General features: G+C 40.9%; 33 protein-coding genes, 1 tRNA gene and 1 riboswitch. Of the genes, 13 read left to right on the plus strand and 21 right to left on the minus strand.

Annotation, left to right across the window (positions count from 1 at the left end; all coding sequences use genetic code 11):
* Positions 1 to 61: 61 nt before the first annotated feature.
* The 13 genes from fusA to deoC form a co-directional block, all read right to left on the minus strand.
* Positions 62 to 2176 (minus strand): elongation factor G, encoded by a 2115-nt coding sequence (gene fusA, locus J8L70_RS15325; protein ID WP_211056451.1) that lies wholly within the window; start codon positions 2174 to 2176, stop codon positions 62 to 64.
* A 27-nt stretch (positions 2177 to 2203) separates the two neighbouring features.
* Positions 2204 to 2674, minus strand: coding sequence for a 30S ribosomal protein S7 (gene rpsG / locus J8L70_RS15330; protein WP_004588211.1), 471 nt, complete (start codon positions 2672 to 2674; stop codon positions 2204 to 2206).
* 97 nt (positions 2675 to 2771) lie between these two features.
* On the minus strand, positions 2772 to 3146 hold the full coding sequence (gene rpsL / locus J8L70_RS15335; RefSeq protein WP_211056452.1) for a 30S ribosomal protein S12: 375 nt from the start codon (positions 3144 to 3146) through the stop codon (positions 2772 to 2774).
* Between the two features lie 191 nt (positions 3147 to 3337).
* A complete protein-coding gene (rpoC, locus tag J8L70_RS15340) occupies positions 3338 to 7510 on the minus strand; it encodes a DNA-directed RNA polymerase subunit beta' (protein WP_211056453.1) in 4173 nt (1390 codons plus the stop codon).
* Positions 7511 to 7613: 103 nt separating this feature from the next.
* Positions 7614 to 11639, minus strand: a complete 4026-nt coding sequence (rpoB, locus tag J8L70_RS15345; RefSeq protein WP_211056454.1) for a DNA-directed RNA polymerase subunit beta — start codon at positions 11637 to 11639, stop codon at positions 7614 to 7616.
* A gap of 271 nt (positions 11640 to 11910) precedes the next feature.
* Positions 11911 to 12273: a 50S ribosomal protein L7/L12 gene (rplL, locus tag J8L70_RS15350; protein ID WP_211056455.1), complete on the minus strand. Its 363-nt coding sequence runs from the start codon at positions 12271 to 12273 to the stop codon at positions 11911 to 11913.
* 75 nt (positions 12274 to 12348) lie between these two features.
* Complete coding sequence (gene rplJ / locus J8L70_RS15355; protein WP_211056456.1) at positions 12349 to 12843, minus strand: 50S ribosomal protein L10; 495 nt, start codon at positions 12841 to 12843, stop codon at positions 12349 to 12351.
* Between the two features lie 320 nt (positions 12844 to 13163).
* The gene (rplA, locus tag J8L70_RS15360; RefSeq protein ID WP_211056457.1) at positions 13164 to 13868 is read right to left on the minus strand and encodes a 50S ribosomal protein L1; all 705 of its coding nucleotides are present in this window, start codon (positions 13866 to 13868) and stop codon (positions 13164 to 13166) included.
* Between the two features lie 3 nt (positions 13869 to 13871).
* Positions 13872 to 14300 carry a 50S ribosomal protein L11 gene (gene rplK, locus J8L70_RS15365; protein WP_211056458.1) on the minus strand — a complete coding sequence of 143 codons (429 nt, stop codon included), beginning with the start codon at positions 14298 to 14300 and terminating at the stop codon, positions 13872 to 13874.
* A 208-nt stretch (positions 14301 to 14508) separates the two neighbouring features.
* Complete coding sequence (nusG, locus tag J8L70_RS15370) at positions 14509 to 15066, minus strand: transcription termination/antitermination protein NusG (protein ID WP_211056459.1); 558 nt, start codon at positions 15064 to 15066, stop codon at positions 14509 to 14511.
* 4 nt (positions 15067 to 15070) lie between these two features.
* On the minus strand, positions 15071 to 15448 hold the full coding sequence (secE, locus tag J8L70_RS15375) for a preprotein translocase subunit SecE (RefSeq protein ID WP_211056460.1): 378 nt from the start codon (positions 15446 to 15448) through the stop codon (positions 15071 to 15073).
* A 132-nt stretch (positions 15449 to 15580) separates the two neighbouring features.
* Positions 15581 to 15657: transfer RNA gene (locus J8L70_RS15380), tRNA-Trp, on the minus strand.
* A gap of 156 nt (positions 15658 to 15813) precedes the next feature.
* Positions 15814 to 16548, minus strand: coding sequence for a deoxyribose-phosphate aldolase (gene deoC, locus J8L70_RS15385; protein WP_211056461.1), 735 nt, complete (start codon positions 16546 to 16548; stop codon positions 15814 to 15816).
* Positions 16549 to 16835: 287 nt separating this feature from the next.
* On the opposite strand from deoC, the gene cysG reads away from it, so the two are divergent.
* The 6 genes from cysG to cysQ are packed head-to-tail and all read left to right on the plus strand — an operon-like array spanning position 16836 to position 23782.
* Entirely contained in the window at positions 16836 to 18254 is a 1419-nt protein-coding gene (gene cysG / locus J8L70_RS15390) for a siroheme synthase CysG (RefSeq protein WP_211056462.1), read from the plus strand.
* 46 nt (positions 18255 to 18300) lie between these two features.
* Positions 18301 to 19200, plus strand: a complete 900-nt coding sequence (gene cysD / locus J8L70_RS15395) for a sulfate adenylyltransferase subunit CysD (protein ID WP_211056463.1) — start codon at positions 18301 to 18303, stop codon at positions 19198 to 19200.
* Positions 19200 to 20624, plus strand: coding sequence for a sulfate adenylyltransferase subunit CysN (cysN, locus tag J8L70_RS15400; protein WP_211056464.1), 1425 nt, complete (start codon positions 19200 to 19202; stop codon positions 20622 to 20624). Before cysD ends, cysN begins: the two co-directional genes overlap by 1 nt.
* A gap of 31 nt (positions 20625 to 20655) precedes the next feature.
* A complete protein-coding gene (locus tag J8L70_RS15405; protein ID WP_211056465.1) occupies positions 20656 to 22383 on the plus strand; it encodes an SLC13 family permease in 1728 nt (575 codons plus the stop codon).
* 26 nt (positions 22384 to 22409) lie between these two features.
* Entirely contained in the window at positions 22410 to 23006 is a 597-nt protein-coding gene (gene cysC / locus J8L70_RS15410; protein ID WP_211056466.1) for an adenylyl-sulfate kinase, read from the plus strand.
* A gap of 5 nt (positions 23007 to 23011) precedes the next feature.
* The gene (cysQ, locus tag J8L70_RS15415) at positions 23012 to 23782 is read left to right on the plus strand and encodes a 3'(2'),5'-bisphosphate nucleotidase CysQ (protein WP_211056467.1); all 771 of its coding nucleotides are present in this window, start codon (positions 23012 to 23014) and stop codon (positions 23780 to 23782) included.
* A 58-nt stretch (positions 23783 to 23840) separates the two neighbouring features.
* On the opposite strand, the gene J8L70_RS15420 is transcribed toward cysQ, so the two are convergent.
* The 6 genes from J8L70_RS15420 to J8L70_RS15445 form a co-directional block, all read right to left on the minus strand.
* Positions 23841 to 25082, minus strand: a complete 1242-nt coding sequence (locus J8L70_RS15420; protein WP_211056468.1) for a cysteine desulfurase-like protein — start codon at positions 25080 to 25082, stop codon at positions 23841 to 23843.
* A gap of 9 nt (positions 25083 to 25091) precedes the next feature.
* Positions 25092 to 25724, minus strand: a complete 633-nt coding sequence (locus tag J8L70_RS15425; protein ID WP_211056469.1) for a 2OG-Fe dioxygenase family protein — start codon at positions 25722 to 25724, stop codon at positions 25092 to 25094.
* Between the two features lie 188 nt (positions 25725 to 25912).
* Positions 25913 to 28510, minus strand: a complete 2598-nt coding sequence (gene acnB / locus J8L70_RS15430; RefSeq protein ID WP_211056470.1) for a bifunctional aconitate hydratase 2/2-methylisocitrate dehydratase — start codon at positions 28508 to 28510, stop codon at positions 25913 to 25915.
* Positions 28511 to 28795: 285 nt separating this feature from the next.
* Positions 28796 to 29845, minus strand: coding sequence for an OmpA family protein (locus tag J8L70_RS15435; protein ID WP_211056471.1), 1050 nt, complete (start codon positions 29843 to 29845; stop codon positions 28796 to 28798).
* A gap of 322 nt (positions 29846 to 30167) precedes the next feature.
* Positions 30168 to 31577 carry a protein adenylyltransferase SelO family protein gene (locus tag J8L70_RS15440; RefSeq protein WP_211056472.1) on the minus strand — a complete coding sequence of 470 codons (1410 nt, stop codon included), beginning with the start codon at positions 31575 to 31577 and terminating at the stop codon, positions 30168 to 30170.
* A gap of 11 nt (positions 31578 to 31588) precedes the next feature.
* On the minus strand, positions 31589 to 32287 hold the full coding sequence (locus J8L70_RS15445) for a DNA-3-methyladenine glycosylase I (protein WP_211056473.1): 699 nt from the start codon (positions 32285 to 32287) through the stop codon (positions 31589 to 31591).
* Between the two features lie 177 nt (positions 32288 to 32464).
* A riboswitch (Lysine riboswitch) is annotated at positions 32465 to 32662 on the plus strand.
* A 132-nt stretch (positions 32663 to 32794) separates the two neighbouring features.
* Here J8L70_RS15445 and dapA point away from each other — a divergent pair.
* From dapA to J8L70_RS15465, 4 genes are read left to right on the plus strand one after another with little or no spacing between them, the layout of a single operon-like run.
* Positions 32795 to 33679 carry a 4-hydroxy-tetrahydrodipicolinate synthase gene (gene dapA / locus J8L70_RS15450; RefSeq protein ID WP_211056474.1) on the plus strand — a complete coding sequence of 295 codons (885 nt, stop codon included), beginning with the start codon at positions 32795 to 32797 and terminating at the stop codon, positions 33677 to 33679.
* A 23-nt stretch (positions 33680 to 33702) separates the two neighbouring features.
* A complete protein-coding gene (locus tag J8L70_RS15455) occupies positions 33703 to 34443 on the plus strand; it encodes a 2,3,4,5-tetrahydropyridine-2,6-dicarboxylate N-succinyltransferase (RefSeq protein WP_211056475.1) in 741 nt (246 codons plus the stop codon).
* Positions 34443 to 35648, plus strand: coding sequence for a PLP-dependent decarboxylase (locus tag J8L70_RS15460; protein ID WP_211056476.1), 1206 nt, complete (start codon positions 34443 to 34445; stop codon positions 35646 to 35648). The genes J8L70_RS15455 and J8L70_RS15460 overlap by 1 nt, the downstream gene beginning before the upstream one ends.
* Positions 35649 to 35653: 5 nt before the next feature.
* Complete coding sequence (locus J8L70_RS15465) at positions 35654 to 36775, plus strand: succinylglutamate desuccinylase/aspartoacylase family protein (protein WP_211056477.1); 1122 nt, start codon at positions 35654 to 35656, stop codon at positions 36773 to 36775.
* A gap of 109 nt (positions 36776 to 36884) precedes the next feature.
* On the opposite strand, the gene J8L70_RS15470 is transcribed toward J8L70_RS15465, so the two are convergent.
* On the minus strand, positions 36885 to 37538 hold the full coding sequence (locus J8L70_RS15470; protein ID WP_211056478.1) for a DUF2959 domain-containing protein: 654 nt from the start codon (positions 37536 to 37538) through the stop codon (positions 36885 to 36887).
* An 87-nt stretch (positions 37539 to 37625) separates the two neighbouring features.
* Here J8L70_RS15470 and J8L70_RS15475 point away from each other — a divergent pair, with 87 nt between their 5' ends.
* The 3 genes from J8L70_RS15475 to J8L70_RS15485 all read left to right on the plus strand — a co-directional run bounded on the left by J8L70_RS15475 (position 37626) and on the right by J8L70_RS15485 (position 39964).
* Positions 37626 to 38519: a virulence factor BrkB family protein gene (locus tag J8L70_RS15475; protein WP_211056479.1), complete on the plus strand. Its 894-nt coding sequence runs from the start codon at positions 37626 to 37628 to the stop codon at positions 38517 to 38519.
* A gap of 3 nt (positions 38520 to 38522) precedes the next feature.
* Positions 38523 to 38960: a D-aminoacyl-tRNA deacylase gene (gene dtd, locus J8L70_RS15480; RefSeq protein WP_211056480.1), complete on the plus strand. Its 438-nt coding sequence runs from the start codon at positions 38523 to 38525 to the stop codon at positions 38958 to 38960.
* A 107-nt stretch (positions 38961 to 39067) separates the two neighbouring features.
* The gene (locus tag J8L70_RS15485) at positions 39068 to 39964 is read left to right on the plus strand and encodes a bifunctional GNAT family N-acetyltransferase/hotdog fold thioesterase (RefSeq protein WP_211056481.1); all 897 of its coding nucleotides are present in this window, start codon (positions 39068 to 39070) and stop codon (positions 39962 to 39964) included.
* Between the two features lie 43 nt (positions 39965 to 40007).
* Here J8L70_RS15485 and J8L70_RS15490 read toward each other — a convergent pair whose 3' ends face one another.
* Positions 40008 to 41045 (minus strand): phospholipase A, encoded by a 1038-nt coding sequence (locus tag J8L70_RS15490; protein ID WP_211056482.1) that lies wholly within the window; start codon positions 41043 to 41045, stop codon positions 40008 to 40010.
* Positions 41046 to 41373: the final 328 nt, after the last annotated feature.

The following is a 41373-nucleotide window of genomic DNA, read 5'->3' on the forward strand; positions in this document are numbered from 1 at the left end:
CTTAAAAAATTCCTAATTAAGAAATTAAAGCCTGGCTCACTATTGAGCCAGACAAGCTAAATCATATTACAGCGCGAGCTGAAATTATTGTATCTGCAACCTGCTTAGAGGCTTCAGCGTACTTCAAAAACTCCATAGAGTAAGAAGCACGACCTTGTGTCGCAGATCGTAAAGCAGTTGCATAACCAAACATTTCCGACAGAGGAACTTGCGCATTAACTTGCTTAAGTCCACCTATTGCGTCTTCCATACCTTCGATCATGCCGCGGCGACGGTTTAAGTCACCCACTACATCACCCATGTTTGCTTCAGGAGTGAGTACTTCAACCTTCATTACTGGTTCTAAAAGTGCAGGGTTCGCTTGTAGCGCCCCGTTTTTCATTGCCAGTGAACCTGCTATCTTAAATGCCATTTCATTCGAGTCAACATCATGGAATGAACCATCATATAACGTCGCTTTAACGCCAAGTAATGGGTAGCCTGCCAGTACACCTTGAGCCATTTGCTCTTGGATACCTTTGTCTACCGCAGGGATGTATTCTTTCGGTACTGAACCACCTACGGTTTCGTTAACGAACTCGTATATTGGTGCTTCATCATCCGAAATATCCATCGGTTCAAGTTTAAGCCAGACGTGACCATATTGACCACGACCACCTGATTGACGTACAAACTTTCCTTCAACTTCAACAGAAGAACGAATAGCTTCTCGGTATGCTACCTGCGGCTTACCAACGTTACATTCAACACTGAATTCACGTTTCATACGGTCGACAATGATATCTAGGTGAAGTTCACCCATGCCAGAAATAATAGTCTGGCCTGATTCTTCGTCAGTTTGTACACGAAAAGAAGGATCTTCGGCAGCTAGTTTACCTAGCGCGATACCCATCTTATCTTGGTCAGCGATTGTGCGAGGCTCAACCGCAACAGAGATAACTGGTTCAGGGAATTCCATACGCTCAAGCGTAATAATAGAATTCGGATCACACAGTGTTTCACCTGTTGTTACGTCTTTAAGACCAATAGCCGCCGCGATATCGCCTGCGTAGACTTCTTTGATCTCTTCACGTGAGTTTGAATGCATCTGTACGATACGGCCAAGGCGCTCACGCTTACTTTTTACTGGATTATATACCGCATCACCCTGTTTAACAGTACCAGAGTAAACGCGGAAAAAGGTCAAGGTGCCAACGAACGGGTCTGTTGCAATTTTAAAAGCAAGTGCAGCAAACGGTGCGTTATCATCAGCTGGACGTTCTTCCTCGGTATCATTTTCTAATATACCTTGGATTTGTTTCACTTGTGTTGGTGCCGGCATGTACTCAACAACGCCATCAAGCACAGCTTGAACGCCTTTGTTTTTAAATGCACTACCACACGTCATTGGAACAATTTCGTTCGCTAATGTTCGTTGGCGTAAAGCAGCTTTAATTTCTGCTTCAGTTAGCTCTTCACCTTCTAAGTATTTATCCATTAGTTCTTCAGTGGCTTCAGCTGCACTTTCAACTAAATGAGAGTGCCATTCTTCTGCCAAATCCTGAAGTTCTGTAGGAATTGCCTCATAAGTGAAAGTCATTCCCTGATCCGCTTCGGTCCAGTTAATCGCTTTCATTTTTATAAGGTCAATCACACCTTTAAAGTCGTCTTCAGCACCAATAGGTAGCTGAATAGGAACAGGCGTTGCTCCTAGACGAGATTTCACCTGGCTAACAACCGTTAAGAAGTCAGCGCCCGTGCGATCCATTTTATTTACGAAGATCATTCTCGGAACTTCGTATTTGTTCGCTTGGCGCCAAACTGTCTCAGTTTGCGGCTGCACACCTGATGAAGCACAAAGAACAACGACCGCACCATCGAGTACACGTAAAGAACGTTCTACTTCAATAGTGAAATCTACGTGTCCTGGAGTATCAATAATATTGATACGATGAGCGTCAAATTGAGCGTCCATCCCTTTCCAGAAACACGTTGTTGCAGCAGAAGTGATCGTGATACCACGCTCTTGTTCCTGCTCCATCCAATCCATAGTTGCAGCACCATCATGCACCTCACCGATCTTATGAGAAAGACCCGTGTAAAACAGAACACGTTCTGTTGTGGTGGTTTTACCTGCATCTACGTGAGCAACTATACCGATATTGCGGTAGCGCTCAAGTGGAGTTGTACGTGCCATATGATCCTCTTAAAGGTTAAGGACAGATTACCAACGGTAATGAGCGAATGCTTTATTCGCTTCAGCCATACGGTGAACGTCTTCACGTTTCTTAACCGCAGTGCCTTTATTATCAGCAGCGTCAACGATTTCTTGAGCTAAACGTAAGCCCATAGATTTTTCGCCACGCTTACGTGCAGCGTCTACTAACCAACGCATACCTAATGCGTTGCGACGTACTGGACGTACTTCAACTGGTACTTGATACGTAGAACCACCAACACGGCGAGATTTAACCTCTACCTGTGGGCGAATGTTATCAAGTGCAGACTCAAAGATTTCAAGGTGCGACTTGCCTGATTTCTCAGCAGCCACGTCTAGCGCACCATAAACGATTTTTTCAGCAGTAGATTTCTTGCCGTCTAACATTACGATGTTAACGAATTTAGCAAGAAGTTCCGATCCGAACTTAGGATCTGGAAGAATTTTACGTTGACCTATTACGCGTCTTCTAGGCATTTTGTATCTCCGGTTTATTCAGGTTTGTTCTTTTAGAACAATCACCCAAAACAATAATTAAAAATATTTAGTGCTTGGCCTTACTAACGGAATACAACTACCCTTTAGGGCGTTTTGCACCGTATTTAGAACGAGCTTTACGACGGTCATTAACGCCTGCACAGTCAAGTGCACCACGTACAGTGTGAAAACGCACACCTGGTAAATCTTTAACACGACCACCACGGATTAGGATTACACTGTGTTCTTGAAGGTTATGACCTTCACCACCGATGTATGAAGTTACTTCGAAACCGTTAGTTAAACGTACACGAGCTACTTTACGTAACGCTGAGTTTGGTTTCTTAGGTGTAGTTGTATATACGCGAGTACATACACCACGCTTTTGCGGACACGCTTTAAGCGCAGCTGAGTTACTTTTAGTAACCTTGCTACGACGTGGCTTACGCACTAGCTGGTTAATAGTTGCCATTTAAATAGCTCCTGAAATTAAAATTACTACTGAAAAAATAAAAAATCCGCCCTTTTTACAAGCTCGTAACATACGTGCAAGTAAATGGGTGGCGGAATTTTAATGAGCAAAGTTTAACCTGTCAACATAAACCGAACACAAGGGAGAAGATATCTCCCTTGTATTTTATTAATCTATTGATTAATAAAGGTTTATTGATTTCCAGATAAATCTGCGTTTAAAGCGTCTGTTAATGCTTGAGTTGCCTCTTCTGCACTTACAGTTTGCTCTTCAACAACATTACCTTGCTTACGGCGAGCCATACGGTCTTGATGATACGCAAAACCGGTACCGGCTGGGATCAATCGACCCACAATTACGTTTTCTTTCAGACCACGTAGCTCATCACTCTTACCACTCACTGCGGCTTCAGTCAGAACACGAGTTGTTTCCTGGAACGAAGCTGCCGAGATGAACGACTCTGTTGCTAGTGATGCTTTAGTGATACCCATTAACTGGATTTCAAACTTAGCTGGGATCTTACCTTGTTTTTCAAGGTCGCGGTTTGCGATATTAACGCGAGCTACTTCAATTTGCTCACCGGCTAAGAACTCAGAATCACCGCCGTCCATGATGATACATTTACGTAGCATCTGACGAATAATTGTTTCAATGTGCTTATCATTGATCTTAACGCCTTGCAAACGGTAAACCTCTTGCACTTCGTTAACGATGTAATTAGCAACATGAGTCACACCACGTAGGCGTAAGATGTCATGTGGTGATTCTGGACCATCGGCGATAACCTCACCTTTAGACACTTGCTCACCTTCAAACACGTTAAGTTGACGCCACTTAGGAATCATTTCTTCGTAATGATCGCCTTCAGCTGGAGTAATAACTAAACGTTTCTTACCTTTAGTCTCTTTACCGAAGCTAATAGTACCTGTGATTTCAGCTAAGATAGCTGGATCTTTAGGCTTACGTGCTTCAAATAAGTCGGCTACGCGTGGTAGACCACCCGTGATATCACGAGTTTTCGAACCTTCTTGCGGAATACGTGCTAGAACGTCACCAGGGTTTGCTGTAACACCATCAGTTACTTCAATCGTTGTGAATGAAGGTAGACGAGTTTCTTGCAAGCCACGCTCTTCACTTTCGATAATAAGCTTTGGTTCTTTCGTATTTACTTTAGCAAGGTCTTTAACAACTACACGGGTTAAACCGGTTAGTTCATCAGTCTGTGCTTCTGTATTTGAGTCGTCGATGTCACTAAATGTGATCTTAGACTTATGCTCAAGAACGATTGGGTGACTATGCGGGTCCCAAGTAGCAACGATGTCGTTACCTTGAACTTCAGCATTATCTTGCACTGTTAATACCGCACCGTAAGGTACTTTATAACGCTCTTTTTCACGACCGAAGCTATCAATGATAGTGATTTCAGTTGAACGTGAGGTAATAACAATTTTACCGTCGGTATTAAGTACATACTTAGCGTTGTGTAACTTTAAAGTACCGTCAGTTTTAACTTGTACATTGTTTTCTGCAGATGCTCTTGATGCCGCACCACCGATGTGGAATGTACGCATCGTAAGCTGTGTACCTGGCTCACCGATTGACTGTGCCGCGATAACACCCACTGATTCACCTGCGTTGATGATATGACCACGTGCAAGGTCACGACCATAACACTTAGCACATACACCAAAATCGTTATCACATGTGATAACTGAACGTACGCGAACTTCGTCTACTGAATGCTCTTCTAAAAGGTCACACAGTTTTTCATCTAACATCACGTTACGTTCTACTAATACTGTATCAGTATTAGGAATAACAACAGGTTCAGCAACTACACGACCAAGAACACGTTCACGAAGTGCTTCTACAACATCACCACCTTCAATAAGCGGTTTCATTGTTAAGCCATCTTCTGTGCCACAGTCGTCTTCGTTAATTACCAAATCTTGTGCAACGTCTACTAGACGACGCGTTAAGTAACCCGAGTTTGCTGTTTTAAGTGCTGTATCGGCAAGACCTTTACGCGCACCATGCGTTGAGATGAAGTACTGAAGTACACTTAAGCCTTCACGGAAGTTAGCGGTGATTGGCGTCTCGATGATTGAACCATCTGGACGTGCCATTAGACCACGCATACCTGCTAGCTGACGGATCTGAGCGGCACTACCACGAGCACCAGAGTCTGCCATCATAAACACTGAGTTAAATGATGGTTGCTCTTCTTCTTCACCTTTGGCGTTGATAACCGTGTCTTTTGACAAGTTGGCCATCATTTCACGTGATAAGTTTTCATTTACACGTGACCAGATATCGATAACTTTGTTGTACTTTTCACCAGCCGTTACAAGACCTGATTGGAATTGTTGGTTGATTTCAGTAACTTCAGCTTCTGCTGCATCAATGATTTGTGCTTTAACTGGTGGGATAACTAAGTCATCAATACCAATCGAAACACCTGACTTCATTGCATAGTGGAAACCGGTGTACATAACTTGGTCAGCAAATACAACGGTATCTTTTAGACCTAGACGACGGTAACACTCATTTAATAAGCCAGAAATCTGCTTTTTACCTAATGCTTGGTTGATTGACTCAAACGGCATGCCTTTTGGTAAAATTAGCGACAGAATTGCACGACCTACAGTTGTATCGATGATAGTAATAGTATCTTCTACTACACCGTCTTCGTTTTTAACTGATTGGCTAATACGAACTTTTACGCGAGCGTGAAGTTCTGCATTACCACTACGGTATGCTTTTTCTGCTTCTTTAGGATCTTTAAATACAATGCCTTCGCCTTTCGCATTAATGCGATCGCGAGTCATGTAGTAAAGACCTAATACAACATCCTGTGAAGGAACGATGATTGGCTCACCATTCGCTGGAGATAGAATGTTGTTTGTAGACATCATTAGTGCACGCGCTTCTAACTGCGCTTCGATAGTTAACGGTACGTGTACCGCCATTTGGTCACCATCGAAATCGGCGTTGTATGCCGCACATACTAATGGATGAAGGTGAATTGCTTTACCTTCAATCAAAACAGGTTCAAACGCTTGGATACCCAAACGGTGAAGTGTTGGTGCACGGTTTAATAATACTGGATGTTCACGAATTACTTCATCTAGTACATCCCATACTTCTGCTACTTCACGCTCAACCATTTTCTTAGCTGCTTTGATTGTCGTAGCCATGCCGCGACGCTCTAATTTGCCATAGATAAATGGTTTAAATAACTCAAGTGCCATCTTCTTAGGAAGACCACATTGATGAAGTTTAAGAGTAGGACCTACTGTAATTACAGAACGACCTGAGTAATCAACACGCTTACCAAGTAAGTTCTGACGGAAACGACCTTGCTTACCCTTGATCATATCAGCAAGAGATTTAAGCGGACGCTTGTTAGAACCTGTAATTGCACGACCACGACGACCGTTATCAAGTAGCGCATCAACCGCTTCTTGTAACATACGTTTTTCGTTGCGTACGATAATATCTGGTGCTGCTAAGTCTAATAAACGCTTAAGACGGTTATTACGGTTAATAACACGACGATAAAGGTCATTTAGATCAGATGTCGCAAAACGACCACCATCAAGTGGTACTAACGGTCGTAAGTCTGGTGGCAATACCGGTAGTACTGTCATGATCATCCACTCAGGGTTATTACCTGATTGGTGGAATGCTTCCATTAACTTAAGACGTTTAGTAATCTTTTTACGTTTTGTTTCAGAGTTAATTGTTGGTAACTCTTCACGCATCTCAGCAATTAATTGGCCAAGATCAAGTTCACGAAGCAAGTCTAAAACTGCCTCTGCACCCATCTTCGCTTCAAACTCATCACCGTGCTCTTCAAGTGAATCTAGGTATTCTTCTTCGCCTAGTAATTGACCACGCTCAAGCGTTGTCATACCAGGTTCAGTTACTACGAATGATTCGAAGTAAAGAACACGTTCAATATCACGAAGCGTCATATCTAGCATTAAGCCGATACGTGACGGTAATGATTTTAAAAACCATATATGCGCAACTGGGCTTGCCAGTTCAATGTGACCCATTCTGTCACGACGCACTTTAGTGAGTGTTACTTCAACACCACACTTCTCACAGATAACACCACGGTGTTTAAGGCGTTTATATTTACCACATAAACACTCATAATCTTTCACTGGGCCGAAAATACGGGCACAGAATAAGCCGTCGCGCTCAGGCTTGAAAGTACGGTAGTTAATTGTCTCAGGTTTCTTTACTTCACCGTATGACCATGAACGAACCATGTCTGGTGAAGCAAGACCAATGCGAATTGCATCGAATTCTTCGGTCTTATTTTGTTGCTTCAGAAACTTAAGTAAGTCTTTCACCTTAGCTCTCCTGTCGGAGTTAATCTCGAGGGCGGATAACATCGCCCCTACATTCTATTCAGCCTAAATGATGCTGCAGTATTTACTGCAGCATCTAATTGGCTTAATTTTCTTCTAGCTCGATATTGATACCCAATGAGCGGATTTCTTTGAGCAATACGTTGAACGATTCTGGCATACCAGGTTCCATTTTATGGTTACCATCAACGATGTTTTTATACATCTTAGTACGACCGTTCACGTCATCCGATTTCACTGTTAACATTTCTTGTAACGTGTAAGCGGCACCGTATGCTTCTAGTGCCCATACTTCCATCTCACCGAAACGCTGACCACCGAACTGTGCTTTACCACCCAGCGGCTGCTGAGTAACAAGGCTGTATGAACCCGTTGAACGCGCATGCATTTTATCATCAACTAAGTGATTCAGTTTTAGCATGTACATGTAACCAACGGTTACTTGACGTTCAAATTCATCACCAGTACGACCATCATAAAGTGTAACCTGACCACTTCTTGGGTATCCACCTAGCTCAAGCATGTCTTTGATTTCGCTTTCTTTCGCGCCATCAAATGCAGGAGTAGCGATTGGTAAACCACCTTTTAAGTTCACGGCTAAACGACGTATTTCGTCATCAGAGAAGCTAGCAATATCTACTTTTTGACGACAATCGCCGATTTCGTAAGCTTGCTTGATGAATTCACGTAGCTCATGAAGCTCACGTTGCTCTTTCATCATTTCTTCTAAGCGCTCACCAATACCGCGTGCAGCTAGACCCATATGTGTTTCAAGGATCTGACCGATATTCATTCGCGATGGTACACCTAGTGGATTCAATACGATATCAACCGTACGACCTTTGTCATCGTATGGCATATCTTCTACTGGTACGATAGTCGAGATAACACCTTTGTTACCGTGACGACCCGCCATTTTATCACCCGGTTGGATACGACGTTTAACAGCTAAGTATACTTTAACAATTTTAAGTACACCTGGTGCTAGGTCATCCCCTTGAGTAATTTTACGACGTTTATTTTCAAACTTCTTATCGTATTCAGCTTTAAGCTCATCGTATTGTGCAGCTAACTGCTCAAGCTCTGCTTGCTGAGATTCTTCAGCTAAACTTTGCGTCAGTAGTTTTTCAGCATTTAGTGATGACAATTTATCTTCATCAAAGCCCGCTGCTATTAATAGCTTACGAGCACGCTCTAAAACGCCAGCTTCTAAAATACGGAACTCTTCATTGAAGTCTTTCTTCGCTTCGCGAAGCTGCATGTCTTCAACTTCTAACGCACGCTTATCTTTTTCAACACCATCACGGGTGAAAACTTGTACGTCGATTACAGTACCAGTTACAGAGTTTGGTACACGTAAAGAGCTGTCTTTAACATCAGACGCTTTTTCGCCGAAGATAGCACGCAGTAGCTTTTCTTCTGGTGTTAATTGCGTCTCGCCTTTAGGAGTCACTTTACCTACTAGGATATCGCCGCCTTTAACTTCAGCACCAATATAAACAACGCCTGATTCATCAAGCTTGCCTAGCGCAGACTCACCCACATTAGGGATATCTGCAGTGATCTCTTCAGGACCTAATTTAGTATCACGGGCAACACACTGTAGTTCTTGAATATGGATAGTCGTTAAACGATCTTCTTCAACTACGCGCTCAGATAGTAAGATTGAATCCTCGAAGTTATAACCGTTCCATGGCATGAATGCCACACGAAGGTTTTGACCAAGGGCTAAATCACCTAAGTCAGTCGAAGGACCATCTGCTAACACATCACCACGAGTAACCGGTTCACCAACCATACAAGTTGGTTTTTGGTTAATACATGTATTTTGGTTAGAGCGTGTGTATTTGGTTAAGTTGTATATGTCGATGCCCGCTTCACCTGGAACGCGTTCTTCTTCATGTACATTAACAACGATGCGACTTGCGTCGGCATACATTACTTCACCACCACGTTTTGCAACAATCGTTACACCAGAGTCTTTCGCTAGTGTTAACTCAATACCGGTACCTACTAACGGCTTATCCGCTTTCAATGTTGGTACTGCTTGACGTTGCATGTTTGAACCCATCAGTGCGCGGTTAGCATCATCGTGTTCAAGGAACGGGATAAGTGCTGCTGCTACAGAGATCACCTGTTGTGGTGATACATCCATATACTGTTGGTCCATACGACCCATAAAGGTTGATTCACCTTTGTGACGACATGGAATAAGTTCATCAACAAATTCATTGCTTTCAGATAAGTTTGCATTCGCCTGCGCGATAACGAACTGACCTTCTTCAATCGCTGATAAGTAATCAACATCATCGGTTACAACACCATCTACTACCTTACGGTATGGTGTTTCTAAGAAACCATAGTCATTTGTACGTGCGTACGTAGACAATGAGTTAATTAGACCGATGTTTGGACCCTCTGGCGTTTCGATTGGACAAACACGACCATAGTGAGTTACGTGAACATCACGTACTTCAAAGCCTGCACGCTCACGTGTTAAACCACCCGGACCTAATGCAGAAATACGACGCTTATGCGTTACTTCTGAAAGCGGGTTATTTTGGTCCATGAACTGTGATAACTGAGACGAGCCAAAGAATTCTTTAACGGCTGCCGAAATAGGCTTAGCGTTAATAAGATCTTGTGGCATGATCGCGTCAAGGTCACCTAAGCTTAAACGCTCACGTACAGCACGCTCAACACGTACTAGACCAACACGGAATTGGTTCTCAGCCATTTCGCCAACACTACGTATACGACGGTTGCCTAAGTGGTCAATATCATCAACATCGCCTTGACCGTTACGAATGGCAATTAATACCTTCATAACCGCTACGATATCTTCTTTGCTTAATGTGCCTGGGCCTGTATCGGTATCGTAACCAACACGGCTATTGAACTTCATACGACCTACAGTTGATAAGTCGTAACGTTCTTCTGAGAAGAACAAGTTTTCAAATAAGGCTTCAGCTGCGTCTTTCGTCGGTGGCTCGCCTGGGCGCATCATGCGATAAATTTCTACTAATGCTTCTAAACGGTTGCTAGACGAGTCAATATTTAATGTATTTGACATGTAAGCGCCGCTGTCCACTTCATTGATATATAACGTATCAAATTGAGTGTGACCTGCTTTAACCAATTCAGCCATCAATTCAAGTGATAGCTCTTCATTTGCGCTTGCAATAACTTCACCAGTTGATTCATCAACATAGTTCTTCGCTAATACACGGCCAATGATGTACTCATGTGGTACTTCTAATTGACTAATGCCTTTTTTCTCGATGCTCTTGATGTGACGAGCCGTAATACGACGCCCGCTTTCAACAAGTACTTCGCCTTCGTTATCTTTAATATCGAAAGCGGCTGTTTCACCACGTAAACGTGAAGGCACAAGTTCCATAAGAACTTTACCGTCAGTTACTTCAAACGTAGTGTTTTCGAAGAACATTTCTAAAATTTCTTCGCTCGAGAATTCTAATGCGCGTAAAATGATAGACGCCGGTAATTTACGACGACGGTCAATACGTACATATAGATTATCTTTTGCATCAAACTCGAAGTCTAACCACGAACCACGGTAAGGAATAACACGTGCATTATAAAGCACCTTACCAGAAGAGTGGGTTTTACCGCGGTCGTTATCAAAGAATACACCAGGGCTACGGTGTAGCTGAGAAACGATAACACGCTCTGTACCATTGATAACAAAGGTACCGGTATCTGTCATGAGCGGAATTTCGCCCATGTAAACTTCTTGCTCTTTAATGTCTTTAACTGTGCCTGGAGCTTCTTTGTCCATAACAACAAGACGCAGTTTCACGCGAAGTGGAGCAGAATAAGTCACACCGCGAATTTGACATTCTTTTACATCAAATACTGGCTCACCAATACGATAACTTACGTATTGAAGCTCAGAATTTCCCGAGTAGCTTTTTATAGGGAACACAGAACGGAAGGCTGCTTCCAAACCGTGATCGCCATCAGCGTCAGGGACTAAGAATTTTTTAAACGAATCTAACTGCGTCGACAGTAAGAAAGGTATATCCAAAACTTGTGGACGTTTACCAAAATCCTTACGGATACGTTTCTTTTCAGAATAAGAGTAAGCCATGGGGTTCCTCAGCTTGCTGATCTTTGACCCGACCTGTTCTTGTAAGAACAGACTTAACTGGCATCTAAGCCATTTTTACAACATTCAATTGTTGTTCTAACCTTTTCCGCCTAAACAACACTAGCAAACTATAAAGCGTTGAAAGTAAAGAAAAAATCAGATTTTATTTGCGCTAAAGGAATACAAAACGCTATAGCGCAAAAAGGCCGGTGATTAAATAATCACCAGCCCTTGCCTGATTTCTCAGGCAGCGAACTTAGCAAAAGCTAAATTACTTAACCTCAACTTCAGCACCAGCTTCAGTAAGGTCTTTTGCAAGTGCTTCAGCTTCTTCTTTAGATACACCTTCTTTGATAGGTGTAGGAGCAGCTTCAACTAGAGCTTTAGCTTCTTTAAGGCCAAGGCCTGTAGCGCTACGAACAGCTTTGATTGCAGCAACCTTGTTAGCGCCAGCGCCAGTAAGGATTACGTCAAATTCTGTTTTCTCTTCAGCAGCTTCAGCAGCAGGACCTGCTACCATAGCAGCTGCAGCAGTTACGCCGAATTTTTCTTCCATTGCTTCAACAAGAGCAACAACGTCCATTACTGACATTTCAGCAATTGCGTCAAGGATTTGGTCTTTAGTTACAGACATTACAAATTTCCTAATAATTAACGGACTCTAGGTCCAAATAAATTTACACCGAAAGGGAGGTTAAACAGCTTAAAATTAAGCAGCTTGCTCTTCTTTCTGTACACGTACTGCTTCAATTGTTTTACACAACTTGCCAGCAGACGCTTCTTTCATAGCGCTCATTAAGCGTGCAACAGCTTCATCGTATGTAGGTAATGTAGCTAGCATTGCTGCATCTACAATATTTCCTTCAAAAGCGGCCGTTTTAACTTCGAATTTCTCATTCTTTTTCGCGAAATCTGAAAAGATACGCGCAGCAGCACCTGGGTGCTCTGATGAGAAAGCGATTAAGCTTGGACCAACTAACGAATCAGATAGACATTCAAAATCAGTACCTTCAACAGCACGTTTTGCTAAAGTGTTACGGACAACTTTCATCCAAACACCCGCTTCACGAGCTTCTTTACGAAGGGCAGTGATTGCGCCTACTGTTACACCACGAGAATCTGCAACAACTGCAGAAAGAGCACCATTGGCTGCTTCGTTGACTTCAGCAACAATTGCTTTTTTGCCTTGAAGATTTAAAGCCATGGGTGTTACTCCTGGTTTAATGGGGTCACCGACAATTCGGTTTCCCTGTTCTACTCTACCCCATCAAAAATCGATGGAGATGCTTTTTACGGCGAGAGCCAGAAGATTAGGAAAATCTATCTGGGGATTCACACCGTCTACGTAGGTAAACATTAAGGCCGAAGCCGCCTACGGTCTTGGACGGAAGCCCAATTTATCGCATTTCCCTTAAAAAGGAGTGCGAAATTATGGACTTCAACCCGAATTCTTTATTTGCTGATTAATAATCAACAAAATAGCGCGAAATTATAGTATAAATTTCACGCCATGTAAACACTAAATTAAGCTACAACTGTGCTTAAAGTGTTTTGGTCAACAGCAACACCTGCGCCCATTGTTGTAGAGATAGTTACTTTCTTTAAGTAAACACCTTTAGCTTGAGAAGGTTTAGCCTTCTTAAGCGCAACAATTAGAGCTTCAAGGTTTTGTTGAAGTTGCTCAGCAGTGAAATCAACCTTACCAATAGTAGTATGGATGATACCATTTTTGTCATTACGGTAACGTACTTGACCTGCTTTCGCGTTTTTAACTGCATCTGCAACATTAGGTGTTACAGTACCAGTTTTAGGGTTTGGCATTAGACCACGTGGACCTAAGATTTGACCTAGTTGACCAACAACACGCATAGCGTCTGGTGATGCAACAACAACGTCAAAGTTCATCTCGCCTTTCTTAACTTGTTCAGCAAGATCTTCCATACCTACTAACTCAGCACCGGCTTCTTTTGCAGCTTCTGCATTAGCGCCCTGTGTGAATACAGCAACACGAACGTCACGACCAGTACCGTTTGGTAGTACAGTTGCACCACGAACGTTTTGATCAGATTTACGAGCATCGATACCAAGGTTAACAGCAACGTCAACACTTTCTACGAATTTAGCTGTCGCTAACTCTTTTAAAAGAGCAACTGCTTCATTGATTTCGTAATCTTTAGTTACTTCCACTTTTTCGCGGATAGTACGCATACGCTTAGTTAATTTAGCCATTTCTTAGTCCTCTACGTTCAAGCCCATCGCACGCGCAGAACCTGCGATAGTGCGAACCGCTGCGTCCATATCGGCAGCTGTAAGGTCAGTTCGTTTTGTCTCAACAATCTCTTCAAGTTGAGCACGAGTTACTGTGCCTACTTTTTCAGTGTTAGGACGGCCTGAGCCTGACTTGATACCAGCAGCTTTCTTAAGTAAGTAAGCAGCAGGTGGCGTTTTCATATCGAACGTAAATGAACGGTCACCGTAAACAGAGATCACTACAGGAACTGGAGCGCCTTTTTCGATAGACTCTGTACGTGCGTTAAACGCTTTACAGAATTCCATGATGTTTACACCGTGTTGACCTAGTGCAGGACCTACTGGAGGACTAGGATTAGCCATACCAGCGGCAACTTGTAGCTTGATTACAGCTTCAACTTTTTTAGCCATTATAAATACCTCATTTGGTGGGTCTTAGCCTTGTGCGCGCGAGGACGCGTACTCTAACGGCTTCCCAGTTTAAAAATTGGTTTCGTACTTTTTATATTTAAAGAATATCCTTAAACATAAAAAGGCCGCTGATTATAAGTTAATCAGCGGCCTTTTTCAAGCTTCATGCCAAAACTTTAAAAAATTTTAGCAAAACTTATTTTTTCAATTACTTATCTTGTTCAACTTGACCAAATTCAAGTTCAACTGGTGTAGAGCGACCAAAAATAAGTACCGATACTTTTACGCGGCTCTTTTCATAGTCAACTTCTTCAACCACACCACTAAAGTCAGCAAATGGACCATCAATAACACGCACAACTTCACCTGGCTCAAATAATGTTGCCGGCTTAGGTGCTTCAGCGTTTTCTTGTAAACGATTAAGAATACGGTCTGCTTCTTTTGTGCTGATTGGAGCAGGACGATCTGATGTACCACCGATAAAGCCCATAACACGTTCAGTGCTATTTACTAAATGCCAGCTTGCATCATTCATATCCATTTGTACTAGCACATAACCTGGGAAGAATTTACGCTCAGATTTACGCTTTTGACCAGCACGCATCTCAACAACTTCTTCAGTAGGGACTAATACTTCACCAAAGAACTCTTCAAGTCCTTCAATTTTGATATGCTCTGAAAGCGTTTGTGCTACACGTTTTTCGTAACCTGAAAACGCTTGTACTACATACCAACGTAATTTAATTTCTTTGTTCTCATCCGACATGGGATCAGATCTCCAATCCAGTTAAAAAGCCTACAGCGCGGAATAATATGCCATCTAATCCCCAAAGGATAAGTGCCATAATCACTGTTGCAACCATTACTATTAATGTTGTGTGGGTCGTTTCTTGACGCGTAGGCCAAATCACTTTACGCACTTCAATACGGGCTTCTTTTGCAAAAGTAAGGAAATCACGACCTTTAGCAGTTTGTGATGCAATACCTAAACCTGCGGCAATTGCAACTACAACGCCGATAGCACGAAGTAATACAGATTGATCTGCAAACATGTGATTACCAACAACTGCGCCTGCAAGTAGTACTACAACTACTAACCACTTTACCGATTCCATCGCACTCGATGGCGTTTCTACACTCGTGCTCATAATATTTTATTACCTTAACTACAGACACAACAACCCTGATAAAACAGGGTTAATCCATTAAAATCTAAACTTAAAAACAGACTTATTTAAACCGATTTTTAATCCCAGACTTTATTCAACTTGTGAATAAAATGGCAGGGGCGGAGAGATTCGAACTCCCAACCGTCGGTTTTGGAGACCGCTGTTCTACCAATTGGAACTACGCCCCTGCAAAGTGGATGCCTATTATACTTACGCAAATCATTAACACAAGTGTAAAAGATACCCACATTGAAAATTGTTAACCTGTATTATGCTAATTCAGTTTATCAATTAAGCACAACGCAATGATTTTTTATTATTTGCAGGTTATACCTGTACATTATTTAAACGCACAACTGCTTGTACACATCATCAAGTAAACTCGACGCACCAAATCGAAATGTCTCTGCCTGTAAATAGTCTTCACCCATAATTTTATTGCCTAAAGCTAAGTATTCACTCGCATCAGCGACTGTTTTAACGCCGCCAGCAGCTTTAAATCCGACACTTTTATTAGTTTTATTAATTGTTTTTAAGATATAACTCGCGCTTTGAAGTGTCGCGTTAATGGCCACTTTACCGGTACTTGTTTTTACAAAGTCTGCCCCACCTTCAATAGCAAGCTCAGTTGCTCGAGTAATCAAGGCTTCGGTTTGTAATATGCCGCTTTCAATAATGACCTTTAATGTAGCTTTCTCTGCACATACCTTTTTACTTTCACGTACGTACTCTAAAACGCTTTGTTCATCGCCATTTAAAAGTGCCTTATAAGGAATGACTAAATCTATTTCATCAGCCCCTCTTTCGATCGCAATCAGTGTTTCGTTAATAACGTGACTTAACGAATCATCCCCTGTGGGAAAGTTTGTAACCGTAGCAACATTAACTTGGCTCAAACCTCTCGCTGCTAATGCAATTTTCGCATGGGCTACAAATTGGCTAAACACACAGATTGCCGCTGGAGTCCCTAATTGCGGCTCAATACTCGCAACTAAAGATTCAATTGAATGACTTGTATCATCGTTATTTAAGCTAGTTAAATCCATTAACGCGACTGCTAATTGTGCAAAATTTGACATATAAGGTCCTTGAAATTGCCTATTTGAATTCTCTCTATATCAGATATAGTAACAAATTTACGCTATCTCGCTATAGCTCATAACCAAACACTATAAGCGATGTATTGCTTTAAAGTTTGTATCTAGGTCAACTAAACCAAGGCTTAGGACAAAATACACCACCATATATAACGTTTGGTTATATAAACTTGGTTTTAATTATTTTTTACTTATCGGCAGTCACTATACTCTGCCTGTCTAGTAAAATGTTTTCTTACTTACAGAATCTGTTTAGGGGTATTAACAACGTGCAATATTTACCAATATTTACCAAACTCGACAATAAGCCTGTATTGGTTGTTGGCGGTGGAGATGTTGCTTTAAGAAAATGCCGAGCATTTTTAAAGGCGCGTGCTAATGTCACTTTAGTTGCGCCTGAGTTTTGTGATGAATTATTAACCCTTGCTAAAGAAGGTGAGGTGACCCTCATCCACGATTATTTTAACGAGCAACATTTAAATACCATGATGCTCGTAATTGCCGCAACAGATTTAGATGAAGTAAATAACACGGTATTTGAACTTGCCAACGCACGTAATATATTTGTGAATGTGGTTGATGACCAACCTAAATGTACTTTTATATTTCCCTCAATTGTTGATCGCGATCCTATTACTATCGCTATTTCTAGCGCCGGCACAGCTCCAGTACTTGCAAGGCGGTTACGCGAAAAACTTGAAACCCTAATACCCCAACATATTGGTCCTTTAGCAACCCTGGTTGGTGACTTTCGCCACAAAGTAAAACAACGCTTTAAGCACTTTGCCGATCGCCGTCAGTTTTGGGAAGGCGTATTCGACTCATCGGTTGTCAGCAAAGTACAAACTGGCAACACCCAAGCAGCACAAGAACAATTAGAAAAAATGCTTGATGCCAAAGCCGAACCTGAAGGCGAAGTGTATGTTGTCGGTGCAGGTCCGGGTGATCCGGAGTTGCTGACTTTAAAAGCATTACAATTAATGCAGCAAGCCGATGTGGTTGTGTATGACTACTTAGTATCTGATGAAATTATGGATTTAGTTCGCCGTGATGCCGATTTAGTCTGTGTTGGTAAACGTTTGGGTAATCATAGTGTCGCCCAACAAGACACAAACCAAATGCTTGTTGATTTTGCCAAGCAAGGCAAAAAGGTATGTCGTATTAAAGGCGGAGATCCCTTTATTTATGGTCGTGGTGGCGAAGAAGTACAAGTGCTTGCAGCAAATAATATCAATTACCAAATTGTACCCGGGATAACTGCCGCTGCTGGATGTAGTGCTTATGCTGGGATTCCGCTGACACATCGAGATCACGCACAAGCCATACAGTTTGTAACAGGGCATTGTAAAAAAGATGGCAATGAGCTTGATTGGCAATCGCTTGCTAAACCTAATCAAACCCTTGCTATTTATATGGGGGTGATTAAGTCGCCACAGATACAAGCCGAGCTTTTAAAACATGGCCGAGAAACGAATACACCGGTTGCCATTATTGAAAATGGTACTCGTAAAAACCAACGAGTGATCACCGGTCACCTTGGCGAACTTGCCGAACTAATAGAGCGTAATAATGTGGTATCACCCGCATTACTTATTATCGGAGAAGTCGCCGCCCTGCACTCGCAATTAGCCTGGTTTGGGCAAACAGCACAAACAAGCAGCTTTGCTCAACCACTAACCGATGTGTAACACAAATATATTTTAACTTTTAATCATTTTAGTAGGACGATTAACAATGGCTTTAACCCACCTTCAGCAACTTGAAGCTGAGAGTATCAAAATCATGCGCGAAGTCGCCGCTGAGTTTGAAAATCCGGTCATGCTTTACTCAATTGGTAAAGATTCATCGGTACTTTTGCACTTAGCGCGTAAAGCGTTTTACCCAGGCAAAATTCCATTTCCGTTATTGCATGTTGATACCGACTGGAAATTTCGTGAAATGATTGAATTTCGTGACAACATCGCCAAAGAATATGGCTTTGATTTACTGGTACACAAAAACCCTGAAGGCATAGAAATGGGTGTAGGCCCTTTCACTCATGGTTCAGGTAAACATACCGACATTATGAAAACACAAGGTCTAAAGCAAGCTTTAGATAAATATGGTTTTGATGCTGCCTTTGGTGGTGCACGTCGTGACGAAGAAAAATCACGTGCCAAAGAGCGTGTTTATTCATTTCGAGATAAACATCACAGATGGGATCCTAAAAACCAACGCCCAGAGCTGTGGAATACTTATAACAGCCAAGTAAACCCTGGCGAGAGTATTCGTGTATTCCCATTATCAAACTGGACTGAACTTGATATATGGCAATACATTTACCAAGAAAACATCGCGATGGTACCGCTTTACTTTGCTAAAGAGCGCCCTGTTGTTGAGCGTGATGGTACTTTAATTATGGTAGACGATGAACGTATGCCACTTAATGAAGGCGAAGTACCACAAATGAAATCTGTACGTTTTCGTACCTTAGGTTGTTACCCACTAACGGGTGCAGTTGAATCAAATGCAGGTACCTTAACCGAAATTATCGAAGAAATGCTGCTATCCACCTCATCTGAGCGTGAAGGTCGAGTTATTGACCACGATTCAGCAGGCTCAATGGAGAAGAAAAAACGTGAGGGGTACTTCTAATGTCTAACCAAAATAACGATACAATTAACGAAGTAAAAGAAATTGGGATAGATGCATACCTAGCACGTCAGCAAGATAAAAGCTTATTACGCATGTTAACTTGTGGCAGTGTAGATGATGGTAAATCAACACTGATTGGGCGTTTACTGCATGACAGTCACCAAATATATGAAGATCAACTTGCTGCGTTACACAAAGACAACGAAAAAGTGGGTAACGCAGGCGAAGAGCTCGATTTAGCATTACTTGTAGATGGTTTACAAGCAGAGCGCGAGCAAGGGATCACCATTGATGTAGCTTACCGTTATTTTTCAACAGCAAAGCGTAAGTTTATTATTGCTGACACACCAGGGCATGAGCAGTATACCCGTAACATGGTGACCGGTGCGTCAACCAGTGATGTCGCTATTATTTTGGTAGATGCGCGCTATGGTGTACAAGTCCAAACTAAACGTCATAGCTTTATTTGTGACTCGCTAGGTATTACACAGTTTGTTGTTGCCATTAATAAAATGGATATCGTCGATTTTGATGAAACCGTTTACGAAAAAATTAAAGCCGATTACCTTAAATTTGCTGAACAATTAAACGTATCAAATATTAAATTTGTACCGATGTCGGCACTTAAGGGTGATAACGTGGTAACACGCTCTGCACATACGCCTTATTACACTGATAAACCGCTACTTGAGTTATTAGAAGATTCGCCTGCTGCACAAACTGATACCGGTTTTGAAGCGCGATTACCTGTGCAATATGTGGTTCGTCCTAACTTAAACTTTCGTGGTTTTCAAGGCACACTAACTTCTGGCACACTGCAAGTGGGTGATGCCATAAAAGTACTGCCCTCGGGTAAAGCCTCTCATATCAAAGAAATTGTGACCTTTGATGGCAATTTACAAAGTGCTGAAGCCGGCCAAGCAATTACGGTTACCCTTGATAGTGAAATAGATATTAGTCGTGGTGATGTTATTGTGCCTGCAAGTTCAACGGCATTGGTTACTAATCAAATACAAGCAAAAATTGTATGGATGCACGAGGCACCATTAGTGTTAGGCAAAAGCTATAACATTAAGCTAGGCAGCAAAAACACTTCTGCTATCGTTAAAAATATCAATCACACTATTGATGTTAATACCCTTGAGCATGGCAGCGCCGATGCACTTGAGCTTAACGAAATAGCGATTGTAACGCTTGAGTTAACCGAAACGATTTTAGCCGATGAGTACCACAATAATCACGAAACGGGTTCGTTTATCCTTATCGACCGTTTATCTAACTTAACCGTTGCTGCGGGCATGATAGAGCAGGTACTGCAATCTCAAGCACAACAAAGCAACTTTAGTGAGTTTGAAGTTGAGTTTAATAGCCTTGTTCGTAAGCACTTTCCACATTGGCAAGCGCTTGATATTTCAAAGCTATAATAGTGACAATGTCTGTTAAGGGTTTGCAAGCATGATCGAACAGCTGATTTTAACAGGCATTATGCTTACTCTTGTCGGGTGCCTTTTTGGTACCCGTATCAACCCGGCTTGGTTATTTGTCAGTGCCATTGGTACTAGCTATTTAGCCGGGCTGATTGATTTAGAAAACATGTTAGTTAACTATACTAACCCATCACTCATTACCTTAGTGCTTTTGATTTTAGTGTCGATCGCAATAGAAAAAACCACTTTAATTCAAACGTTATCACAGTCGTTAGCAAAGGGTAGCTTAGTAAAATCAGTGACTAAGCTTGGCCTTTCCACAGCTTTTTTATCTTCGTTTACTAATAATACAGCCGTTGTAGCATCTCTGATCAGTGCCATTAAAGAAAACCCCAATCACTCACCTTCAAAGTTATTATTGCCTTTATCGTACAGCGCTATTTTAGGTGGTACCATTACCTTAATTGGCACATCGACTAACTTAATTGTTAATGGCTTTGCGGTTGATGCTGGCATGGCCCCTCTGGGCTTTTTTGACTTTACTTTAGTGGGGTTAGGGGCGCTTAGTGTGGGCCTTATTACTATTTTAGTCATGTTAAAATATTTACCTGATAACGGAAAAAGCAGCCAAGAAGTCGTGCCTTTTTATCTTGAAGGAAAAGTACAAGCACAGTCAAAGCTGATAGGGCGTACCGTTGAAGAAAATGCACTACGTGAACTTAAAGATTTATTTTTAGCTGAAATTATCCGTGGTACAGAGCGTATTTCAGCAGTAACACCACAAACCGTCATTCAGCAAGACGACGTATTACTGTTTGTAGGTGATATAAAATCGGTTCCATTACTCGCTCGCTTTGATGGTTTAAAAGTTGTTCACGACAAACACCAAAAAGACATTGAGCATTTAGTTGAAGTGGTAATGAGCCAATCATCTAAATACATTGGAAAAACAGTTAAAGAGATACGCTTTAGAGAGCAATTTCATGCCGCCGTTATTGCCATTCGTCGCGGACACGATCGCTTACAAGGGGGACTTGGACAAGTTAAGCTCCAAGCTGGCGATTCCCTTATACTCGCCCCAGGTAAGCGTTTTTATAATCTACCGAATTTAAAGCGTGAATTTGTATATATTTCGGGGTTAGATTTACAAACTCACCTTGCGCCAAAACAATCAAATATCGTATTACTTAGCTTTGCTGCTGTACTTGGTTTAAGCATTGCAGGCATAGTCCCTTTAGTAAAAGGGCTGTTAGTGTTATTAATTGGCTTACTATTTAGCGGTACAATCAAGCTAACCGAAGTTAAACGTCGCTTTCCAATAGAGTTACTTGCTGTTGTAGGCAGTGCTATTGGCTTAGCGAAACTGATGATTGGCACCGGTTTAGCTGGACAAATATCTGACGCTTTATTTGTTGTGCTCGGTGACTTTGGTCCTTATGGTGCTTTTATTGCGATATTTTTATTAACCGTGGCATTTACTGAACTGATTACGAATAACGCCGCCGCGGCATTGTCGTTCCCGGTTGCTTATGCGCTTGCTATTGGTTTTAACGTAGACCCTCTGCCATTTATTATGGCGGTTGCTTTTGGAGCATCAGCCAGCTTTATATCACCTTTTGGTTATCAAACTAATTTAATGGTATATAGCGCTGGTAATTATCGTTTAAAAGATTACATAGTGATGGGCTTGCCCCTTTCTATTATTTATTCAATCACGGTATTAACCTTGATCCCACTGGTATTTCCCTTTAAATGACAGCGAAATAGAGAAGAGATTAAACAATGGACGAAAATATAGTTTGGCATAACTACGCAACCACAAAGGCACAGCGTAGCGAACAAAAAAAACATAAACCGGCTATTTTATGGTTTACCGGTTTTTCTGGCTCAGGAAAAAGCACCGTTGCAAATGCACTCGAAGCGGCTTTAACTGAGCAAGCGACACATACTTATTTACTCGATGGCGATAACGTCCGTCATGGGTTATGTAAAGACCTAGGCTTTAGCGACGAAGACCGAATTGAAAATATACGTCGCGTAGGTGAAACAGCCAAATTAATGGTTGATGCTGGTTTGTTAGTGCTTACTGCTTTTATATCACCATTCAGAGCAGAGCGAGACATGGTAAGAAGCCTTGTTGGTGAAGGTGAGTTTATAGAAGTATTTATTGATACCCCACTCGATGTTTGCGAAAGTCGTGATCCAAAAGGGCTGTATAAAAAAGCACGAGCAGGAGAAATTAAACACTTTACCGGGATTGATTCAAATTACGAAGTACCCAACAACCCCGAAATAATATTAGATACCAGTAAAAACACCCTAGACCAATCGGTTGCTCAACTGCTAACGTATCTAAAACAAAAGCAAATTATAGGTTAAACACCATGAACCAAACTGAGCTACTAGAAGAAACTCTCATCCTTGCTCGCAAAGCCGGTCATGCCATTATGGGAATTTACCAAAAGGATTTTAAGGTTGAGTACAAAGCTGATGAAAGCCCTGTCACCGACGCCGATTTAGCCGCTCATAAAGTCATTGTTGCCGGATTAAAGCACCTTACTCCCAATACCCCCATCCTCAGCGAAGAAAGTGCCGATATTAGCTGGGATATTCGCCAAACATGGAAAAGCTACTGGTTAGTTGATCCTATCGATGGCACCAAAGAGTTTATTAAAAAGAACGGCGAGTTTACCGTTAATATTGCCTTAATCGAAAATGGGAAGCCCGTGTTAGCGGTAGTCGATGCTCCCGCCCTTGGCGTATCGTATTTAGCAAGTGATGCCATTGGTGCATTTAAAGATACCGGCGATGAACGTATTGAGCTGAAAGTGACAACGAAGCCAAATAAAGGGCTTATTCGTGTTGTAGGAAGTCGCTCACACCCATCGCCTGATTTAGCTGAATTTGTGAAACGTTTTGATGATGTTGAAATGGTCTCAAAGGGCAGCTCGCTTAAACTATGCTTAGTGGCCGAAGGCAGCGCCGATATTTACCCACGCTTAGGACCAACGTGCGAGTGGGATACTGGGGCTGGCCATGCTATTGCCGAAATAGCTGGTGCTAAAGTGACAAAGCTCGATGGTAGCCCGCTGATTTATAACACGAAAGATGAATACTTAAATCCATATTTTCTAGTCAGTGCAATAGAAGAGTAAATAAAACAAGATGCTTAAATGATGAGGGGTATCTCATCATTTAAGCAACGACGTTAATTTACTTTGTATTAAGTAATGCGTCGAATAAATCGAACAATTTGTCTAATTCATCAATCGTGTTGTAATGCATACAACCGATACGCACCACCCCGCCTTTATCAAGTACACCTAACTGTTCACATAAGCCTTGTGCATAAAAGTTACCATCCCAAACACACACATGCTGTTGACCTAAAAACTCAGATACTTTACGCGGTGCGATACCGTCAAATGTAAGCGCAAACGTAGGCGTACGCTGTGCTAAGCGAGTGACATCATCAATACCCAACAATTTAATTTTTGGGTATGCGGCTAACCGTGTTAAAAAATGCTCACTAAGTGCCATTTCGTGCTTTTTAGTTTTAGCAAATGCAACCGTTAATTGTTCGCGGCGAGTATGACTGCTATCAAGCTCGCTGATGGCTGCAATGTAATCAACCGCGCTAATAAAACCAGCGAGGGCTTCAAAGCTTTGAGTACCGGTTTCCCAACGACCTGGTGCAACATCTTTAGCCGGCTCAACCTTATAAGGTGTAAACCCTTCTAAGTGCGCTTGTTTAGCATAAACAATCCCTAGGTGAGGTCCGAAAAATTTATACGCTGAACACGCTAAAAAGTCGCAATTAAGTGCTTGTACATCTATTAGCTCATGCGGTGCATAATGCACAGCGTCTACATACACGAGAGCCCCAACATTATGTGCCAGCTTTATAATACGCTTAATGTCATTAATCGAACCTGTGGTATTTGATGCATACGTAACGGCAACGAGCTTAGTGTTTTCATTTAATAAACTTTCAAACTGCGCCATATCTAAACTGCAATCAGCTTCGTTGATTAAAGCGGTATTCACTTTAACCCCTTTATCTTCTGCCGCTTGTTGCCACGATGATACGTTTGAAAAGTGATCTGCATTGGTAACGATAATTTCATCTCCAGCTTGCCACTGGCGTGAAATAGCGCGGCTGAAGCTAAAGGTTAAGGTGGTCATGTTTGGACCAAATACAATATTTTGTGCGCTTGGTGCATTAAGTAAATCGGCTGCCGCTTGACGGGCACTCGCCATTAACTCTACGGTTTTATCGCTTGAGAAAAATGCACCACCTAAATTTGAATTGTAATGACCTAAATAAGCTGTCATTGCATTAAGCACTGATTGCGGTACTTGTGAACCGCCCGGCCCATCTAAAAAAATAGGTGACTGCCCATCAATGTGCTGCATTAATGCTGGAAATTGCTCACGTAGTGAATTTATATTCATGGCTATTCCTTAAGCAGTTAATACAAAACAGTCGAGATAACCTGGCTGGTTTTCATTAATTTTATTCATTGGTGTGGCGTTATGCCACACTTGGCGATCGTTGATTAGGGCAAACATGCCGTCTTTAATTTCCATTTTAAAACACGGTTCTGCTTGCTTGTTTTCATACACCAGCAACTCGCCACCTTCCAAGTTTTCGTGAGAAACGCCACAAATACACACATGGTCAAAACCATCTTGATGAATACCTTCTGGGGCTGGCGGTGTATCACTATCAATTGCTAGCATTCTGAATTGATGAATTTCAATATCACGCTCTTCACTAATACCGGTTATGGTGCGAAACTCATTCACAATACTCTTCATTCCTTCGCTTTGAAGTAAGCTATTTTCAAGGTTTTCGTACGTACGCTCTACATTTCCTTGAAAGGTATTAATTGAGTCGTCTTGCACAAATGCTTTAGTCGCTTGCAATACCAGCTCGCCACTTTTCATTTTAATCACTGAATAACGGCGTTTGCGAAACGCACCATCGGCATATGGATTTGCCGGTAAATTAGAAAATGATGGTTTTACTTCGTCAATATGAGCCTGGTTTACAAAGCGAAGTTGTAATAGGTTTTGGTTATTTAATGCTGTCATAAAACTCTGCTTATATTAATAAAACGATTAAGTAGAATTTTAATGCATTTTGTTAGGAATTATTGCCTTAAAAAATGGCTTTAGTAACAGTAATTTTATAATTTTATTTGTTTCATCTATATTTATAGATTTTTTATTCAATTATAAAAAAACCCGCCGAAGCGGGTTTTTTAAAAACAGTACTAAAATTATACAGTTTGCTGAATAATTACGTTGTCTGCTTTTTTAGTGTACTGAGGCATACGGTGGAAGTTCAAGTAACGGTATGTATCTGCAGCCGTTGCATTGATTTTCGCAGCATATTCTTGGTACTCAGCTGGCGTAGGTAATTTACCTAAAATAGCCGCAATTGCTGCAAGCTCTGCCGAAGCTAAGAATACGTTCGCACCATTACCTAAACGGTTAGGGAAGTTACGAGTTGAAGTAGACACAACGGTCGCTTTATCTGCAACACGTGCTTGGTTACCCATACATAATGAACACCCTGGGGTTTCAATACGTGCACCAATACGACCAAAGATACCGTAGTAACCTTCATCAGTCAGTTGGTCTTTATCCATCTTAGTTGGTGGAGCAACCCAAAGCTGTGTAGGAATACGGCCAGTATAACCGTCTAGTAGTTTACCCGCTGCACGGAAGTGACCAATATTAGTCATACAAGAACCGATAAATACTTCATCGATTTTCTCGCCAGTCACATCTGATAATAAGCGCGCGTCATCTGGGTCATTTGGAGCACAAAGGATTGGCTCTTTAATCTCTGCTAGATCGATTTCTACAACGTGCTTATATTCTGCATCTGCGTCAGCTTCCATAAGTTCAGGATTAGCTAGCCATTCTTGCATTGCAGTAATACGACGCTCGATTGTACGTACATCGCCGTAACCTTCAGAGATCATCCACTTAAGCATAACAATGTTAGACTCAAGGTATTCGCTGATAGACTCTTTAGAAAGCTTAACAGTACAACCTGCAGCTGAACGCTCTGCTGATGCATCTGATAATTCAAACGCTTGCTCAACAGTTAAATGCTCAACACCTTCAATTTCTAGTACACGACCAGAGAATTCGTTGATTTTACCTTTTTTCTCTACCGTTAATAAGCCTTGCTTAATACCGTAGTAAGGGATTGAGTGTACTAAATCACGTAATGTGATACCTGGCTGCATTTCACCTTTAAAACGAACCAAAATAGACTCTGGCATATCAAGCGGCATTACACCCGTTGCTGCTGCGAATGCAACTGCACCCGAACCTGCAGGGAATGAAATACCTAATGGGAAACGAGTATGTGAATCACCACCAGTACCTACGGTATCTGGTAATAACATACGGTTTAGCCACGAGTGAATTACACCATCACCTGGACGAAGTGATACACCGCCACGGTTCATGATGAAATCAGGAAGCGTATGGTGAGTGTTTACATCAATTGGTTTAGGGTAAGCTGATGTATGACAGAATGACTGCATTGTTAAATCTGCAGAGAAACCTAAACATGCTAAGTCTTTAAGCTCATCACGAGTCATAGGGCCTGTCGTATCTTGCGAACCAACAGTTGTCATTTTAGGTTCACAGTATTGGCCTGGACGAATACCTTCAACATTACATGCTTTACCAACCATTTTTTGCGCTAGGGTAAAGCCTTTATCTGAAACTTCTGTTACCGCAGGTACTTTAAATACGTCGGTTGCACCTAAATTTAAAGAGGTGCGTGCTTTGTCTGTTAAACCACGACCAATGATTAGAGGAATACGGCCACCAGCGCGTACTTCATCTAAAATTACGTCTGATTTAAGCTCAAAGGTAGAAATCACTTCGTCTGTACCATGGCGCTTAACAACGCCTTCGTATGGGTAGATGTCGATTTGGTCGCCCATGTTAAATTCATCAACATTTAGCTCAATCGGTAATGCGCCAGAATCTTCCATTGTGTTGAAGAAGATAGGTGCAATTTTGTTACCTAAACATACACCACCAACGCGCTTGTTTGGTACAAATGGGATATCATCACCCATGAACCAAAGCACAGAGTTAGTTGCAGATTTACGTGAAGAGCCGGTACCAACAACATCACCCACATAAGCAAGCGGTAAGCCTTTAGTTTTTAATTCTTCAAGCTGAGTAATTGGGCCTACTTCACCGTCTTTTTCAGGAGTAATTCCGTCACGTGCATTTTTTAGCATTGCTAAAGCGTGAAGTGGAATATCTGGACGAGACCATGCATCTGGTGCAGGTGATAAGTCATCAGTATTCGTTTCGCCAGTTACTTTAAATACCGTTACTGAGATTTTTTCTGCTACTGCTGGCTTATTTGTAAACCACTCAGCGGCTGCCCACGATTCAATGATTTGCTTAGCAAATGCGTTACCCGCTTTCGCTTTCTCTTCTACATCGTAGAAAGCATCAAACATTAATAATGTGTTTGATAACCCTTTAACTACGATAGGGGCTAACTCATCGCTATCAAGAAGATCAATCATTGGTGCGATATTATAACCGCCCAACATTGTACCTAGTAATTCAGCTGCTTTTGCAGTTGAGATAAGAGGTGATGTTGCTTCACCTTTAGCGACTGCAGCTAAAAAGCCTGCTTTAATATAAGCAGCATCATCAACACCTGGTGGTACACGATTGATTAGTAAGTCAAGGATGAACTCTTCTTCACCTTCTGGTGGAGTTTTAATTAGTTCAATAAGATCAGCCGTTTGCTGAGCATCTAATGGCGCGGGTACGATACCTAACGCGGCACGTTCTTCTACGTGTTTACGATATTCTTGTAGCACAATATTGCCCTCTTGGTGACGTGAAAGTACTCGGTAGCGCATCATTGCGCATAAGTTAATTACCCAATACTTATAGTATTCTAGTCAAGATTATAAAGCTTTTATAGATAGATGAAAATCCATCCAGTAAAGTCATTAATTATATCGACTATAATTTACATGAATAGTAGTTTCAATAAAATTTATTCTCATGAATATTTGTTAATTGATAATCATTACTGTTAACTTTATTGCAGACACAAAAAAGCCTAGCAATAAGCTAGGCTTTTTAATAAAAAGTTAAAATTAACGTTGTACTTTAACTTTTTTGATTGATGTTACATGCGCTTCTACACGACGGTTTTCTTTATTTGCTGCCGCTGTATTTGCTGGGTTTTTAAGACGTTCTTCGCCTAAACCTACTGTTGTAATGCGATCTTCTGCAATACCATCTTTAACAAGCTGTTTAGCAACTGCGTCAGCACGCTTTTTAGATAACCATTTGTTGTAAGATGCTTTACCTACAGCTGAAGTGTGACCTTCAAGTAATACACTTGCTTCAGGGAATTTGCTTAAGAACTCACTTACTTTTTCAATATCATCAAAGTACTGAGTTGATACAGATGAATCGTTATTTGGGAACTGAACTAACAAGCTAACTGTTACTTCTTGATCTTGGTATAATGTACAACCGCTACCATCTACAGCATCAGTCATTGGAGTGTTTGGACACTTATCATCTGCATCTGGAATGTTATCGTTATCGCTATCTGCTGGAGCAACAGGTACTTCAACAACCGTTGGCGCTGGCATTACTTTTTCTTCTGTAGTTGTTTCACCAAAGAAGTAGTTAATACCTAATTTAGCACCTACATCGGTATAGCCTTTATCAAGACCTTGATATACCGCAGCTTCTGCGCTAACAAATAAGTTATCATCGAAATAATGTTGGTAACCAGCACCTAAATTAGCAAAGGTGTTGTTTTCTACAACATCCATTTCTTTTAAACCAAATAAACCGTAGAAAGGGCCACCATCGAAGTGGTATAAACCATCAATACCGTAGCGCTTACCATCGATACCCTGACGGCTACCAGTGTTTGAATTAAAAGCATTGAAATCCATATCAGCATACTCTAAACGAGCAGTCCAATAGTCGTTGAAACGATAACCAGCTTCGGCACCTAAACTTACAGATTCATTTACATCTTGATCTGCTTGAGCGCTCATGTTCTTCCATGACGCGTCGTAGTAATCACCAAACGCACCAATGTAAAAACCTTCTTTTTCTGCAGCCATTGTAGAAGTACTTGTTGCTGCAAATGCAATTGCAAGTGTAATTAATTTTAATTTCATTGTTTCTTCCCGTTTTAACAATTAATAAATTTATAAGTAAGGCTCATGCTGAACCAGTTTTTTACACAATACCTAAGCTTGTGTTAATCAATACTTAACAGATTTAAATTTTAATTTTTAAATCAATACACGGTACCAACCTATTACTACTTATAGTTACCCGTTATAGGTAAATCAATAAGCGAGCTATCGAATGCAGATAAAATCAATACCTTAGAATAAGGGCGCGATAGTATCATCGGTTCAACTTATGCTCAATCAATGAGTAATGAAAAAGTAAAAACCAGCATATCTATTGAAAAAGTTTACATAAAATAAATACTTAAGTACCACAAAATGTATTGTAATTTAGAGCATCGTTTATTTTATGATTAAATTCTGCACTATTTTCATTAAAAAGATAAGGCTTATCCATTACTAATTTAAATTTTTTATAAATTTCACTACAACCAGCTTGAGTAAACTCTAACAAAATATCTTCAATGAGGTTATTTCGTGGGATCACACACGGATTAGCGGCACGCATAATAGTGTAACTATCATTATTAGTGCGAGCCTGCCATTGCAACATCCAAGCATGTAATACTTTCGGTACCTTTGCGTTTGCTAATAGCGACTCGGTTAGTGAGTTAAATGTATTGGTGTAGTCAAGTTTGTGTTCGTTTAATAACTTGAGCAGTTCACTAATTAACTCATGATCACCTTCATGTTGCCCCACCAGCCCCAGCTTTTTCTCCCACATTGACGTAAATGCTTTATTAAATTGCGTTGAAAAGTTATTAATAATTGGGCTTAACAGCTCTATTGCTCGCTCATCATCTTCATCGATTAACCCCATTAGGCTCTCTGCTAGGCGGGTGCAATTCCAGCTAGCTATATTAGGTTGATTCCCAAAAGCATATCGCCCTTGTTTATCTATCGCGCTATAACAGGTGTCAAAATCAAATTGATTCATCATGGCACACGGACCATAATCAATTGTTTCGCCGCTAATTAACGTATTGTCGGTATTCATTACACCGTGAATAAAACCAACTCGCATCCAACTAACCACTAGCTCTATCTGGCTATTAATTACCTTTTGTAAAAACATCAAATAGCGCTGCGCACCCGTTTCTGTAATCTCACTATAGTGACGTTCTATTGCTAAATCAGCGAGGTTTTTAAGGCCTTTTAAATCACCTTGTGCTGCCAAATATTGAAATGAGCCAACTCGGATATGACTACTTGCGAAGCGTGTTACAATGGCACCTGGTTGTGGTGACTGTCGATATACTTGCTCACCACTGCTAACAACGGCCAAACAACGTGTGGTTTTAATACCTAAAGCGTGCATAGCTTCGCTCATAATATATTCGCGCACAGCAGGCCCCATTGCACATCGCCCATCACCTCCCCGGCTAAAATGGGTAATGCCTGAACCTTTTAATTGAATATCCCATAATTGATTATCATCATCGCTTAACGCACCTAATAAATGAGCACGCCCATCACCTAAACGTGGTGAAAAGTGACCAAATTGATGCCCTGAATACCCTAACGCGACCGCTGGCGTTGCTAATGCTTGATTACCACTAAATATTTGCACTTTGTCATTTTCAGCCATGTTTATATCAAACTGCTGTGCTAATGGTTCATTCCATAACAATAATTGTGGATTACTCACCGACGAAGGCGTATTTTCAATAGCAAAATCATCTGCGATGTCTGTGTACCTTGGCAGTAATTTCATATGTATTCCTATTATAATGACTGACTAATGCCAACCCGGTTATCGCCGACACTATAAGCGACGATTAAACTAAGCTCTTGCATACTCAAACCACTTTGCTGCTGTAATGAGTTAAAAAATGCCTGTGCTGCAGTCAGTGACTTTTTAGTTTGTAAACCACCCTCAATAATTTTATGCGCCCTTAAGTAATTTTCTACATCGCGCGAAAGCAAAAAGGTATCTTTTCCTAAAGCACGTAATGCATACGCGCCAGTATTGCCTCCTAAGCGTGCGCCATGTTTTTTTAAATATGCCCATAAGCCAATAATATTATCGCTAGGCCACTCAGAAATAAATTTGCTAAAGCTACCATGCTGCTGGGCAACGTCATGAATCATCATGGTGTTTTCGGGGATTGTTTGTACTTTTTTAAAATTTCGGATAATGCGCTCATCGGTTGCCTTTTGTTCTAACATCTCCGGTGGCATCATCAGTAGTTTCTCTATGTTAAACTGCCAAAACACCTCTCTAAAACCTGGCCATTTATTATTTATGACAGACCAGTAAAAACCACTTTGAAATACTTTGCGAGTAAATTCCTCTAACCAATCATCATCAGTGAGTGCTTTTAATTGTTTATTTGTAGCAGGTTTTACTAATAACTGCTTTAACATAGCCTCAGAACCCTTTCGTTCTATTGCGCGTAAATAAATATCTTGGAAATTTTCCATTTTTATCAACTACCTTAATGATTATTTGCTTAGTGTACGAGAAAACACTGTAATACGTAATAGTTGCCATTATCGATGAGTTGTTAAAGTTTTAGCTGCTTGACACCTAGATGGCTAAAATGGTTTAATCTCTGTAATTACCCTATTTTGTATTATCGAGCATTATCGCTAATACACAGGGCTAGAAGAGGTGCGTTATTCAGGTAACGTATGTTTGGAGCGCAAACTCCCATAAACATACGCGAGGGGAATTAACGCCGAGAAATAACGACTTTTGCGAGTTCTTTATTTCGGGCGACTAGGTTGAATCCTAGCGACTGTCACCAACAGTTAATTTTAATTAACTGCTTAGTTTGGTGGAGAGCTTCTGGTCTTAAATAATAAGGCCTCTGCCCTATTGTTCTAAGCCCATTCGCTCTTCGAATAATAAATTCGAATCATGTTAATGCGGCGCTATCAAATATATCTCCTCTTTAACTCTTCGAATAACATAAAAGTTCGTGAGAGATGATCAACAACTTCAATTTAAACGATTACCCGTTGTGGACTGCACTGGTTACACCCTTTAATCAACAAGGTGATGTTGATTACACTTCGTTGACCGCACTTGTAAATGAACAAGCAGCGGCAAAGAATGGGATACTACTGTTAGGTAGCACCGGTGAGGGTTTAGCCCTGACCCTGCAAGAACAAAAAAATATTGTTGAGCACGTGTGTCAATTAACTCCCAACGTCCCTTTAATGGTTGCGGTAGGCGGTAGTAATTTAGCACAACAACAAGAATGGATTTCGTTTTGCAATAAACTCCCTATTCATAGCTACTTATTAGGCTCACCTCTTTATGCTAAACCCGGCGAGGTAGGACAAACTCATTGGTATCAAAGCTTACTAAGTAAAAGTGCGCATCCATGTATGCTTTATAATGTCCCTGGGCGCAGTGGCGTAAGCATCCCCGTACAAACCATTAAAAATTTAGCATCAAATGATAAGTTATGGGCCTTAAAAGAAGCCAGTGGCGATATTGCACAATTTGAAGCTTACCGCCAAGCAGCACCTGACTTAGCATTATTTAGCGGGGATGATGCGCTGATGCCTTATTTTGCTCAAGCCGGTGCTAAAGGTTTAGTATCTGTCGCTTCTAATGCATGGCCTACGCAAACACATGAGTTTGTTTTGCGAAGCTTAAGTGGTCAGCACCCTAATTTATTTGCCCAGTGGACACGCGCAATTAATAGCTTATTTGCTGTGGCAAACCCAATCCCCGTTAAAGTATTAATGCATTTACAGGGCCGCTTAAACAGCCCTTATTTGCGTCCACCTTTAACACACCTTGAGTTAACTCAAACCGATTGCATTAATAATGCAAACAACACCATATTATCTTGGCATTAAACATTAAATACAGGTTTTTAAAAATGAGCTGGTTAGAACTACTAAACGATTTAGAATCAGGCGCTGTACGCGCTGCATCACAAAACGAACACGGTCAATGGGAAGCGAACGTTGAAGTAAAACAAGGAATATTAGAAGCTTTTAAAAATGGCACAAATACAGAGTTTGCAGGCGGGTTCGTAGATAAACATAACCTTGCCCCACAAGAGTTTACCGCAAACGATGGTGTACGCATGGTACCAGGCGGCTCAAGTGTTCGTCGTGGTGCATATGTAGCAAAAGGCACCATTATTATGCCACCTGCATATGTAAATATTGGTGCTTACATCGACGAAGGTACTATGGTAGATAGCCATGCTTTAGTTGGATCATGTGCACAAGTAGGTAAAAACGTACATCTAAGTGCTGCAGTGCAATTAGGCGGTGTCCTTGAGCCTATCGGTGCAAGCCCTGTTGTTGTGGAAGACGATGCTTTTATCGGCGCAGGCTGTGTGATAGTTGAAGGCGTAGTAGTGAAAAAAGGCGCCGTACTAGCGCCAGGTGTTCGTTTATCAGCGACTATCCCTGTATACGATTGCGTGAATGAGCGACAGCTTGATAAAGGCGAGCCTATCCCTGAGTATGCGATTGTGATACCAGGTTCGCGCCCAGCTTCAAATGAATGGGCACGAGAGCAAGGGTTAAGCATGTCGTGTGCGCTTATTGTAAAGTATCGTGACGAGCAAAGTGATGCCTCATTGCTATTAGAAGAGGTTTTACGATAATGGATTTTTTGAGCACGCCTATCAAAACAGCGGTAAGTACACTTACGCAGCAACTTGATACGCCTTTTTTTGTTTACGACTTAGATAAGCTAAATACACATTTAGCGCGTTTAATGGCGCAAACCGACGTAAAGCTTTGGTATGCGGTAAAAGCAAACCCATTATCTAAAATTATACAAAGCTTAGACAATGCTGGTTTTAACTTTGATGTAGCAAGCAAAGGCGAGCTTGAGCAAGTACTTGCACAAGGTATTAGTTCTGAGCGCGTGCTCAATACAGGGCCTGCAAAAAGCCCTAAGCAAATCAAACACTTTATTGCCCGTGGTGTGCGTATTTTTGTTGCCGAAAGTCTTAATCAAGTTAACTGGTTAAATCAGCACGCACAACAACAAGGCATACAACTACAAGTACTTTTACGAGTACAATTACGCTGGCCTGAGGGAGAAAAAAACCCGCTTGGTGGCGATAGCCTTACTCCGTTTGGGCTAGGTTGCGATGAATGGCAAGCACTAAATACAGCCGACTACCCTGCTCTTCACTTTGATGGCTTGCATATTTTCCAATGGGGCAATATGTTAAGTACGCAAAAGCTGAGTGAGCTTTGGTCGCAAATGATTAACCCGCTAACAGCACTGGCAAATACGTTAAATATCACCTTAAAAATTCTCGATTTAGGCGGTGGCTTAGGCATCCCTTATACCCGTGATGATAATACTTTACAGTGGGATGAACTGATTCAAGCATTGGCAAAAATAAAACAAGATGCTGGCGTTGATGAGCTTTGGATGGAATTAGGACGTTACGCTGTTGGTGAATGCGGACACTATGCTAACCCTGTTGTGGAACGAAAACTTAACTACAATCAACAGCAGGTTATTTTAAGCGGTGGTATTAACCACTTACTTCGCCCTGCAGTAACGAGCCAAGATTTTCCAGTTAATCTATTAAGAGAATCTCAAGCACCGCTGCAATCAATGAGCTTATATGGCCCATTATGTACCGCCCTTGATTGCTTAGGTGAGCATTCACTCCCAGAAGATTTAAACGAGCAAGACTGGCTAGTATTCAGCCAGTGTGGGGCCTATGGCTTTAGCGAAAGTATGCCATATTTTTTATGTCATGAATTAGCCAGTGAATACGTAATACAAAACGGTAATATTAGCTGCATACGCCAAGTCGAAGATGCAAGCCACTATTTAAGGTAATTAAAATGACGGTTGTAACGGCTATCAGCCAAGAAAATATCATCGTTGGTGAAGTCGCCAACGGACTACCTCTCACTATTCCTGTATATCGCTTAAAGGGCGATGGCACAGGCCCGAGTGTGTATATACAAGCAAATATGCATGGCGCTGAAGTGCAAGGTAACGCGGTTATTTACCAGCTGTTAGAACAATTAAAACAGTTAAAATTAAAAGGCGATATCACCTTAGTTCCCTATGCTAACCCTATTGGTTGCAATCAAAAATCAGGGGAGTTTACTTTAGGTCGATTCGACCCAATAACGGGGACTAACTGGAATCGCATGTATCACTATAACAGTGATTTAGTAACCGAGTTTGCCAATACTCACAGCCGGTTTAACGACGATGCATTAAAGCGTGCTTTTAAACAATCACTTATTAGTGAAATAAACAATAAGCTGAATGGCCCTGCTTATTTGCTCAATACAGGTAAACGTATAGCGCTTAACTTACAAAAGTTAGCACATCAGGCAGATATTGTACTGGACTTACATACAGGACCCATTTCAAGCAAGCACTTATATTGCCCTACGTTTGCACGCAATAGTGCACACTACTTTAATATTGAGCATGTGTTACTGATCCCCAATGATTTTGATGGTGCAATGGATGAAGCAAGCTTTTGTCCGTGGTGGCACTTATCAGAAAAGCTCGCAACCCAAGGGCGAAAATTTGACGTGCAAGTTGAAGCCTTTACGGTAGAGCTAGGTAGCCAAGAAAGAATAGACTTAACAGAAGCTAAAAACGATGCCAACAGTATTTTAAGTTACCTCACTTATAAAGCAGTATTTACTGATGCTAATTATCGACCTACAGATATTACACGCTACGCATGCCACTTAGACGATTACTTAGCGTATTATGCCCCTATTGGTGGTATGGTTGAATATATTGCTCCACTAGGTGGGCATATTAAAGCGGGTGAACCCATAGCGAATATATTAAGAATGGAAAATTACTTACAAGCGCAACCCTTACAAACGCTCACTCTCGATACCGATGCAATAGCCATACTCCACTTTGCTTCTGCAAGCGTAAACCAAGGTACCGAATTATATAAGTTTTTCACCAACACATTTGAACTATAATATTGATTATTATAGTACTCCCGTCTCATTGCGTGAGAGCTAGGTAATATTACTTAGCATAAAAATAGCGGCTTAAGCCGCTATTTTTTTACAGTCAAAAAGTATATTTTTATGCTTTGTTCATTTGCTCAATAAACTGATTAGAATCTTCTATCGATTTATTCATATCATTCATTAATAACTGTATATCGCGTTTTAAGCTAGTAAATTCACCTTTAATAGCAGTAACTGCTTGTGCATTTAAGTTATGTTTTAAATATAAAACATTATCTTTTAATGACGAAAGAACCGGCTCCATTTTACTTTCTGCACTACGCATTGAGCTAAGTAATTTATTAAACTGACGCTGCGTTTCGGTTAGTTTTTTCCCGCTTTCACGTTTCAGTGTTGTGTTACTGTATTGTTCTAATTCATCAGACCATTCAGAAAATAAAGCCTGTGCAACATCTTCAACTTTATTTATGTTACTTGTGACATCATCGGCTGCTTTTAAGCTCGATTCATAATCATTATTTAATTGTTCGTATGCATCTTGCAACTCACCACCATCAAAATTAATAAGCGTCGTTAAACGCTCTAATGCCGATTGAAATTCTTCTTGTGATTCTTGTTGTGCTTCTTTTGTTTCTTCTACGCGATCGATTAAAATATCGCGCTTATGCACGCCTACTTTTTCCATAGCTGAGTAATATGCCGTCTGACATCCCGACAAAACTAGCGTAAACGCAAGAATTGATGCGTTAAGCAAAGTATGTTTTTTCATTAGAATCCCTAATTAGTTACGTTAGTGCTGTAAATTATGTTACTGATTGATATGATAATCAAAACTATTTTAGCACAAGTTAATTGTATGAATGATAAGCTCCAGCATTATAAACAGCAAATAAAGTCACTCCTTCGTCAGCAGCCTGGTTGGTGGATGCAATATATAAATCGATGTATAGATGACCAGATTACTGTAAATGCAGGTTATTTAGCCTATGTAACGTTATTATCGTTAGTACCATTAATTGCTGTCGGCGTCGCTATATTTTCTGCATTTCCGGGCTTTGAATCGACCCGTCTAGCTATAGAAAGTTTTTTATTTACCAACTTTGTTCCCACTTCATCTGATGTAATTAAAGAACATATTAGCTCTTTTGCAGGTAATGCCAATCAAATGACCGCGGTAGGGATTGGGTTTTTAGCAGCCATTGCATTACTGCTCATTCGAAATGTCGACGCTACATTAAATAGAATTTGGCGTATTAAGAAAAAACGCCCAATGATGATCTCATTTGCAATATATTGGATGGTATTAAGCTTAGGACCGGTGCTGCTTGGTGCCAGTATAGGCGTCACATCATATATTGTGTCACTTGTTTCGTTTGCCGACCAAGGGATCCCCGGCTTTAGCGGTTTTTTATTAAAATTACTTCCTTATACCATATCTATGGTCGGCTTTATTATGCTTTACACTCTAGTGCCTAATACTCAAGTCTCTTTTAGGGCTGCTATTCCAGGCGCTTTTTTTGGAGCCTTATTATTCGAGCTTACCAAAAAAGGGTTCGCTCTTTACATTAGTCACTTCCCTTCATATGAAGTTATTTATGGAGCTGTAGCGACTATCCCTATTTTATTTGTATGGATTTATCTCTCTTGGATCGTTGTATTATTAGGTGCTGAATTTACAGTGTGCATCAGCGAAAATAACCTCCCTGATACCCCCGATATAAATTTAGATACTCAAAATAAAGAAGGTTAAAGTATGCAAGGGTTAATTCAACGTGTTACAGGTGCTTCTGTCAGTATCAACAATCAGGTAGTAGGCGAGATCCAGCAAGGATTACTTTTATTATTAGGCGTTGAGAGAATTGACGATGAAAAAAGTGCAGATAAACTACTTAAAAAAGTAACTAGCTATCGTGTGTTTAGTGATGAAAACGACAAAATGAACCTTAGCCTTAACGATATTGGTGGCGAGCTACTAATTGTTTCTCAATTTACTCTTGCTGCCAATACCGAAAAAGGATTGCGCCCTAGCTTTTCCAGTGCAGCCGCACCAGAGCAAGCCAAAGCTATTTATAACTATTTTGTAAACCAAGCAAGTAAGCTCAATATTACAATCGCCTGCGGGCAATTTGGTGCCGATATGCAAGTAAGTTTATGTAATGATGGGCCAGTAACATTTTTACTTACTAGCTAACAGCTGCTTCACCAAAGTCGTATTTAAGCTTAAAGCACAATACCGTATGCTTAACCCCTTTATAGAGCAAAAAATTAACGTTTTAACTTATTTAATCTGGAGTAATTATGTTTCAAGTGAGCACCCCTCAAAGTAGCGAAGACTGGCAAGCCTATTATTCCTTACGCTGGCAAGTACTACGTGCTCCGTGGAACGAACCTCGCGGCTCTGAGCAAGATGATTTAGAACAAGATTCAGAGCATCGCTTTATAAAAAACAATGATCACGAAGTGCTTGGTGTCGCACGCCTACATTTTAATAATCACCAACAAGCACAAGTACGTTATATGGCTGTTGCTGAAAATGCTCGAAACCAACATATCGGCAGCCGTTTACTACACGAATTAGAAAAACTTGCATGGACTCAAAATGCTAACGAACTTGTATTATTTGCCAGAGAGCGAGCACTTACATTTTATAAGCGCCATGGCTATGAAATAAAAGAAAAAGCACATTTAGCCTACAACGATATCCAACATTGGAAAATGATCAAGCAAAAGCCTTCAGAGCCCGGTTGGTTTCGCCACCCCGCTTGGACGCAAACACTACAAAATATATGGCGTGAATCGATTCCAATAAGTGATGCTATGGGTATTAAAATAGAGAGCTATACTGATTGGCAGTTTACAACAACAGCAGATTTAAATGCCAACCTAAACCCGCACAACACTATGTTCGCAGGGTCTATCTATAGCTTAGCTAGTTTAACAGGCTGGGGAGCAGCATACCTTGCACTAAAAGAGGCTGGCTTAGCAGGTAATATAGTATTAGCAAATGCAAATATTAATTACTTACAGCCATTATTAAATGAGCCAAGAGCTCGTGTAGATTTAAATACCTGTAAGGGCAAATTAGAAGAACTTACTCACATCGGTAAAGCGACGTATTTAGTACCAGTGATTATCTATGATGGTGAGCATATCGTTGCAGAGTTTGAAGGGTTATTTGTTATAAAACAAGCCTAGTAAAATACACCCAAGCTAAAAAAGAGCTTAGCTTGGGTTACCATCACAATAAATCAGTTAAAACAATCCCTAAACCAATTCTTTCAATATCAGCATTGTAATCGATTAAACTTTCACCATATCCATTAAAGTACTGGGCATAGCCTCTGACACGGCCCCATAAAGGGAATGACCAATCGAGTTGAATAGCCCCTCTATTTTCAGAATTTAAGTTATTACGAGCCATAAAACTAAACTCATGCTGAGCCATTCTATAAGCTCCCGAAAACTCAAAGTAGCCCATATATTTATAAATATCTGGGTTATCATCGCCATCAGCAGAAAGTGATTCTGTTTTTTCATCTTCAGGAATGCGATACCACGGTTTAAAACTAAATACGAAGCCCCTATTCTCCCAAATAAAGTCAGCATAAATGCGGTTCCATGAACGAGAGTTTGGTTGACTGCGTCCATTAGACTGATGAGAGAAGCCCAATACGATGGCCATTTCATCGCCCCACAAAACATTTTCAGAGTCTAAAAAGTTCACCCAAAATATTTCAGGTTCATAGTTGGTCTCCCTAAAAGGAGATGAAATATCTTTGTTATATACTTGCCAGTAAGACTGTAAAGTAAAGCCAAAAAACACTCCCTGATCTTCATCATCAAACCCATCATATAAAGGGACTTTAATTGATAATTGATATTTTGCTTCTAAATTATCTAACGGTTCACCACTATCATCATCACTAAGTTCATCAAAGCCATCAAACGGGCGTGCATTAGGGTGGGATACATATGACACAGGCAATATATAATTACGACGATGTGGCGTTATTACGTTGCGGTTTTTACCACTCACCTTTTCACGGGCCATACGCTTATCTAAAAAGGAAAGTTGTTTCGATTCTTCCAGTGCCGTACATTTTTCTTTCAGCTCAGCTATAGTTTGCTTTTCATCGCCGGCAATTACTTCATTCAGAACACATTGCTTGACTAAATCAATCCCGCTGTCTTGTTCATTCTCTCTATCAATAGACTCTTGGGCTAATCCAGAAGAGAGGTATAGCGCAGGGATCATAAATATATAACGCCAATTCATAGTAGTTCCTTGTAGTAAACTGTAAATGCTGCTTTATATAATAACATAGCCACCTTTATGGACTATGACCAATTATACTACTAACCACCTAATAACGATCATCTACACTCAATTTAAAACGTAAAAACCCGAGCCAACACGCTAAGTTTACTTAAACTTACAACCTAAATCTTGCCGTAATGACTACCATGTTAGAACGTATTTTTAGCTTCTCATTTTCTTCTCTTTGTGAGCAATGGTTTTGGTTTTTAGTGATTAAGACAAATTTGCACAAAGAGGCGCTGCGCTTTAGAGTAGTGATTTAGTGACTAAGCCATTACTTTTAATG

Source organism: Pseudoalteromonas sp. MMG010 (assembly GCF_018100905.1).
GTDB lineage: Bacteria > Pseudomonadota > Gammaproteobacteria > Enterobacterales > Alteromonadaceae > Pseudoalteromonas.

Coding starts and splice junctions, on each gene's coding strand:
- J8L70_RS15460 (WP_211056476.1), top strand. CDS start 34,443: ATGGATTTTTTGAGCACGCCTATCAAAACAGCGGTAAGTACACTTACG.
- dapA (WP_211056474.1), top strand. CDS start 32,795: ATGATCAACAACTTCAATTTAAACGATTACCCGTTGTGGACTGCACTG.
- cysQ (WP_211056467.1), top strand. CDS start 23,012: ATGAACCAAACTGAGCTACTAGAAGAAACTCTCATCCTTGCTCGCAAA.
- J8L70_RS15405 (WP_211056465.1), top strand. CDS start 20,656: ATGATCGAACAGCTGATTTTAACAGGCATTATGCTTACTCTTGTCGGG.
- fusA (WP_211056451.1), bottom strand. CDS start 2,176: ATGGCACGTACAACTCCACTTGAGCGCTACCGCAATATCGGTATAGTT.
- rpoB (WP_211056454.1), bottom strand. CDS start 11,639: ATGGCTTACTCTTATTCTGAAAAGAAACGTATCCGTAAGGATTTTGGT.
- J8L70_RS15425 (WP_211056469.1), bottom strand. CDS start 25,724: ATGACAGCATTAAATAACCAAAACCTATTACAACTTCGCTTTGTAAAC.
- J8L70_RS15490 (WP_211056482.1), bottom strand. CDS start 41,045: ATGAATTGGCGTTATATATTTATGATCCCTGCGCTATACCTCTCTTCT.
- cysC (WP_211056466.1), top strand. CDS start 22,410: ATGGACGAAAATATAGTTTGGCATAACTACGCAACCACAAAGGCACAG.
- J8L70_RS15485 (WP_211056481.1), top strand. CDS start 39,068: ATGTTTCAAGTGAGCACCCCTCAAAGTAGCGAAGACTGGCAAGCCTAT.
- J8L70_RS15420 (WP_211056468.1), bottom strand. CDS start 25,082: ATGAATATAAATTCACTACGTGAGCAATTTCCAGCATTAATGCAGCAC.
- J8L70_RS15475 (WP_211056479.1), top strand. CDS start 37,626: ATGAATGATAAGCTCCAGCATTATAAACAGCAAATAAAGTCACTCCTT.
- rpsL (WP_211056452.1), bottom strand. CDS start 3,146: ATGGCAACTATTAACCAGCTAGTGCGTAAGCCACGTCGTAGCAAGGTT.
- rplA (WP_211056457.1), bottom strand. CDS start 13,868: ATGGCTAAATTAACTAAGCGTATGCGTACTATCCGCGAAAAAGTGGAA.
- rpsG (WP_004588211.1), bottom strand. CDS start 2,674: ATGCCTAGAAGACGCGTAATAGGTCAACGTAAAATTCTTCCAGATCCT.
- rplL (WP_211056455.1), bottom strand. CDS start 12,273: ATGTCTGTAACTAAAGACCAAATCCTTGACGCAATTGCTGAAATGTCA.
- cysN (WP_211056464.1), top strand. CDS start 19,200: ATGTCTAACCAAAATAACGATACAATTAACGAAGTAAAAGAAATTGGG.
- rplK (WP_211056458.1), bottom strand. CDS start 14,300: ATGGCTAAAAAAGTTGAAGCTGTAATCAAGCTACAAGTTGCCGCTGGT.
- nusG (WP_211056459.1), bottom strand. CDS start 15,066: ATGTCGGATGAGAACAAAGAAATTAAATTACGTTGGTATGTAGTACAA.
- dtd (WP_211056480.1), top strand. CDS start 38,523: ATGCAAGGGTTAATTCAACGTGTTACAGGTGCTTCTGTCAGTATCAAC.
- cysD (WP_211056463.1), top strand. CDS start 18,301: ATGGCTTTAACCCACCTTCAGCAACTTGAAGCTGAGAGTATCAAAATC.
- J8L70_RS15455 (WP_211056475.1), top strand. CDS start 33,703: ATGAGCTGGTTAGAACTACTAAACGATTTAGAATCAGGCGCTGTACGC.
- J8L70_RS15465 (WP_211056477.1), top strand. CDS start 35,654: ATGACGGTTGTAACGGCTATCAGCCAAGAAAATATCATCGTTGGTGAA.
- J8L70_RS15440 (WP_211056472.1), bottom strand. CDS start 31,577: ATGAAATTACTGCCAAGGTACACAGACATCGCAGATGATTTTGCTATT.
- J8L70_RS15445 (WP_211056473.1), bottom strand. CDS start 32,287: ATGGAAAATTTCCAAGATATTTATTTACGCGCAATAGAACGAAAGGGT.
- rplJ (WP_211056456.1), bottom strand. CDS start 12,843: ATGGCTTTAAATCTTCAAGGCAAAAAAGCAATTGTTGCTGAAGTCAAC.
- secE (WP_211056460.1), bottom strand. CDS start 15,448: ATGAGCACGAGTGTAGAAACGCCATCGAGTGCGATGGAATCGGTAAAG.
- J8L70_RS15470 (WP_211056478.1), bottom strand. CDS start 37,538: ATGAAAAAACATACTTTGCTTAACGCATCAATTCTTGCGTTTACGCTA.
- deoC (WP_211056461.1), bottom strand. CDS start 16,548: ATGTCAAATTTTGCACAATTAGCAGTCGCGTTAATGGATTTAACTAGC.
- J8L70_RS15435 (WP_211056471.1), bottom strand. CDS start 29,845: ATGAAATTAAAATTAATTACACTTGCAATTGCATTTGCAGCAACAAGT.